The organism is Pseudomonas sp. GD03875 (assembly GCF_029840585.1).
Taxonomy (GTDB): domain Bacteria; phylum Pseudomonadota; class Gammaproteobacteria; order Pseudomonadales; family Pseudomonadaceae; genus Aquipseudomonas; species Aquipseudomonas paralcaligenes.
The window spans coordinates 221,958-279,295 of sequence record NZ_JAOCCV010000002.1 but is presented as its reverse complement, the minus strand read 5'-3'; the positions used below and the strand labels follow the sequence as shown (position 1 = coordinate 279,295).

Annotated in this window: 52 protein-coding genes (1 of these 52 only partly in view); 1 reads left to right on the top strand and 51 read right to left on the bottom strand. The window is 65.8% G+C overall.

Annotated features, from left to right (window positions below; all coding sequences use genetic code 11):
* The 6 genes from N5D30_RS02780 to flhA all read right to left on the bottom strand — a co-directional run.
* A protein-coding gene (locus tag N5D30_RS02780; RefSeq protein ID WP_220813385.1) for a protein phosphatase CheZ crosses the window boundary here: on the bottom strand, positions 1–743 show its 5' portion. It extends 46 nt beyond the left edge of the window; the window shows 743 of its 789 coding nt (coding positions 1–743); the start codon lies at positions 741–743; the stop codon falls past the left edge of the window.
* 19 nt (positions 744–762) lie between these two features.
* The gene (locus tag N5D30_RS02775; RefSeq protein ID WP_169920072.1) at positions 763–1,137 is read right to left on the bottom strand and encodes a chemotaxis response regulator CheY; all 375 of its coding nucleotides are present in this window, start codon (positions 1,135–1,137) and stop codon (positions 763–765) included.
* Positions 1,138–1,219: 82 nt separating this feature from the next.
* Positions 1,220–1,966: an RNA polymerase sigma factor FliA gene (gene fliA / locus N5D30_RS02770; RefSeq protein WP_220813386.1), complete on the bottom strand. Its 747-nt coding sequence runs from the start codon at positions 1,964–1,966 to the stop codon at positions 1,220–1,222.
* Complete coding sequence (gene fleN, locus N5D30_RS02765) at positions 1,963–2,796, bottom strand: flagellar synthesis regulator FleN (RefSeq protein WP_220813387.1); 834 nt, start codon at positions 2,794–2,796, stop codon at positions 1,963–1,965. Before fleN ends, fliA begins: the two co-directional genes overlap by 4 nt.
* Before the next feature lie 93 nt (positions 2,797–2,889).
* Positions 2,890–4,215, bottom strand: a complete 1,326-nt coding sequence (flhF, locus tag N5D30_RS02760) for a flagellar biosynthesis protein FlhF (protein ID WP_279907552.1) — start codon at positions 4,213–4,215, stop codon at positions 2,890–2,892.
* 12 nt (positions 4,216–4,227) lie between these two features.
* Positions 4,228–6,351, bottom strand: a complete 2,124-nt coding sequence (gene flhA, locus N5D30_RS02755) for a flagellar biosynthesis protein FlhA (RefSeq protein WP_220813389.1) — start codon at positions 6,349–6,351, stop codon at positions 4,228–4,230.
* A gap of 182 nt (positions 6,352–6,533) precedes the next feature.
* Here flhA and sodC point away from each other — a divergent pair, with 182 nt between their 5' ends.
* Positions 6,534–7,070, top strand: coding sequence for a superoxide dismutase [Cu-Zn] SodC (gene sodC / locus N5D30_RS02750; RefSeq protein ID WP_279907551.1), 537 nt, complete (start codon positions 6,534–6,536; stop codon positions 7,068–7,070).
* 49 nt (positions 7,071–7,119) lie between these two features.
* Here the strand turns inward: sodC and flhB are convergent, their stop codons facing one another.
* From flhB to lon, 45 genes are all read right to left on the bottom strand, one after another.
* Positions 7,120–8,256: a flagellar biosynthesis protein FlhB gene (gene flhB / locus N5D30_RS02745; RefSeq protein ID WP_279907550.1), complete on the bottom strand. Its 1,137-nt coding sequence runs from the start codon at positions 8,254–8,256 to the stop codon at positions 7,120–7,122.
* Between the two features lie 12 nt (positions 8,257–8,268).
* Positions 8,269–9,045: a flagellar biosynthetic protein FliR gene (gene fliR / locus N5D30_RS02740; RefSeq protein WP_220813392.1), complete on the bottom strand. Its 777-nt coding sequence runs from the start codon at positions 9,043–9,045 to the stop codon at positions 8,269–8,271.
* A complete protein-coding gene (fliQ, locus tag N5D30_RS02735) occupies positions 9,045–9,314 on the bottom strand; it encodes a flagellar biosynthesis protein FliQ (protein ID WP_220813393.1) in 270 nt (89 codons plus the stop codon). The genes fliR and fliQ overlap by 1 nt, the downstream gene beginning before the upstream one ends.
* 11 nt (positions 9,315–9,325) lie before the next feature.
* On the bottom strand, positions 9,326–10,081 hold the full coding sequence (gene fliP / locus N5D30_RS02730; protein WP_279902243.1) for a flagellar type III secretion system pore protein FliP: 756 nt from the start codon (positions 10,079–10,081) through the stop codon (positions 9,326–9,328).
* Positions 10,078–10,521: a flagellar biosynthetic protein FliO gene (fliO, locus tag N5D30_RS02725; RefSeq protein ID WP_279902313.1), complete on the bottom strand. Its 444-nt coding sequence runs from the start codon at positions 10,519–10,521 to the stop codon at positions 10,078–10,080. The genes fliP and fliO overlap by 4 nt, the downstream gene beginning before the upstream one ends.
* Positions 10,522–10,528: 7 nt before the next feature.
* Positions 10,529–11,005 (bottom strand): flagellar motor switch protein FliN, encoded by a 477-nt coding sequence (gene fliN / locus N5D30_RS02720; RefSeq protein WP_220813396.1) that lies wholly within the window; start codon positions 11,003–11,005, stop codon positions 10,529–10,531.
* Between the two features lie 50 nt (positions 11,006–11,055).
* Positions 11,056–12,027 carry a flagellar motor switch protein FliM gene (gene fliM / locus N5D30_RS02715; protein WP_220813397.1) on the bottom strand — a complete coding sequence of 324 codons (972 nt, stop codon included), beginning with the start codon at positions 12,025–12,027 and terminating at the stop codon, positions 11,056–11,058.
* A gap of 13 nt (positions 12,028–12,040) precedes the next feature.
* Positions 12,041–12,574: a flagellar basal body-associated protein FliL gene (gene fliL, locus N5D30_RS02710; RefSeq protein ID WP_279907549.1), complete on the bottom strand. Its 534-nt coding sequence runs from the start codon at positions 12,572–12,574 to the stop codon at positions 12,041–12,043.
* 211 nt (positions 12,575–12,785) lie between these two features.
* On the bottom strand, positions 12,786–14,090 hold the full coding sequence (locus N5D30_RS02705) for a flagellar hook-length control protein FliK (protein WP_279907548.1): 1,305 nt from the start codon (positions 14,088–14,090) through the stop codon (positions 12,786–12,788).
* A 696-nt stretch (positions 14,091–14,786) separates the two neighbouring features.
* Positions 14,787–15,137 carry an Hpt domain-containing protein gene (locus N5D30_RS02700; protein ID WP_279902246.1) on the bottom strand — a complete coding sequence of 117 codons (351 nt, stop codon included), beginning with the start codon at positions 15,135–15,137 and terminating at the stop codon, positions 14,787–14,789.
* 29 nt (positions 15,138–15,166) lie between these two features.
* A complete protein-coding gene (locus tag N5D30_RS02695; RefSeq protein WP_279907547.1) occupies positions 15,167–16,861 on the bottom strand; it encodes a fused response regulator/phosphatase in 1,695 nt (564 codons plus the stop codon).
* Positions 16,862–16,865: 4 nt separating this feature from the next.
* Positions 16,866–17,171 (bottom strand): STAS domain-containing protein, encoded by a 306-nt coding sequence (locus N5D30_RS02690; RefSeq protein WP_220813402.1) that lies wholly within the window; start codon positions 17,169–17,171, stop codon positions 16,866–16,868.
* Positions 17,172–17,241: 70 nt separating this feature from the next.
* Positions 17,242–17,691, bottom strand: a complete 450-nt coding sequence (gene fliJ, locus N5D30_RS02685) for a flagellar export protein FliJ (RefSeq protein WP_220813403.1) — start codon at positions 17,689–17,691, stop codon at positions 17,242–17,244.
* A gap of 3 nt (positions 17,692–17,694) precedes the next feature.
* The gene (gene fliI / locus N5D30_RS02680; RefSeq protein ID WP_220813404.1) at positions 17,695–19,053 is read right to left on the bottom strand and encodes a flagellar protein export ATPase FliI; all 1,359 of its coding nucleotides are present in this window, start codon (positions 19,051–19,053) and stop codon (positions 17,695–17,697) included.
* The gene (gene fliH, locus N5D30_RS02675; protein ID WP_279907546.1) at positions 19,043–19,825 is read right to left on the bottom strand and encodes a flagellar assembly protein FliH; all 783 of its coding nucleotides are present in this window, start codon (positions 19,823–19,825) and stop codon (positions 19,043–19,045) included. The genes fliI and fliH overlap by 11 nt, the downstream gene beginning before the upstream one ends.
* A 3-nt stretch (positions 19,826–19,828) precedes the next feature.
* Positions 19,829–20,845 (bottom strand): flagellar motor switch protein FliG, encoded by a 1,017-nt coding sequence (gene fliG, locus N5D30_RS02670; RefSeq protein ID WP_220813406.1) that lies wholly within the window; start codon positions 20,843–20,845, stop codon positions 19,829–19,831.
* Positions 20,838–22,622 carry a flagellar basal-body MS-ring/collar protein FliF gene (gene fliF / locus N5D30_RS02665; protein ID WP_220813407.1) on the bottom strand — a complete coding sequence of 595 codons (1,785 nt, stop codon included), beginning with the start codon at positions 22,620–22,622 and terminating at the stop codon, positions 20,838–20,840. Before fliF ends, fliG begins: the two co-directional genes overlap by 8 nt.
* Positions 22,623–22,639: 17 nt before the next feature.
* Positions 22,640–22,972: a flagellar hook-basal body complex protein FliE gene (fliE, locus tag N5D30_RS02660; protein WP_279907545.1), complete on the bottom strand. Its 333-nt coding sequence runs from the start codon at positions 22,970–22,972 to the stop codon at positions 22,640–22,642.
* Positions 22,973–23,301: 329 nt separating this feature from the next.
* The gene (fleR, locus tag N5D30_RS02655; protein ID WP_279907543.1) at positions 23,302–24,702 is read right to left on the bottom strand and encodes a sigma-54-dependent response regulator transcription factor FleR; all 1,401 of its coding nucleotides are present in this window, start codon (positions 24,700–24,702) and stop codon (positions 23,302–23,304) included.
* A gap of 3 nt (positions 24,703–24,705) precedes the next feature.
* The gene (locus tag N5D30_RS02650; protein WP_279907542.1) at positions 24,706–25,917 is read right to left on the bottom strand and encodes an ATP-binding protein; all 1,212 of its coding nucleotides are present in this window, start codon (positions 25,915–25,917) and stop codon (positions 24,706–24,708) included.
* Positions 25,918–26,076: 159 nt separating this feature from the next.
* A complete protein-coding gene (locus N5D30_RS02645) occupies positions 26,077–27,552 on the bottom strand; it encodes a sigma-54 dependent transcriptional regulator (protein WP_279907541.1) in 1,476 nt (491 codons plus the stop codon).
* Positions 27,553–27,745: 193 nt separating this feature from the next.
* Complete coding sequence (gene fliT, locus N5D30_RS02640; protein WP_279907540.1) at positions 27,746–28,042, bottom strand: flagellar protein FliT; 297 nt, start codon at positions 28,040–28,042, stop codon at positions 27,746–27,748.
* Positions 28,043–28,058: 16 nt separating this feature from the next.
* Entirely contained in the window at positions 28,059–28,439 is a 381-nt protein-coding gene (gene fliS, locus N5D30_RS02635; RefSeq protein ID WP_220813413.1) for a flagellar export chaperone FliS, read from the bottom strand.
* Between the two features lie 85 nt (positions 28,440–28,524).
* Positions 28,525–28,920, bottom strand: coding sequence for a flagellar export chaperone FliS (fliS, locus tag N5D30_RS02630; protein WP_279902255.1), 396 nt, complete (start codon positions 28,918–28,920; stop codon positions 28,525–28,527).
* A 3-nt stretch (positions 28,921–28,923) separates the two neighbouring features.
* Complete coding sequence (gene fliD, locus N5D30_RS02625; RefSeq protein ID WP_279907539.1) at positions 28,924–30,417, bottom strand: flagellar filament capping protein FliD; 1,494 nt, start codon at positions 30,415–30,417, stop codon at positions 28,924–28,926.
* Positions 30,418–30,490: 73 nt separating this feature from the next.
* Positions 30,491–30,868, bottom strand: a complete 378-nt coding sequence (locus N5D30_RS02620; protein WP_220813416.1) for a flagellar protein FlaG — start codon at positions 30,866–30,868, stop codon at positions 30,491–30,493.
* Between the two features lie 74 nt (positions 30,869–30,942).
* Positions 30,943–32,451 carry a flagellin gene (locus N5D30_RS02615; protein ID WP_220813417.1) on the bottom strand — a complete coding sequence of 503 codons (1,509 nt, stop codon included), beginning with the start codon at positions 32,449–32,451 and terminating at the stop codon, positions 30,943–30,945.
* Between the two features lie 257 nt (positions 32,452–32,708).
* Positions 32,709–36,251 carry a glycosyltransferase gene (locus N5D30_RS02610; RefSeq protein ID WP_279907538.1) on the bottom strand — a complete coding sequence of 1,181 codons (3,543 nt, stop codon included), beginning with the start codon at positions 36,249–36,251 and terminating at the stop codon, positions 32,709–32,711.
* 113 nt (positions 36,252–36,364) lie between these two features.
* On the bottom strand, positions 36,365–37,324 hold the full coding sequence (locus tag N5D30_RS02605) for an FkbM family methyltransferase (RefSeq protein ID WP_279907537.1): 960 nt from the start codon (positions 37,322–37,324) through the stop codon (positions 36,365–36,367).
* A 16-nt stretch (positions 37,325–37,340) separates the two neighbouring features.
* Positions 37,341–38,396, bottom strand: coding sequence for an NAD-dependent epimerase/dehydratase family protein (locus N5D30_RS02600; RefSeq protein ID WP_279907536.1), 1,056 nt, complete (start codon positions 38,394–38,396; stop codon positions 37,341–37,343).
* Between the two features lie 13 nt (positions 38,397–38,409).
* The gene (locus N5D30_RS02595; RefSeq protein ID WP_279907534.1) at positions 38,410–39,279 is read right to left on the bottom strand and encodes a methyltransferase domain-containing protein; all 870 of its coding nucleotides are present in this window, start codon (positions 39,277–39,279) and stop codon (positions 38,410–38,412) included.
* Complete coding sequence (locus N5D30_RS02590) at positions 39,273–40,103, bottom strand: SDR family oxidoreductase (RefSeq protein WP_279907533.1); 831 nt, start codon at positions 40,101–40,103, stop codon at positions 39,273–39,275. The genes N5D30_RS02595 and N5D30_RS02590 overlap by 7 nt, the downstream gene beginning before the upstream one ends.
* Positions 40,096–41,151 carry a Gfo/Idh/MocA family oxidoreductase gene (locus N5D30_RS02585; RefSeq protein ID WP_279907532.1) on the bottom strand — a complete coding sequence of 352 codons (1,056 nt, stop codon included), beginning with the start codon at positions 41,149–41,151 and terminating at the stop codon, positions 40,096–40,098. Before N5D30_RS02585 ends, N5D30_RS02590 begins: the two co-directional genes overlap by 8 nt.
* Entirely contained in the window at positions 41,148–42,035 is an 888-nt protein-coding gene (locus N5D30_RS02580; RefSeq protein ID WP_279907531.1) for a sugar phosphate isomerase/epimerase, read from the bottom strand. The genes N5D30_RS02585 and N5D30_RS02580 overlap by 4 nt, the downstream gene beginning before the upstream one ends.
* Position 42,036: 1 nt before the next feature.
* The gene (locus N5D30_RS02575) at positions 42,037–43,827 is read right to left on the bottom strand and encodes a thiamine pyrophosphate-binding protein (protein WP_279907530.1); all 1,791 of its coding nucleotides are present in this window, start codon (positions 43,825–43,827) and stop codon (positions 42,037–42,039) included.
* A gap of 7 nt (positions 43,828–43,834) precedes the next feature.
* The gene (locus N5D30_RS02570; RefSeq protein ID WP_279907528.1) at positions 43,835–45,034 is read right to left on the bottom strand and encodes an FkbM family methyltransferase; all 1,200 of its coding nucleotides are present in this window, start codon (positions 45,032–45,034) and stop codon (positions 43,835–43,837) included.
* A gap of 10 nt (positions 45,035–45,044) precedes the next feature.
* Positions 45,045–46,940: an N-acetylneuraminate synthase family protein gene (locus N5D30_RS02565; protein ID WP_279907527.1), complete on the bottom strand. Its 1,896-nt coding sequence runs from the start codon at positions 46,938–46,940 to the stop codon at positions 45,045–45,047.
* Positions 46,937–48,301, bottom strand: coding sequence for a CBS domain-containing protein (locus tag N5D30_RS02560; RefSeq protein WP_279907525.1), 1,365 nt, complete (start codon positions 48,299–48,301; stop codon positions 46,937–46,939). Before N5D30_RS02560 ends, N5D30_RS02565 begins: the two co-directional genes overlap by 4 nt.
* Positions 48,298–48,990, bottom strand: a complete 693-nt coding sequence (locus N5D30_RS02555; RefSeq protein ID WP_279907524.1) for a sugar phosphate nucleotidyltransferase — start codon at positions 48,988–48,990, stop codon at positions 48,298–48,300. Before N5D30_RS02555 ends, N5D30_RS02560 begins: the two co-directional genes overlap by 4 nt.
* Positions 48,990–50,312, bottom strand: coding sequence for a lipopolysaccharide biosynthesis protein RfbH (rfbH, locus tag N5D30_RS02550; RefSeq protein ID WP_279907523.1), 1,323 nt, complete (start codon positions 50,310–50,312; stop codon positions 48,990–48,992). The genes N5D30_RS02555 and rfbH overlap by 1 nt, the downstream gene beginning before the upstream one ends.
* A complete protein-coding gene (gene rfbG / locus N5D30_RS02545; RefSeq protein ID WP_279907522.1) occupies positions 50,309–51,373 on the bottom strand; it encodes a CDP-glucose 4,6-dehydratase in 1,065 nt (354 codons plus the stop codon). The genes rfbH and rfbG overlap by 4 nt, the downstream gene beginning before the upstream one ends.
* The gene (gene rfbF, locus N5D30_RS02540; RefSeq protein ID WP_279902270.1) at positions 51,364–52,134 is read right to left on the bottom strand and encodes a glucose-1-phosphate cytidylyltransferase; all 771 of its coding nucleotides are present in this window, start codon (positions 52,132–52,134) and stop codon (positions 51,364–51,366) included. Before rfbF ends, rfbG begins: the two co-directional genes overlap by 10 nt.
* Positions 52,135–52,460: 326 nt before the next feature.
* Entirely contained in the window at positions 52,461–54,311 is a 1,851-nt protein-coding gene (locus N5D30_RS02535) for a SurA N-terminal domain-containing protein (protein WP_279907520.1), read from the bottom strand.
* A gap of 173 nt (positions 54,312–54,484) precedes the next feature.
* The gene (gene hupB, locus N5D30_RS02530) at positions 54,485–54,757 is read right to left on the bottom strand and encodes a nucleoid-associated protein HU-beta (protein ID WP_003087931.1); all 273 of its coding nucleotides are present in this window, start codon (positions 54,755–54,757) and stop codon (positions 54,485–54,487) included.
* A 134-nt stretch (positions 54,758–54,891) separates the two neighbouring features.
* A complete protein-coding gene (gene lon / locus N5D30_RS02525; protein WP_279907519.1) occupies positions 54,892–57,288 on the bottom strand; it encodes an endopeptidase La in 2,397 nt (798 codons plus the stop codon).
* Positions 57,289–57,338 lie beyond the last annotated feature (50 nt).

The following is a 57,338-nucleotide window of genomic DNA, read 5'->3' as shown; positions in this document are numbered from 1 at the left end:
GCAGCGATGTCATCACGCTTATCGGCATGAATCTGCGGACCTTCACCCTTGGAAGGCTCTTTTTGTTTTTCCTGCTCGGCGCGCAGCTCGTCCATGTCGTGCTGGATGCCGGCGAAGCGGTCCACGTGGCTGGCCATCAGCACCAGCTTCAGCAGGTTGCCTTCCACCTCGGTGACCAGTTGGGTCACGCGCTTGATCACCTGGCCGGTGAGATCCTGGTAGTCCTGCGCCAGCAGGATGTCGTTGAGCTGGCCGGACAGTTTCTGGCTGTCGCGCTCGCTGCGGGCGAGGAACAGCTCGATGCGCTTGGCCAGGTCGCGGAAGGCGTCGGCGCTCATTTCCCGACGCATGAACTTGCTCCAGTCACCGGACAGGGCCTTGGCCTCGTCGCCCAGGTCGTTGACCAGCGGGGCGCTCTGCTCCACCAGGTCCATGGTGCGGTTGGCCGCCTTCTCGGTCATCTGCACGACGTAGGACAGCCGCTCGGTGGCGTCCGATATCTGCGAGATTTCCTGGGCATGCGGATTGCACGGGTCGAGCTGGAAATTGACGATCGCGTTGTGCAGCTCACGGGTGAGCTTGCCGACTTCCTGATACAGGCCGCGATCGCGTGCCTGGCTCAGTTCGTGGATCAGATGCACAGCTTCGCCGAAGCGGCCTTTCTCAAGGCTTTCGACCAGCTGGGTAGCATGTGCCTTCAGGGTCGACTCGAGTTCGCCCAGGGAGGATTCATCGTTTGCCATAGTGCCCCCGCGGCGGACATCAGCCGTTAACGCGTTCGAAGATCTTCTCGATCTTCTCCTTCAGCACCTGGGCGGTGAACGGCTTGACCACATAGCCGTTAACACCGGCCTGGGCGGCCTCGATGATCTGCTCGCGCTTGGCTTCGGCAGTCACCATCAGCACCGGCAGGGTCTTCAGTCGCTCGTCGGCGCGCACCGCGCGCAGCAGGTCGATGCCGGTCATGCCGGGCATGTTCCAGTCGGTCACCAGGAAGTCGAAGCTGCCGCTCTGCAGCATCGGCAGCGCCGTGTTGCCATCGTCGGCTTCGGCCGTGTTGGTGAACCCCAGATCGCGCAGGAGGTTCTTGATGATCCGTCGCATCGTCGAAAAATCGTCAACGATGAGGATTTTCATGTTCTTGTCCAAGTCGACCTCCGTACAGTCCTAAACGCCCCGGCGGCCCGGTTGCGTCGCAAATCATGAAACCGGCCGGCCGTCAGCTCGCCCGCCACTCGCTCAGCCTGGCGCGCAGACGCGCGGCGCACTGGCTGTGCAACTGGCTGACCCGGGATTCGCTGACCCCCAGGACCTCACCGATTTCCTTCAAATTCAGTTCTTCGTCGTAGTAGAGCGACAACACCAGGCGCTCGCGCTCCGGCAGGTTGGCGATGGCATCGGCCAGGGCCGCCTGGAAGCGCTCGTCTTCCAGGCCATGCAGCGGACCGCCATGGCTGCCGGAGACGTCTTCGTGCAACCCGCCCTGCTCGCCGTCCTGCACCAGGTCGTCGAAGCTGAACAGACGGCTGCCCAGAGTGTCGCCAAGAATGCCGTAGTAATCTTCGAGACTCAATTGGAGTTCGGCCGCAACCTCTTGATCTTTAGCGTCTCTTCCGGTGCGGGCCTCGATGGTGCGGATGGCGTCGCTGACCATCCGCGTGTTGCGGTGGACGGAACGCGGCGCCCAGTCGCCCTTGCGCACCTCGTCGAGCATGGCGCCGCGGATGCGGATGCCGGCATAGGTCTCGAAGCTGGCGCCCTTGCTGCCGTCGTATTTCTTCGACGCTTCGAGCAGGCCGATCATGCCGGCCTGCATCAGGTCGTCCACCTGCACGCTGGCGGGAAGACGCGCCAGCAGATGGTAGGCGATACGCTTGACCAATGGCGCGTAGCGCTCGATCAGTTGATGCTGGGAGTCCTGCGCCTGCGCCTTGTTGTACATTCGAAGTCCACTGGCTGCTGTCATACGGCCGTACCCGCGATCGGTTGCTGCACCAGACGCTCGACGAAGAACTCCAGATGGCCGCGCGGGTTGGCCGGGAGCGGCCACGTGTCGACTTTCTGGGCGATCGCCTTGAACGCCAGTGCGCATTTCGAGCGCGGGAAGGCTTCGTATACCGCGCGCTGCTTCTGCACAGCCTTGCGTACGGACTCGTCGTAGGGGACGGCGCCGACGTACTGCAAGGCCACATCAAGAAAACGGTCGGTTACCTTGGTCAGCTTAGCAAACAGATTGCGACCTTCCTGCGGGCTGTGGGCCATGTTGGCCAGCACGCGGAAGCGGCTCATGCCGTAGTCGCGGTTGAGCAGCTTGATCAGCGCGTAGGCGTCGGTGATCGAGGTCGGCTCGTCGCAGACCACCACGATCACTTCCTGGGCCGCGCGAACGAAGCTGACTACGCCGTCGCCGATGCCGGCAGCGGTGTCGATCACCAGCACATCGAGGTTATCGCTGATGTCGCTGAAGGCCTGGATCAGGCCGGCGTGCTGCACCGGCGACAGCTGCACCATGCTCTGGGTGCCGGAGGCGGCCGGCACGATGCGAACGCCGCCGGGGCCCTGGATCAGCACGTCCTTCAGATCGCACTCGCCGGCGATCACGTCGGCCAGCGTGCGCTTGGGGGTCAGGCCCAGCAGCACGTCGACGTTGGCCAGGCCCAGGTCGGCGTCCATCAGCATCACCCGGCGGCCGAGGTCGGCCAGCGCCAGCGACAGATTCACCGACACGTTGGTCTTGCCGACGCCGCCCTTGCCGCCTGTGACTGCGATCACCTGTACGGGATGCATACTACCCATGTTCTTCTCTTACCTTCTTGCCTGGACTGGGCTGGTCGGGCAACTACACCGACCCTTTCCTACACCTTAGAACGCCTTGTACACCGCCGCCTGCTAGCCCGCGCGACGCGCGGGATGCTGATACAGGCCGGCGAACATGTCGGCCATGGCTTCCTCGCTCGGGTCCTCCGCAGTCTGCATGCTCACGGCACGGCTCACCAGCTGGTGGCTGCGCGGCACCTGCAGATCATCCGGAATCTTCGGCCCATCTGCCAGATAGGCTACCGGTAGATGCTGGCTGATAGCCAGCCCCAGAACCTCACCCAGGCTGGCCGCCTCGTCCACCTTGCTCAGGATGCACCCGGCCAGGCCGCACTGCTTGTAGCTATGGTACGCGGCCTTGAGCACCTGGGCCTGGCTGGTGGCGGCCAGCACCAGATAGTTCTTCGATTTGACCCCGCGGGCAGCCAGACTCTCCAGTTGCAGACGCAGGGCCGGGTCGTTGCCCGGCAGGCCGGCGGTGTCGATCAGGATCACCTTCTTGCGCGCCAGCGGCGCCAGGGCCTGCACCAGGGACTGGCCGGGGTCGACCTGGGTCACCGGCACGTTGAGGATGCGGCCGAGGGTCTTGATCTGCTCCTGGGCACCGATGCGGAAGCAGTCCATGCTGACCAAGGCGATGCTCTGCGGACCGTATTTCAGCACGTAGCGCGCGGCCATCTTGGCCAGCGTGGTGGTCTTGCCCATGCCGGCCGGGCCGACCAGGGCGATCACCCCGCCCTCCTCCAGCGGCTCGACTTCGGGCGTCTTGATCGCGTGGGCCAGGTGGGCCAGCAGCATGCGCCAGGCCTGGCGCGGGTCGGCGACCTTGGCCACGCGCTCCAGCAGCGCCCTGGACAGCTCGGCGGACAGGCCCATGCGCTGCAGGCGGCGCCACAGGTTGGCCTGCTGCGGCTTGCGGTTCTGCAACTGGCCCCAGGCGATGGAGCCCAGCTGCACTTCGATCAGTTCGCGCAGGCCGTGCAGCTCGAAGCGCATGGCGTCGAGGGCGCGCTGGTCGACCGCGGCGGCGGACGGCCTGGGTTCGGGCTGCTCGCCGGCAATCGGACGCTGCATCTTGACCGCGGTGGCCGGCAGTTCGGGCGCGACCAGCGATTCGTTGGCGAACAACTGGCGGTCCTTGCGCTCGTCGGCCACGGCACGGACGGCCAGTTCGGCCTGGGCGTTGGCGATCTTCGCCTGGGTCTTGCGCAGCTCGGCCTCCAGCGCCGGATTGGGCTGGCGGGACGGCGCGGCCGGCTGGTAGTCCAGCGCCGCGGTCAGCTCCACGCCGCCGGCCACGCGGCGATTGCCGATGATCGAGGCATCGGCGCCCAGTTCGTCGCGTACCAGTTTCATGGCGGTACGCATGTCGGCGGCGAAGAAGCGTTTGACTTGCATGGCTTAGAACCCTCAGTTCTGGCCGACCGTGGCGACGATCGTGACCTGCTTGTTGTCCGGTATTTCCTGGTAGGCCAGTACGTGCATGTTCGGTACGGCGAGCCGCGCGAATCGCGACAGCATCGCCCGGACCGGACCGGCCACCAGCAGGATCACCGGCTTGCCGAGCATCTCCTGGCGCTGCGCCGCTTCCACCAGGGAGCGTTGCAGCTTCTCCGCCATGCCGGGCTCGAGGAGGATGCCATCCTCGGAGCCCTGACCGGCCTTCTGCAGGCTATTCAGCAATAACTGTTCCAACCTGGGTTCCAGAGTGATCACGGGCAGCTCCGGCTCTAGTCCCACAATGCTTTGCACGATTGCACGGGAAAGTGCGACGCGCACCGCCGCCACCATCGCGGCGGGATCTTGACTCTTGCCGGCGACGTTGGAGATGGCCTCGGCGATGCTGCGGATGTCGCGTACCGGCACCTGTTCCTGCAGCAGGATCTGCAGCACCTTGAGCAGGGTCGACAGCGAGACCATGCCCGGCACCAGTTCCTCCGCCAGCTTGGGCGAGCTCTTGGCCAGCAGCTGCAGCAGTTGCTGGACTTCCTCGTGGCCGAGCAGCTCGTGGGCGTGCTTGTGCAGGACCTGGTTCAGGTGGGTAGCGACCACCGTGCTGGCGTCCACCACGGTGTAGCCGAGCGACTGGGCCTGGTCGCGCTGGGCGGGGTCGATCCACACGGCTTCCAGGCCGAACGCCGGATCCTTGGCGGCGATGCCGTTGAGGGTGCCGAACACCTGGCCCGGGTTGATCGCCAGTTCGCGCTCCGGGTAGACCTCCGCCTCGGCCACGCTGACGCCCATCAGGGTCAGGCGATAGGCGTTGGGCAGCAGGTCGAGGTTGTCGCGGATATGTACCGACGGCATCAGGAAGCCCATCTCCTGGGACAGCTTCTTGCGCACGCCCTTGATCCGCGCCAGCAGCTGGCCACCCTGGTTGCGGTCGACCAGCGGGATCAGGCGGTAGCCCACTTCCAGGCCGACCATGTCCACCGGGGTGACGTCGTCCCAGCCCAGTTCCTTGACCTCCTGGGCCTTCTGCGCCGGCAGCAGCTCCTGCTGGCGCTTGACCGCCTCGGCCTCGGCCTTGACCTTCTGCTGCTTGCTGCGCCAGATCAGGAAGGCGCCGCCGGCCGCCAGCAGCGCCAAGCCGAGGAACGGCACGTGCGGCATGCCGGGCACCAGCCCCATCACCGCAATGATGAGGGCAGCCACGGCCAGCGCCTTGGGCGAGGCGAACATCTGCCGGTTGACCTGCTGGCCCATGTCCTCGGAGGAAGACACGCGGGTCACCATGATCGCCGCGGCGGTAGACAGCAGCAGCGACGGGATCTGCGCCACCAGACCGTCACCGATCACCAGCAACGCGTAGATCTTGCTCGCCTCGTTGAACGACAGGCCGTGCTGCAGCATGCCGATGCCCATGCCGCCGAGCAGGGTGACGAACATGATCAGCAGGCCGGCGACCGCGTCGCCGCGCACGAACTTGCTGGCACCGTCCATCGAGCCGTAGAAGTCGGCCTCCTGGGCCACCTCGCTGCGCCGCAGCTTGGCGGTGTCCTGGTCGATCAGGCCGGAGTTGAGGTCGGCGTCGATGGCCATCTGCTTGCCGGGCATGGCGTCCAGGGTGAAGCGCGCGCTGACCTCGGAGATACGGCCGGCACCCTTGGTGACCACCACGAAGTTGATGATCATGAGGATGGCGAACACCACCACACCGACCACGTAGTTGCCGCCGATCACCACCTCGCCGAAGGCCTGGATCACCTTGCCGGCGGCGTCGTGGCCTTCCTGGCCGTGCAGCAGCACCACCCGGGTCGAGGCGATGTTCAGCGCCAGGCGCAGCAGCGTGGCGACCAGCAGAATGGTCGGGAACACGGCGAAGTCCAGCGGCCGCAGCGCGTACACGCTGACCAGCAGGACCACGATCGACAGGGCGATGTTGAAGGTGAAGAACACGTCCAGCAGGAACGCCGGCATGGGCAGCGTCATCATCGCCAGCAGCACCAGTACCAGCACCGGCACGCCGAGGTTGCCATGCCCCAGCCCTGCGAGATTGCTGCGCATGTTGCCGATCAGTTGAGCGCGATCCACTGCCACTTGCTTACCCCAGCCAATTCAATCTTTTGACGCGATATGTGTCGTGCTGGAGTCAGAGCAAGAAGTCGGCCAGCTTTGCCAACTCGCTGAAACAGTTCCCATTCGCAGGAAACCACCGAAGCGGGCTACAGTCACAGGTCGACCAAGACCCCGTTCATCACCCAAGGAGAAACACAATGAAGAAGATGGTCATCGCCGCCGCCCTGCTCGGCCTCTATGGCACCGCCCAGGCCGCGCCGCTGAGCGTGCAGCTCGACGCGGTGGACGCCAATGGCGTCGGCAAGGAGGTCGGCAAGGAGGTCGGCACGGTCAGCGTCGAACAGACCCCCTACGGCCTGGTGTTCACCCCTGCCCTGTCAGGCCTCACGCCCGGCCTGCATGGCTTCCATGTGCACATGAACGCCAGTTGCGAGGCAGGCCTCAAGGACGGCAAGCCCTCTCCCGCGGAAGCCGCCGGCGGCCACTGGGACCCGGACGGCACCAGCCGCCACGGCGCGCCCTGGGAGGACAACGCCCACCGTGGCGACCTGCCGCCGCTCTACGTCGATGCCCATGGCAAGGCCGAGCAGCCGGTGCTGGCGCCGCGCCTGAAGAGCCTGGACGATCTCAAGGGCCGCGCACTGATGGTCCACGCCGGCGGCGACAACCATGCCGACCACCCCATGCCGCTGGGCGGCGGCGGCGTTCGCGTGGCCTGTGGCGTGATCCGCTGAGGCCAGCGCCTCGCCGGCCTGCCGTCCCTCGGGCGGCGGGTCGGCGACACTATTCGTCGCGGCGCAGGTCCGGCGGAATCGGCAGGTCCGGCAGCGGACCGGGGCGCTTGCCCTTGCCGGAGCGGAATTGCCTGAGCTGATACACGTAGGCCAGCACCTGGGCCACGGCCAGGTACAGGCCGGCGGGAATCTCCTGATCCACTTCGGTGGAGTAGTACACGGCCCGCGCCAGGGCGGGCGACTCCAGCAGCGTGATGCTGTTCTCCTGGGCGATCTCGCGAATCTTCAGCGCCAGGAAATCGCCGCCCTTGGCCAGCAGCATCGGCGCGGTGCCCTTGGCCGGGTCGTATTTCAGCGCCACGGCGAAGTGGGTCGGGTTGGTGATGACCACGTCGGCCTCGGGCACCTGCTGCATCATCCGCCGCTCGGCCATCTGCCGCTGCAACTGGCGAATCTTCGACTTGACCTCGGGCTTGCCCTCACTGTCCTTGTACTCGTCCTTGACCTCCTGCTTGGTCATCTTCAGCTTCTGCTTGCTGTCCCAGAGCTGGAACGGCACGTCCACCGCGGCGATCAGGATCAGCCCGCAGGCCAGCCACAGCAGGCTCCAGCCGGCCACCTGCATGGCGTGCAGGATCGCCGACTCGACCGACTCGTTGGCGATGGCCTGCAGGTCTTCGCGGTCGGAGTTCAGCACCGCCAGGGCCACCAGCAGGATCACCACGAACTTGGCCAGGGCCTTGAGCAGCTCCACCAGCGCCTTGGCGGAGAACATGCGCTTGAGCCCCTCCAGCGGATTCATCCGGCTGAACTTGGGCATCAGCGCTTCGCTGGAGAACAGCCAGCCACCGAGGGCGATCGGGCCGATGATGGAGGCGACCAGCAGCACGGTGAGGAACGGCTGCAGGGCCAGCAACGCCTCCATGCCGGTGGCCAGCAGGTAGCGGGCCATGGCGCCTTCGTCTTGCAGCACCTCGCGCGGCAGGGAGAAGTTGCCACGCATCATTCCCAGCATCGCATGCCCCATCTGGGCGCCGAAAATCAGCAGCGCCGCCGCCCCGGCGAACGTGACCGCGAAGGTGTTGAGCTCCTTGGAACGGGCGATCTGGCCCTTCTTGCGCGCCTCTTCCAGGCGCTTGCTGGTGGGTTCCTCGCTCTTGTCGGCGCCGCTTTCGCTCTCGGCCATGGCGGAGCCTCCTCAGCGAATGCGCGCCAGTTCGCGCAGTTGTAGAAGGGCCTCGCTGGTCAGCGTCTGGAAGTGCGCGAGGAAGTCCGAAAGGCCGACCCAGAAGATGAACAGGCCGAGCACCAGGGTCAGCGGAAAGCCGATGGAGAAGATATTGAGCTGCGGCGCGGCACGGGTCATCACGCCGAAGGACAGGTTGACGATCAGCAAGGCGGTGATCACCGGCAGGGCCAGCAACAGGCCGGCGGCGATCACCCAGCTCAGCTTGCCGGCCAGCGTCCAGTAATGGTCCGCCATCAGCCCCTCGCCCACCGGCAGGGTGACGAAGCTCTCGGCCAGCACCTCGAACACCACCAGATGGCCGTTCATCGCCAGGAACAGCAGCGTCACCAGCATCAGCAGGAACTGGCCGAGCACCGGCACCGACACGCCGTTGGTCGGGTCGACCATGGAGGCGAAGCCCAGGCCCATCTGCATCGCGATGATCTGCCCGGCGACGATGAACAGGTGGAAGTACAGCTGCAGGACGAAGCCCAGCATCACCCCGATCAGCACCTGCTCGCCGATCAGCAGCATGGCCTGCAGGCTGACCGCGTCGACCTGCGGCATCGGCGGCAGGTTCGGCGCCAGCGCCAGGCAGATGGCCAGGGACAGGTAGAGGCGCACGCGGATCGGCACCAGTTGGGTGCCGATCACCGGCATCACCATCAGCATGGAGGCGATGCGGAACAGCGGGAGCAGGAACTGGCCCACCCAGCCGCCGATCTGCGCGTTGCTCAGCTCGAGCATCAGCCGATCAACAGCGGAATGTTGTGCACCAGCGTCTGGGTGTACTCCATCAGCTCGCGCACCAGCCAGGGACCGGCCCACATGAGGGTAAGCAGCATCACCAGCAGGCGCGGGATGAAGCTCAGGGTCTGTTCGTTGATCTGCGTGGCCGCCTGAAACATGGCCACCAGCAGGCCCACCAGCAGGCTCGGCAACACCATGAGGCCAACGATCATGGCCGTCAGCCAGAGCGCCTCGCGGAACAGGTCGACGGCGATTTCCGGGGTCATCTGCTCGCCCTCTATAACGTGCCGAAACTGCCGGCCAGTGTGCCCATGATCAATGCCCAGCCATCCACCAGCACGAACAGCATGATCTTGAACGGCAGGGAAATGATCAGCGGTGACAGCATCATCATACCCATCGCCATGAGGATGCTCGCCACCACCATGTCGATGATCAGGAACGGGATGAAGATCATGAAGCCTATCTGGAACGCGGTCTTCAGCTCGGAGGTGACGAACGCCGGGATCAGGATGGTCAGCGGCGCCGCCTCCGGGCTGGCGATGTCGGTGCGCTTGGACAGGCGCACGAACAGTTCGAGATCGGACGCGCGGGTCTGCGCCAGCATGAAGGCCTTGATCGGCACCTCGGCCTTGGCGATGGCCTCCTGGGCGGGGAGCTGCTCGTTGAGATAGGGCTGCAGCGCCTCGCGGTTAATCTGGTCGAACACCGGGGCCATGATGAACATGGTCAGGAACAGCGCCAGGCCGATCAGGATCTGGTTCGACGGCGTCTGCTGCAGGCCGAGGGCCTGACGCAGGATGGAGAAGACGATGATGATCCGGGTGAAGCTGGTCATCAGCATGACGAACGCCGGGATGAAGCTCAGCGCCGTCATGATCAGCAGGATCTGCAGGCTGACCGAATACTCCTGCTGCCCCGCGGCGTCGGTGCTCAGGGTGATGGCCGGGATCGACAGCGGATTGTCGGCGCCGAACGCCAGCGGCGAGGCCACGACCAGCAGCAGGCTCAGCAGAATGCGCCAGGCGCTCATGAGTTGTCCTTATGGTCCTTCTGATCCTTGCCGAGCAGCTCCATCAGCCGCTGGGCGAACTCGGGGGTGGCCGGTTCGCTTTCGCCCGTCTGTACCGGCTCCTTGAGCACGTGCAGCGGCGTGATGCGGCCGGCGCTGATGCCCAGCAGGATCTGTTCGCCGCCGACCTGCACCAGCAGCAGCCGGTCGCGCGGGCCCAGTGCCTGGCTGGCCACCAACCGGATCGCCTGGCTGCCGCGCGGGCCGATCTGCTGCACGCGGCGCATCACCCAGGCCAGGGCGAAGATAAGGCCGATCACCAGCAGCAGGCCGAGCACCAGTTGCATCAGCTGGCCACCCACGTCGCTGCCGGCCATGGGCGTGGTTGCCGCCCGGGATGCCGGCTCGGCGGCCAGCGCCGTCAGCGGGGCCAGCAGGAGGAAGCTGCAGAGTCCGCGCATCATGGCCTCAGCGCAGCTTCTTGATGCGTTCGCTGGGGCTGATCACATCGGTCAGGCGGATGCCGAACTTCTCGTTGACCACCACCACTTCGCCATGGGCGATCAGGGTGCCGTTGACCAGCACGTCCAGTGGCTCGCCGGCCAGCCGATCCAGTTCCACCACCGAGCCCTGGTTGAGCTGCAGCAGGTTGCGGATGGAGATTTCGGTGCTGCCCACTTCCATGGAGATGGACACCGGGATGTCGAGGATCACGTCCAGGTTCGGCCCTTCCAGGGCCACCGGGCCATTGCCGGGCTTGGGCGACGCGCCGAATTCCTCCATCGCCATGCGCGGCGCGGCCGGAGCCGCGGCGCCACCACCCTGGCTCATCAGCGCGTCGATGTCCGCCTGCCCGGCGTCATCGCCGGCCTCGGCGAGAGCCGCGGCCCACTCGTCGGCCAGGGCCTGCTCCTCGGGGCTGGTGCCTTCGTTTTCGTCTGCCATCGCTCTACCTCGGCTGGCTATCCATCTGGTCTATGGGAAGCACACGCGCCTCAGCGCATGCGCTCCACGGGTTCGAGAACCTGCAGGGCCAGGTTGCCCTTGTGGGCGCCCAGCTTGACCTTGAAGGCCGGCACGCCGTTGGCGCGCATGATCATCTGTTCGGGCAGCTCCACCGGGATCACGTCGCCGGGCTGCATGTGCAGAATGTCGCGCAGCTTCAGCTGGCGATGGGCCAGGGTGGCGCCCAGCGGCACGTTGACGTCGAGGATGTCCTCGCGCAGGGCCTTGATCCAGCGCTCGTCCTGGTCGTCCACGTCGGACTGGAAGCCGGCGTCGAGCATCTCGCGGATCGGCTCGATCATCGAATAGGGCATGGTGATGTGCAGGTCGCCGCCGCCGCCGTCCAGCTCGATGTGGAAGGTGGACACCACCACCACCTCGCTGGGACTGACGATGTTGGCCAGCGCCGGGTTCACCTCGGAGTTGATGTACTCGAAGTTGACGTCCAGCACCGCATGCCAGGCCTCGCGGAGGTCGACGAAGGCCTGGTCGATCACCATCCGCACCACGCGCAGCTCGGTCGGAGTGAACTCGCGGCCCTCGATCTTGGCGTGGCGGCCGTCGCCGCCGAAGAAGTTGTCCACCAGCTTGAACACCAGCTTGGCGTCCAGGATAAACAGCGCGGTGCCGCGCAGCGGCTTCATCTTCACCAGGTTGAGGCTGGTCGGCACGTAGAGCGAATGCACGTATTCGCCGAACTTCATCACCTGCACGCCACCCACGGCCACGTCGGCGGAGCGGCGCAACAGGTTGAACATGCTGATGCGGGTGTAGCGGGCGAAGCGCTCGTTGATCATCTCCAGGGTCGGCATGCGCCCGCGGACGATGCGGTCCTGGCTGGTCAGGTCGTAGCTGCGGACGCTGCCGGGCTCGGCATCGCTCTCGGTCTCGACCAGGCCATCGTCGACGCCGTGCAGCAGCGCGTCGATCTCGTCCTGTGACAGCAGATCCTGTACGGCCATGAAAACGCTCCCGCTATTGCAGCACGATGTTGGTGAACAGTACCTGTTCGACCACGGTTTTACCGGTTTCCTTCTGCGCCAGTTCCTGCACCACCGCGGTGGCCTGGTTGCGCAGCATTTCCTTGCCGACCGGAGTCATCAGCGTGCCGAAGTCCTGGCCGGAGAACAGCATCACCAGGCGGTTGCGGATCAGCGGCATGTGTACCTTGAGGGCGTCCAGTTCGGCCTGGTTGCGCGCCATCAGCGCCACGCTGACCTGCATGTAGCGCTGCCGGCCCTGGTGCTTGTAGTTGGCGATGAAGGCCGGCGCGATGCTCTCGTACAGCGCCGGCTGGCGCACGACCGGCGCGCTGACGCTGCTCTCCTCGGCGGCCGGCTTGTCGTCCTTCTTGTCCTTGCTGAGCAGAAACCAGGTGGCCCCCACGGACAGACCGATGGCCAGCAGCAGCGCGACCACGATCAGGATGATGAGTTTGAGCTTGCCCTTGCCGCCGGCCTTTTCGCCGCCATCGGCGGCCGGAGGCTGGGGTGCTGGTTTCTTTGCCATGCCAGAAATCCGTCACTCTTGAGTGTTTTGTCCCTGTTCAAGGGCTTAGGAGCAAGTGTTATGCCACCTTGTAAACAAGATAGCCGGTCCTGCCCCGCCCGACACAGGCAGCCGATATACCAAGGCGACGACCACCTGTCACCCGAAAACGACTGCGCCCGGTGGATTATCGCCACCGGGCGCAAGGTCTGGCAGGACTGCGAAGCGAGTGTCAGGCGTAGTAGTCCACCAGCCCGAGCGGCGCGGCGGCCGATTGCCCGCCGCGGATCTCGCTGACGCCGGTCAGCACCTCGTCGCCACCGGCATCGCCCAGGCCACGGCCCGCGGAGCGCCGCTGGCCTTCCTCGCCACCGCCGTGGGAGCCACGGGCCAGCGACTGGTCGGAAACGTTCACGTCGAGCTGGTTCATGCCCTGCTGGGCGAACAGCTCGCGCAGACGGTGGGCCTGGCCTTCCAGCTGGTCACGCACGTTGGCGTTGGCGCTGACGAAGGTGACCTGGGCCGCCTGGTCCTTGTTCAGCTCGATGCGTACTTCCAGGCGCCCCAGCTCGGCCGGGTCGAGTTGGATCTCGGCGGACTTGAGGTTCTGGCTGGACAGCCACATCACCTTGTCCACCACCGCCTCGCTCATGCCTGCGTGGTTCATCTGTAGCGGCTGCCCCGGCACCAGCGGCAGGCGCTGCTGGACGTTGGTCTGCTGGTTGATGGCCTGGCTCAGCGCGCTGAGCCGGCTGGCGAAGTTCTCGGCGCGGACCTCGGCCTGGCCCTCGCGCAGATTCGGCAGCGGCTTGTCCGTTCCCTCGCCGAACAGATCGGCCTCCAGTCCTTCCGACGGCGTTTCCTCGCTGGGCATGGCATCGCCGGAAAGGGCAGCCAAAGCATTAGCAAAGCCCTGGCCGGGGCTGGCCGAGCGTTCCGCCGCCACCGCTCCCGGGCTCAGCTGCTGCTGGGCCGCGGCCTGGCCCTGCGCGCCGATCTCCAGGGCCAGCTTGACCCCGGGCAGACTGTTGAGCATGTCCAGTTCGGGATCATGGTTCGCCTCGGTCAGGGCCGCCGGCGCCGCGCTGACGACCACGGGGGCCTGCTGCAGCAGCGGATCGACCTCCTCGACCGGCGCCTCGACCTCTACGCCCAGCGCGGGGTCTTCGGTCTCGGCCGCCGGCAATTGCCCGGTCATGCCCATCAGCAGCAGCGGATCGATGACGTCCTCGCCGCTCTCGACCACCTCTTCCTCCGGCAAGGCATTGCCGCTTTCGGCAACGGCCGGCTGCCCGGCGGCAGCCTCGGCCTTCGACTCGCCGGCCGGCTTGGCATCGGCCGAGCGCTGCTCGGAGGCCTTGGCGGCGGCCTCCTTGCGCTCCGCCACCTTCGCCTGACGCTCCCGGGCGTAGACGTCGGCGAAGCTGGAAGCGTCTTTGTTCCTGGGTTCCGGACCGGTGGCGGGCGCCTTCGCGGCGGCTGCCTTCGGCCGCACCTCGGGCGCGGACTGGAGAAGGAAATCGGGTGCAACGGACATGGATACTCTCCGTTAGGGATGGATCGTATCGGGGAGAGAGCAAGGGCCGGGCCAACTTTGCCCGAGCGCCGGCAATCGGATGAAACTTCGTCCGGGCAAGAAAGGCAGGAAGTCCCGTCATTCCCGCGAAGGCGGGAATCCATGTTCGGGTCGAGACACCGCGCCCCTGGGTCCCCGCCTTCGCGGGGACGACGGGCGTCGAGGTACGTACAGCCGCAGCTCCACTCGATAACCCTGGTGAAGGCCTTCTACACCCAGAAGGTAGCTCCCCGTCATTCCCGCGAAGGCGGGAATCCATGTGCGGGTCGAAACACTGCGCCCCTGGGTCCCCGCCTTCGCGGGGACGACGGACATCGAAGTGCGTACAGCCGCAGCTCCACTCGATAACCCTGGTGAACGCCTTCTACACACAGAAGGTAGAACCCCCGTCATTCCCGCGAAGGCGGGAATCCATGTGCGGGTCGAAACACCGCGCCCCTAGGTCCCCGCCTTCGCGGGGATGACGAGCGCGAGGTGCGTAAGGCTGCGGCTTCACTCGATAACCTTGGGTGAAAGCCTTCTACGCACAGAAGGTAGGCCCCCGTCATTCCCGCGCAGGCGGGAATCCATGTGCGGGCCGAAACACTGCGCCCCTGGATCTCCGCCTTCGCGGAGATGACGGCGTATATCCACCCGATGCGCTGTCTCCAACTCCGCTCAGCGATACCGCTGGCGCTCTGACTTGAGCAGGATGCGGACGATGGCGAACTCGCGGCCGATCTGCTCGACCAAGTCCGGCACCTCGTCCAGGCGCTCGCGCCGGGCGGCCTCTTCCAGCTGCTTGCACAGCCCAGCCAGCAACGGCGCGCCCATGTTGCTGCAGCTGCCCTTGAAGCTGTGGGCGGCCAGGCGCAGGGCCTGCGCATCCTCCCCGACCATGGCCTCGTGGATGTGCCGCTGGCGTTCCTCGGAATCGGCCAGGAAGGTGTCCAGCAGCACGGGATACTCCTCCCCCATGACGTCCAGAAGGGACGCCAGCACGCTCTGATCGAGATGGGAATCGGACACCTGCTCACTCCTTGGCCGGGAAGCGGCGATTATGCCTGAGCCGTCCAGCGAAACTCCACGACGGCGCCGCAGCCATCCGCCGCCCAGTCGCAACGATCGGCGAGCTGGCGCACCAGGCGCATGCCGCGGCCGCTGAGGCTGACACAATCGTCCTGCCGGGCCAGCACGCCGGCCACGTCGAAGCCCTTGCCGCTGTCCTGCACGCGGATACGCAGGCAGCCGCCGCCCTCCTCCGGCAACAGCTCCAGCTCGAATTTCACGAATCCGTCCTGCAACGTCTGCAAGCGCTGACCGCGCTCGGAGTAGTAGCGGGCAAAGCCCTGGGCGTCGGACTTCAGGGTGGAGTCAAGCCCCAGCACACCGTGCTCCAGGGCATTGGAATACAGTTCGGCCATCACCGCGTACAGCGCGCCACCCCTGGCCCGCAGGCCACGCACTTCCATCAGCAGTTGCAGCAGGAACGGCAGGGGATTGAAGCGTTTGAGTGCCTCGGCGCGGAACTCGAAGGAGACCGACCAGTCCAGCGCGCTGCTCTGGCCGCTGTCGGAGAAGGACAGCGGCGGCCGGCTCAGGGCGCCGTCCTCGACCATGCTCAGCTCGATCATGCTGACGTCGTCCTGAGCCTCGCCCCGGAAGGCGGCCAGGGCCGCCTGGATATTCTCGAACAGGCACTCCGGCGAGTGCTCGGCGGCGAACACCTGCAGCAACCGATCCTCGCCGAACAGCTGCCCGCTGGCATCGCGGGTCTCCAGCACGCCGTCCGAGAGCAGGAAGATGCGATCCCCCGGCTGCAGCGGATGCACCTCGTAGACATCGTTGAACGCGCCCGGCTCGAGCACGCCCAGCGGCAGGTGGCGCGACACCAGCGGCACCCGTTCGCCGCTGGCGACGTGCAGCAGGTGGCCATCCGGCAGGCCGCCGTTCCACACCTCCACCACCCGGCGCTGGAAGCTGAGGTTGAGCATGGTGGCGCAGCAGAACACGCCCACCGGCAGGATGCGCTTCAGCTTGGCGTTCATCTCGCGCAGGATTTCCGCCATGGAGAAACCCTTGGCGGTCATGCCGTAGAAGACTTCCGCCAGCGGCATGGCGCCGATGGCGGCCGGCAAGCCGTGGCCGGTGAAGTCGCCGAGCAGCACGTGCATGCCACCGGACGGCTTGAAGGCGGCCAGCAGCAGGTCACCGTTGAACAGGGCGAAGGGCGACTGTAGGTAGCGGATGTTGGGCGCGCTGAGGCAGCCTGAGTGCGCCACCTTGTCGAACACCGCCTTGGCCACGCGCTGTTCGGTGAGCAGATGCTCGTTGTGCTTGGCGATCAGGTCGCGCTGCTTCAGCACCGTCTGCTGCAGGCGGCGCAGCCGGTCCATGGCGCGGATCTTGGCTTCCAGGATGATCGGGTTGTAGGGCTTGGCCAGGAAGTCGTCGCCGACCTCCAGGCAGCGCACCAGCGCCTCGTTCTCGGTCAGCGAAGTGAGGAAGATGACCGGCACCAGCGCCTCGCCGGCCGCCTGCTTGATCCGCCAGGCCGCCTCGAAGCCATCCATCACCGGCATCAGGGCGTCCATCAGCACCAGCTGCGGATGCTCCTGCTCGAACAGGGCGACGGCCTCCAGGCCATTGCCCGCGGTCAGCACCCGGTGTCCCTGGCGGCTGACGATGGTGGACAGCAGCATGCGGTCCGCCGCGCTGTCCTCGGCGATCAGGATGGACAGGCGGCTGGACATGGATTCAACCGATCTGGAACAGCTGTTCGAAGTTGGAAATGGAGAGGATCTTGCGCACGTCGGGGTTGCAGTTGATCAGGCTGATGCGCGCATGGTCGCCACCGGCGTGGTCACGCAGCAGCAGGAGCATGCCGAGCGCCGAGCTGTCCAGGTAGGTAGCGCCCTTGAGATCCACCACGTAGCGCTTGGGAGTGAGGTTGACCCGCTCGTAGGCATCGCGGAATTCCTGGTGCGCGGAGAAATCGAAACGTCCCTGGATATGAATGGTCAGCTCCTGTCCGTCGCCCGAGGGTAGCGCGGTGATGGCCATGTAGCACTCCTTTGTAGATGCTTGGGCAGAGACAAGATGTAGCACCCGCCGCTGACGGCGGCAACCGGGATCACGGTTGATCGCGCTGCGGCAGGCGCTGCGACAGCTCGTCGAGCAGCTTCTGCTCGCGCCTGTCCTCGGCGGCGCGGGCCTCGTCGACGTAGCGCTGGACCAGCTTGCGCAGCCCCTCCACCCGCGCGTAGCGCTGCTGCCAGAGCTCCCGCGCCTTGTCGAGGTTGTGCCGGTGCCAGGCGATGCTCTGCAGCTGCTGGCCGATGGCCGTTTCGAGCTGGCTGAGGAAACGCTGGTAGTTCATCAGCCATTGCCCGGACACGCCCTGCCTGCCTTCGCTGATCCATTGCTGCTGGTAGTCGGCGCGATAGCGCTCCAGTTCGCCCAGCTGGGCCTCGGCCCTGGCCAGCAGACCCTGCATGTGGGCCATCTGCCGCGCCGCCTCGCGCTCTTCCCGCTCGGCCATCTCGACCACGGGCGCCAGGCGCGCGGCGCGGCTGTTGGCCATCTATCAGGCCTGCGCCTGCGGATTGAAGACCAGCGCCAGCTGGTTGACGCTCTCGGCCATGGACACGCTCTCGCCCAGGCTCTGGCGCAGGTAGCGGGCCATCGCCGGCTGCCGCGCGATGGCCAGGTCGGTGTCGGCATCGCCGCCGGCCACGTAGGCGCCGACGCTGATCAGGTCGCGGCTCTGCTGGTAGCGCGACCACAGCTGCTTGAAACGCTGGGCCTGCTTGAGGTGCTCGGGGCTGACCACCTGGGGCATCACCCGGCTGATCGAGGCCTCGATGTCGATGGCCGGGTAGTGCCCTTCCTCGGCCAGCCGGCGCGACAGCACGAAGTGGCCGTCGAGCACGCCGCGGGCGGCGTCGGCGATGGGGTCCTGCTGGTCGTCACCCTCGGACAGCACGGTGTAGAAGGCGGTGATCGAGCCGCCGCCCGCCTCCGCGTTGCCAGCGCGCTCCACCAGCTTGGGCAGCCTGGCGAACACCGACGGCGGGTAGCCCTTGGTCGCCGGCGGCTCGCCGATGGCCAGGGCGATCTCGCGCTGGGCCTGGGCGTAGCGGGTCAGCGAATCCATCAGCAGCAGGACGTTCTTGCCCTTGTCGCGGAAGTATTCGGCGATGCGCGTGCAGTACTGGGCGGCGCGCAGGCGCATCAGCGGCGCGTCGTCCGCCGGCGAGGCGACCACCACGGAGCGCTTGATGCCCTCCTCGCCGAGGATTTCGTCGATGAACTCCTTCACCTCGCGGCCCCGTTCGCCGATCAGACCGACCACGATGATCTCGGCCTCGGTGAAGCGGGTCATCATGCCCAGCAGCACCGACTTGCCCACGCCGGTGCCGGCGAACAGGCCCAGGCGCTGGCCACGGCCGACAGTGAGCAGGCCGTTGATCGAGCGGATGCCGACGTCCAGCGGCTCGCTGATGGGGTGGCGGTTGAGCGGGTTGATGGCCGGGCCGTCCATCGGCACCCAGTCCTCGGCCTTCATCCCACCCTTCCCGTCCAGCGCACGGCCGGCGCCATCCAGCACCCGGCCCAGCATGGACATGCCCATGGGCAGGCGGCCGGTGTCCGGCAGCGGCACCACCCGCGCGCCGGGGGCGATGCCGGCCAGGCTACCGACCGGCATCAGGTAGATCTTGCCGGTGGAGAAGCCCATCACTTCGGCCTCGACCTGCACGGGGTGATAGCTGTCGTCGTTGATCACCAGGCAGCGGCTGCCGAGCGCGGCGCGCAGGCCCTCGGCCTCCAGGGTCAGGCCGACCATGCGCAGCAGGCGGCCCTCCACCACAGGCTGGGTCGGCAGCTCGATGGCGTCGGCGTAGCCGGCCATGCGCCTGGCGAAGCTGGTGCGCTCAAGGCGCATCGGGCGTCTCCGGATCGACCCGGATGTCGGGTTCCGGCGGGTTGGAGACCTGCGCCCGCTGCTGCTCGAACAGCTGCTTGAGGGCCTGGGCCATGCGCGTCTCGACGCTGGCGTCGATGCGCGTGTGTTCGGTTTCCACGCGGCAGCCGCCGGGCTGCAGGGATTCGTCCTCGAGGATGCGCCAGCTCTCCTCATGGCGCTCACGCAGCGCCTTGACCAGCTCGAAATCCTGCGGGTTGATATGGATACGCACGTTGCTGGCGCCCATCGGCAGCAGCTTCAGCGCCTCGCGCAGCACGTTGCGGATCTGGCTGGAATCGGTGACCAGTTCGCGCTGGATCACCTGGCGGGCCATCTGGCTGACCAGGCTGACGAGCGCCTTCTCCAGTTCCTGATCCTGGTTGGCGATGGGCTCCAGCAGATGCCCCATGACCTGTTCGAGCTGGGCGACCTTGCCGGCCAGGGCGGCATCCGCCTCCTGCCTGGCCTTGAGCTGGCCGGCATGGAAGCCGTCCTTCTCGCCGGTGGCGAAGCCTTCGTTGTAGGCGTCCTGGCGGATCGCCTCGACCTCGTCGAGCGTCAGCGGCTTGACGTCCTCGACCGCCACCTCCTCCACCTGGGGCTGCTCCGGTTCCTCGACCGGCGGCGCGGCCGGCTCGGGCTCCGGCTCGGCAGGCGCTTCGACCTCGGGGTCGAAGCTGGGCAGCGCCCAGCGATCGAACCCCGCCACATCCTTGGCGCGAATCAGCTCGCTGTGGGCATCCTTGGCCATCGCTTAGATCATCGCCTCGCCGCCGGCACCGCCGAGGACGATCTCGCCGGACTCGGCCATGCGCCGGGCGATGGTGAGGATTTCCTTCTGCGCCGTCTCCACTTCGCTGACGCGCACCGGGCCCCTGGCCTCCAGGTCGTCGCGCAGCAGCTCGGCGGCGCGCTTGGACATGTTCTTGAACACCTTCTCCTTGATGCCGTCGTCGGCGCCCTTGAGGGCCAGCACCAGCACGTCCGAGGACACCTCGCGCAGCAGCGCCTGGATGCCGCGATCGTCGACATCGGCCAGGTTGTCGAAGACGAACATCAGGTCCTCGATCTGGCTGGACAGGTCCTCGTCCACCTCGCGGATGGAGTCCATCAGCTGGCCCTCCACCGAGCTGTCGAGGAAGTTCATGATATCGGCCGCGCGCTTCACGCCGCCCAGGCTCGCGCGGGTGGTGTTGGCGCTGCCGGAGAACTGCTTCTCGAGGATCTGGTTGAGTTCCTTGAGCGCCGCCGGTTGCACGGTGTTCAGCGAAGACACGCGCAGGATGATGTCCAGGCGCACCTTGTGATCGAAATGGCTGAGCACCTCGCCGGCCTGGTCCGGGTCGAGGTAGGCGACCACGATGGCCTGGATCTGCGGGTGTTCGTAGCGAATCACGTCGGCCACCGCGCGCGGCTCCATCCACTTCAGGCTGTCCAGGCCACTGGTGCTGCCGCCGAGCAGGATGCGGTCGATCAGGTTGCCGGCCTTGTCCTCGCCCAGCGCCGCGGTGAGCATCTTGCGGATGTAGGCATCGGAGCCGACACCCAGGCTGGTCTGGTCGCCGACGATCTCGACGAACTCGCCCATCACCTGTTCGACCTGCTCGCGCTGCACGTTGCGCATGCCGGCCATGGCCACGCCGACGCGCTGCACTTCCTTCGGCCCGAGGTGGCGCAGCACCTGCGCCGCGTCCGTCTCGCCGAGGGACAGCAGGAGAATGGCGGCCTTGTCGACCTTGTTCAGCTTGACGGCGGTGCGATTGTCACTCATCGGCGTTGATCCAGTCTTTGACTACCTGGGCCACGCGGCCCGGATCTTCCGCCACCAGACTCTTGATGGCGTTCAGTTGTGCATCATACCCCTCGGAGGGGCTGGGCAGCAGGATGCTCTGCGGTCCGCCCAGGCTCACCCGGTCGGACGACAGCTCGCCCTCCAGGCCGCCCATGTCGCCCAGCTCCACATCGCCTTCGGCATCTTCGCCCTGGCGCGACGGGTTGGCGATGTTCTTCATCACCGGGCGCAGCACGAACCATACAAGGGTAAAGATCAGCAATGCCGGCAAGAGTTGCTTGAGGCCGCTCATCGCCATCAGGAACAGCTCGGACTGGTACCAGGGCAGCTCGACCACCTCGCCCAGCTCGCTGCTGAACGGCGCGTTGATCACGCTGACGCTGTCGCCGCGGCTGGCGTCGAAGCCCACCGAATCCTGTACCAGGCGGGTGAAGCGGGCCAGGTCCTCGGCACCCCAGGGGCTGCGGGTGACCTCGCCGTTGGCGGCGACGGTGATCTTGTCGTCCAGCACCACGGCGACCGACAGGCGCTTGAGGCGACCCTGCTGCTGCTTGGTGTAGCTGATCGAACGGTCCAGTTCGAAGTTGCGGGTGGACTGCTCGCGCTTGTCGGCCGGATACGGCGCCAGCATCGGCTGGCCGGTGGCCGGGTCCGTGATCTGCTGGCCGTTGGCATCGACCAGCGGCTGACCCGCGGCGATCGGGCCGGCCGGGGCGGCCTGGCCGGTGGCCTGCTCGGGGGCGCTGGCGGCGCCCGGCGGCTGGTTGCTCAGCGCGCCCGGCACGCCCTGCGGCGGCAGGCTGCTGGTGCGTTGCTCGTTGACCTGCTGCTCGCTGCGCAGGGCCGGCTGATCCGGGTTGAACGACTCGGAGGTCGATTCGACCGCGCTGAAGTCCACGTCTGCGGAGACCTCGGCCTTGTAGCGGCCGTTGCCCAGCACCGGCTGCAGGATGTTGTGCACGCGCTGGGTGAACAGGGTCTCCATGCGCCGGGTGTAGTCGAACTGCTTGCCGGCCATGGTCAGTTCGGACAGTTCCTGCTGGTCGGACAGCAGGTTGCCCTTCTGGTCGACCACGGTGACCTGCGACTTGGTCAGCTCCGGCACGGACGTGGCAACCAGGTTGACGATGGCCATCACCTGGCTCGGCTCCAGGGAACGGCCCGGGTACAGCTCCACCAACACCGAGGCGGTGGGCTTGCGCTCGTCGCGGACGAACACCGAGCTCTTCGGAATCGCCAGGTGCACGCGGGCACCCTTGACGTTGTTCAGGCTGGAAATGGTGCGCGCCAGCTCACCTTCGAGGCCGCGGCGGTAGCGGGTGGCCTCCATGAACTGGCTGGTGCCCAGGCTCTGCTCCTTGTCGAGGATCTCGAAGCCTACGTTGTTGTCGCTCGGCGCGACGCCGGCGGCGGCCAGGCGCAAGCGCGCGCGGCCCAGGTCCTCGGACTTGACCAGCAGCGCGCCGGAATTCGGCTCGACGGTATAGGCGATGTCGGCGGCGTTAAGCACCTCCATCACCTGATTGCTGTCCATGCCCGCCAGGCTGCCCAGCAGCGGCTTGTAGTCCGGCTGCTGCGACCACAGGACCACGGCGAAACCGATCGCCACGCTGGCGGCCAGGCCGACCAGCAGACCGATCTGGCGCAGCATGGACATCTCGGAGAGATTTTCCAGGAAGGTCAGCCCGAACAGCGGCTTCTTCGGCTCGTCGGCGCCGGTGGTGGCGGGTACGTTTGCAGCGACTGCTTCAGCCATGTCTCAAATCCGCCCTGTTAAACCGGCATCTGCATGATGTCTTGGTAGGCCTGAACCAGCTTGTTGCGCACCTGGGTCATGGCCTGGAAGGAAACGCTGGCCTTCTGCGAGGCGATCATCACATCGGTGATATCGACGCCGCCCTGCCCCATCTCGAAGGCAGAGGCCAGCTGGCCGGAGATCTGCTGGGTCTCGTTCACCTTGTTCACCGCCTGGCCGAGCATGTCCGCGAAACTCGGCGCACCTGGCTCCGGCGCGCTGACGACGGCCGGCTTCTGCTTGGCCATGGCTTCCATCTGCATGGAGCGCATTTCCAACATCAGGCGATTGAATTCGACACCCTGGCTCATGATCTTTTCCTCCAGCGACCGCGGCTTTTTTGACGCTACGCGGTCTTTGCAGGGGTATGTGCAAACAGGGTGCCAAAAAGAAAGTCATGCCCCGCGGCCAGTCGCTGCCACGACTCTGCTTCCGTGGGAGCGGCCTTGGCCGCGAATAAGGCTTGATGAAAAGCCTCGCGGCCAAGGCCGCTCCCACAAGGTCTGCAATAGCTCACGGGAACACAGCCCAAAGAAAGACCCGCGCGAGGCGGGCCAAGAGAGGGATCGATGCCATGCGGCCGTCGAGCGGCCGCATGCGCTTTGGCGGGAGCGAGCCCGGCTCGTGAATCCGCGCCGGCTCAGCTCGCGTAGAGGTAGGCCTCTACGTCCATGCCCGCGTCACGCATCTGGGCCAGCTTGTAGCGCAGGGTCCGCGGGCTGATGCCCAGCCGCTCGGCGGCCTCCTTGCGACGGCCGCGCTCGGCGCGCAGGGTGTCGATGATCAGCTGGAATTCGCGACGGCGCAGGTCTTCACCCAAGGCGCCCGCGCCTTCCGCGACCGGCTCCTCGATGGGCAGCGGATTGCTGGCGACCAGGGTGACGGTCGGCGCCGCCATGGGTGCCATGCCGATCGGCGCCGTCAGGCACAGGTCCTGAGGCTGGATCAGCCCGCCCTGCTGCAGGATCAGCGCCCGCTGGATCGCGTTGTCCAACTCGCGCACGTTGCCCGGCCAGGCATGAGCGACCAGCGCCGCGCGGGCCTGGGGCGAAAGCTGGACGGCAGCGTGATTCATTTTTTTGACGTGCTTGGCCAGCAGGCGCTCGGCCAGCGGCAGAATGTCGGCGGGCCGCTCGCGCAGGGCGCGCCAGGCCAGCGGGAAGACCGACAGGCGATAGTAGAGATCCTCGCGGAAACGCCCGGCCGCCACTTCGCCGGCCAGATCGCGGTTGGTGGTGGCCAGCACGCGAATGTCCAGGCTGATCGGCTTGCGCGCGCCGACCCGCTCCACCTCGCGTTCCTGCAGCACGCGCAGGAGCTTGGCCTGCAGTCCCAGCGGCATCTCGGAAATCTCGTCGAGCAGGAGGGTGCCGCCGTCGGCCAGCTCGAACTTGCCCGGTTGCGCGGCGATGGCGCCGGTGAAGGCGCCCTTCTCGTGGCCGAACAGCGTCGCCTCGAGCATGTTGTCCGGGATCGCCGCGCAGTTGATGGCGATGAACGGGCCGTTGCCGCGATTCGACTGCTGGTGGATGTAGCGTGCCAATACTTCCTTGCCGGTGCCGGACTCGCCGGAGATCAGCACGGTGGAATCGCTTTTCGCCACCCTCGCCGCCAGCTCCAGCAACTGCCGGCTGGCCGGCTCGCAGGCCACCGGGCCATCGCCCTCGCCGACACTCGGGCGACCGAGGGCATGACGGCCCACCAGCTCCAGCAGGGTGCGTGGTTCGAACGGCTTGACCAGGTAGTCGGCGGCCCCCTGGCGAATGGCGTCCACGGCCCGCTCCACGGCGCCGTAGGCGGTCATCAGCAACACCGGCAACTGCGGGTAGCGCGAGCGGATCAGGCCCAGCAACTGATGGCCGTCCATGCCGGGCATGTTGACGTCGCTGATCACCAGGCCGAAAGCCTCCTGGCCCAACGCCTCGACGGCATCCTCCGCGCATTCCACGGCGCGGAAGTCGTGGCCACCGAGCAGCAGGGTGTCGGCAAGGGCCTCGCGCAGCGAGCGGTCGTCTTCGACCAGCAGAACCTTGGCGGTCATGGCTTACTCCTGAATATCCGGTTGCGCCGCACCGAGCAGCGGCATGACGAGGGTGGCGCAGGTGCCGCGGCCGACACGGGAGCGCAGCCGCAGCTCGCCCTGGTGAGCGCGCACCACGGCCTGGACCACCGCCAGGCCAAGGCCGGTGCCGGTGGTCTTGGTGGTGAAGAAGGGTTCGCCCAGGCGCGCCAGGGTGGCCTTGTCGATACCCGGCCCGTTGTCGCTCACGCAAAGGCGCAGGCTGTTGCCACGGGCATGCAGGTGAATCTTCAGGCAGGTCTCGCGGCCACCGGCCTGGATGGCGTTCTCGATCAGGTTGAGCACGGCGCCGACCAGGGTGTCGCGATTGCACAGCAGCTCGCCCAGGCGGGCGTCACACTGCCAGCGCACGTTCATATCCAGCAGGTGGGGCTCCGCGGAACGACGCAGGGCGTCGAAGAAGGCGCCGGGCGCGATGCGGTCGGGCAAGGGCAGCTCGCCACGGGCGAAGACCAGCATGTCGCGCACCTGATGCTCCAGCTCGTGCAGGCGCTCCTTGAGGCGTCCGGCGAAGCGCTGCTGCTGCTCGAAAGGCAGGTCCTGCTCGGAAAGATGGCTGGCATAGAGCAACGCCGCCGACAGCGGGGTACGGATCTGGTGGGCCAGCGAGGCGACCATGCGCCCCAGCGAGGACAGGCGCTCGTGGCGGGCGAGCTGGTCCTGCAGACGACGGGTTTCCGTCAGATCGGCCAGCAGCACCAGTTGCCCCGGCTCGCCCTGCAGGGAGCGCGTGGCGATGGACAGGCGGCGCCCGTCCTTGAGGGAAATCTCATGGCCGTCGTCCTCGCGCGGCGCGAAGTTGCGCGCGATGACCTCGCGCCAGAGCATGCCGACCAAGGGCTTGCCGAGCAGGCTGCGCGCCACCGGATTGGCTTCGCGCACCACACCCTGGCCGTCGATCACGATCACCCCGCCCGGCAGCAGGTCCAGCAGGCTCTGCAGACGCAGTGCCAGACGCTCCTTCTCGGCCAGCTCCTGCATGCGCTGGGCGCTGACCAGGGCGAGCTGGCCCTTGAGTTCGCTGACCCGCGCCTCGAGCATGCTGTAGGAACTGCTCAGCTGCGACGACATCTGGTTGAACAGCGCGAAGGTCTGCTCCAGGTCGGCTCGGCTGGCCGGCTCGGCGGCTGGGGTATCGGCTGCGGGGGCGACGGATAGGGGGACGGCTCGGCTCATGTTCATCTCTCGCTTGGCGAACCGTCAGCAGACGGTCACTCGGAGAGAGTCATAGCAATAGCCATGCCTAAAAATTTATTCTTTATTTTCAATGGCTTGAAAAATAAAGCCGGAGCTTGCGTCAAAGCTCCGGCTTGGCGGGCCTGAAATCCGGCGACCTCAGTCCTCGTCGCCGCCCTCGTCGTCGCGGCGGCTCATGCCGTACTTGCGCATCTTCTCCACCAGGGTGGTGCGGCGGATGCGCAGACGCTCGGCGGCGCGGGCCACGACTCCACCGGCATCGTCCAGGGCCTGCTGGATCAGCCCCTGCTCCAGGTTGCCGAGGTAGTCCTTCAGGTCCAGCCCTTCCGGCGGCAGCATGGCGGTGTTGGAGATGACCGGCATGCCGGCGTTCATCGCCGCGCGCTCGTCCAGTTCCTCGCGGAGGCTGATCGCCAGTTGCTCGTCCTCGTCGTCGACGTGGCGGAATTTCTTCGGCAGCTCGCCGACCCCGATCACCCCGTAGGGGTGCATGATCGCCATGCGCTCGACCAGGTTGGCCAGCTCGCGCACGTTGCCCGGCCAGTCGTGGCGGCAGAGCGACATGATGGCGGCCGAATTGAAGCGGATGGAACCGCGCTTCTCGAACTCCATGCGCGAGATCAGCTCGTTCATCAGCAACGGAATGTCCTCGACCCGCTCGCGCAGCGGCGCCATCTCGATGGGGAAGACGTTGAGGCGGTAGTAGAGATCCTCGCGAAAGGTGCCTTCCTCGATCATCTTCTCCAGGTTCTTGTGGGTCGCGGCGATGATGCGCACGTCCACCGACTGGGTCTTGTTGCTGCCGACGCGCTCGAAAGTGCGCTCTTGCAGCACGCGCAGCAGCTTGACCTGCATCGGCAGCGGCATGTCGCCGATCTCGTCGAGGAACAGGGTGCCGCCGTTGGCCAGCTCGAAACGCCCGGCGCGGCTGGTGATGGCGCCGGTGAAGGCGCCCTTCTCGTGGCCGAACAGCTCGCTCTCCAGCAGCTCCGCCGGAATCGCGCCGCAGTTGACCGGCACGAACGGCTCGTCGCGGCGCTTGGAATGGCAATGGAGGTTGCGCGCCACCACTTCCTTGCCGGTGCCGGACTCGCCAAGGATCAGCACGCTGGCCTCGGTATCGGCCACCTGCTGCATCATCTGTCGCACCTGCTGGATCGCGCGACTGGTGCCGACCAGGCTGCGGAACAGGTTGGGCTCGCGCTGGCGGCCGCGCTCCCGCGCCTGGTCGTACATCTCGCGGTAGACCTGGGCACGGTGCAGGGAATCGAGCAGCTTGTTGTAGCTGGGCGGCATCTCCAGGCTGGCGAGGACCCGGCGGCGCAGGTCCTCCGACCAGTCGGCGGGAACCGGCTCGCCGATCAGCAGCAGCGGCAGGTTCTCGTCCCAGGCCGCGATCTGCTTGAGCAGCTCCAGCGCCCCACCCTTGACGGAGACATCGCCCAGCAACACGTTCAGCACCTCGCGGCTGGATTCGAGCTTGCCGACGGTTTCGCGCCAGTCGCCGCTGCCGCAGGCCAGGTGCTCTTCGCCTAGGAAGCCGAGGATGACCGCCAGGTCGCGGCGGCGCTCGACGTTGTCGTCAATCAGCAGGATTTTGGTTTCACGCCACATCTTGTTCTGGTCTTACTCGCGGGCTGGAAATGAGGAGCGCCGATTGGAAGCACAGCGCCAAGAGCAATTGGCCACTAGTAAAGTCAAAAACCAGGCAAGAGTCAATTTTATGGCGTAGTTTTTTCCGAGATTCCCGAAGGCACCCACAAGGGCTTGCGGATGCTGGGAAATGTGACGCGGGAAGGAGGTGCGATCAGGTGAACAGCTGATAGACCTTGGCGCCCTGCTGGGACTGGTTGAGCTGGACCAGCTCGCTCGCCAGCCGGCGCTGCTCGGCCTGGCAGGTGGTCACCAGTTCGCGGTAGAGATCGAGCAGGGTCTGCATGCGGTCGCGTAGAAGGTCCTCGTCACGCACGGCCTCGACCATGGCCTCATCGACGGCCTGACGGCACTGTGCGTCCAGTTCGCCGATGGCGGTCCAGTCCCGGCGCGCAAGCGCATCGCGCAATGCGTTGCCGGTGGCTTCGAGAAGCTGGACGGATGAACTCATGGTACTTCCCCTTCACTCAATGGCCGATGGCATCCCAGCCGGACTTCACGTTGCGCAACAGACCCGCCACTTCGTCGATCATCTCGACGTCGTTGCCGATATTGGCTTCCACCAGGCGGGCGACCATGTATTCGTAGAGACGGTCCAGATTGGCGGCGACTTCGCCGCCCTGCTGCAGGTCCAGGCTCTCGCGCAGGCCGCCGATGATACCAATAGCCTTGCCGATCATCTCGCCTTTCATGGCCTGCTGACCATGCTGCATGGCGCCCCTGGCCTGGGCCAGGCGGGACATGCCGCCTTCCATCAACATCTGGATCAGTCGATGCGGACTGGCGTCGCCGATCTGGGACTGGGTATTGACGGTTTGATACTGCCGGAGGGCCGCCATCGCGTTCATGATTGCTCCACTGAACATTGCCTGCATACATGATTTGTATCGGCAACGCGGCCCTCATCTTTAGGGCCGGGTGAAGCAAATCGCGTCATTGCGCTCCGACAGCGGGCTCCACTTCCGGGCCGATGCCATCCCAGGCGGACTTCAGCTGGGTCAGCAGCTGCTGCACCTCGTCGAGGCTGCGCGGCGTGTCGTCGAGCGCGACGCCGGCCAGACGCCGGGTCATGTAGTCGTACAGCGCATCGAGGTTCTCGGCGATCTCGCCGCCGAGTTCCTTGTCCAGGCTGCCCTGGAGGACGCCGAGGATGGTGATGGTGCTGCCGACCGCCAGGCCGCGGATCTCGGTATCGCCTTCCAGCAGCGCCTGGCGGGCCAGGAGGACGCGCTCCAGCGCGCCGTCGAGCAGCATCTGCACGGCGCGATAGGGACTGACTTCCTGGGCGGTCTTGACCTGCTTGTAGGTGTCGATGGGTTTCTTGCTCATCGCTTACTTATCCTTCTTCACGAAGCCCGGGAGACTGGCGAGCTGGGTGCCCAGCGCCTCGCTGGTACGCGTCAGGTTGGCGACCAGGGTATCCAGTGCCGTGTACTGGGCGACCAGGCGTGTCTGCATCTTCTCGATCCGCAGATTCAGCGCGGCACGCTGCTCATCGATGCTGGTGTGGGTGCTCTGCAGCCCGGTTTCACGCTGCTGGATCACGCCGCCCGTCTTGATGTAACCGTCGACCGACTTGCTCAGGCGGCCCATGAGGCCGGCGTCGCCCGTGAGATAGCTGCCGACTTCACTGAAATTGCTGTCGATCGCCGCGGTGAGCTTGGCATCGTCGATGACCAGCGTCCCGCTGATGCCCGAACCGCCACTGGTCTTCGGCACGAAGGTGGTGCTGATACCAAGGTTCGCCAGGGCCTTGATGTTGCCCTCGCCGGTCATCGCCACCATTTCGTTGCGTATGCCTGCGATCACGTTGCGGACCGTCGAATCGCCCACCAGGGTGGCGGCCACCGGCTTCTTGTCCTCGCCCATGTCGACGACGGCGGTCAACTCGGACGTGGTCTTGATCAAGGCGTTGTAGGCCTCGACGAATTTCTGCACGCTGCTCTTGATCCCGGCCTTGTCGACTCCGACGGTGACCGTGACGCTCTTGCCGTCGGCCAGGTCGGTGGCGGATTGCGCGCCTGCCAGATTGAGGGTCACGCCCTCGATCGCATCAGTCACGGTGTTGGAATCGCGGACCAGTTCCAGACCGTCGATGGTCAGCTTCGCCGACTTGGCGGTGTTGATCACGCCACCCGCGCCGGTGCTGGAGCTGGGAGGAAGGAAGGTGCCGGGCGAATCCGGATTGTCCGCAGCCTCGAAGTTCTGGGTGGTCAGCGCGTTGTCGCCGGAGGTCAACCCGTCTTCGCTCACCTCGACCTTGATATCGTTGCCCTCGCCCGACTTGGTCGAGCTGAGCACCAGGCGGGAGCCCGAAGAGTCGGAGATGATGGTGGCGCTGATGCCGCTGTCCTTGCCGGCTTCGTTGATCGCGTCGCGCATACCGGCAAGGGTGTTGTTGGTGGAGTCGACATTCACGTTGATGCTGGTGGAGCCGGCGGAAATCGTCATGCTCCCGCTGTTGAACGTCGCGGTATTGCCACCCGACACCGATTGCAGCGCAACCTTGCTGCTCGTTGCCAGTTGCTTGATCTGAACGTCATACACACCGGCGGGCGCCGTGGTGTTGGCGGTTACCTTGAGCAGGCTGCTGTTGGAACTCGAGGCGGTACGCCCTTCGAACAGCGACGCCTTGTTGAGGCCATCGACGGCCGTCTTGAAGGTGCTCAGGGCATTCTTGAGGGAGCCCAGGGCCGACAGACGCGCGGTGGTCTGCGACTCCAGTCGATCCAGCTGGTTGGTCTTGGGAGCCTTCTCGGCGTCGACAAGTGCCTTCACGATCGTGTCGATAGGAAGGTTGCTACCTACACCCAATATCCCAGCCATGGTTCACCTCGCCAAAATAATGACTTCTTAACGTCTATAGACCGTTAGAGAGTCAAAAGCCGTGCCAATCGCGTCAGGCTTCGGCTTTGAATAACAGACTCCTGACTTCCGAAAGATTCTCCGCCAGTTGCAGCGCTTCTTCGGAGGGAATTTGTCGGATCAGATCGCCGGAGCCCTGGTCGGTCACCTTGACCACCACGCGACCGCTACCCTCCTCCAGAGAGAAGTTGATGTTGCGGCGAACCGACTGAACGAAATCCTGGATGGTCGCGACAGCCGCTTCCACGTCTTCGCGGGTGACCGCGGTCGACTCTTCCTCGGCAGCCTGGGACGAAGCCCGCTCGCCGGTCACGGCCTTCTCGGAAGCCGGGCCGCCAGCAGGCGAGCGCTCGACTTTCGAGCCGCCGGGGGCAGCAGGACTGAGTGCATTCTGAATTGAGCTGACGTCCATTGCATTCACCTCACAATGAGGAAGCGGGGGAAAGGCCTGGCCTTTCCCCCGCAGTCTACCTAATACCCCTTACCTTAGCCGAGGAGGCTGAGTACAGCCTGCGGCAGCTGGTTGGCCTGGGCCAGGATCGCGGTACCGGCTTGCTGCAGGATCTGATTCTTGGTCAGTTCCGAGGTTTCGGCAGCGAAGTCGGTGTCACGAATCCGGCTACGGGCGGCAGAGGAGTTCTCAGCGATGTTCTGCAGGTTCGAGATGGTGTTCTCGAAGCGGTTCTGCACGGCACCGAGCTGAGCACGCTGGCTGTCGATGTTGGAGATCGCGCCGTTGATGATACCCAGAGCCTTCTGAGCGCCACCGGCGGTGCTGATGTCGATGTCCTTCACCGAGTCCAGGGTACTGAACTTGTCGGCACCCAGGCCTGCGCTCATGCCGCGAACTTCGAAGGCATCGGCTGCTTCCAGCTGTACCTGGCCGTCTGCACGGGCACCGGCACCGGCTGCGATGGACTGAGTACCACCCACGTTCTCGTCGCCGGCGAAGTTCTTCGCCTGCAGAGTAGCGGTGGCACCGCTGCCGCCCTGGTAGTTCTTGATGGCGATGGCGTCGCCGCGGGAGCTGACCAGTTCGATCTTGTCGCCTTTGGAGATCGCGGAGATGCCGGTTTTGCCGGTTTCCTTGTTGATCGCATCGGCCAGGGCGCCCAGATCCTTGGTGTCGGTGATCACAGCGGAGATCACGGACTTGTCGGTATCCGAAGTGGTGCTGTTGGCGCCATACAGTTCGAAGGAGATGGTGCCGCTGGCCGAGACGGTGCCGAGTTCGGCAACGGTACGGGCGTTGGCGGTCACACCGGTTTCATCGCTCTTGGCGTTGACGGCGCGGGCGACTTCGCTCGCGGCGGCACCGCTGGCCGGGCCAGTGATGGTCACTACGCCACCGGAAGCGCCGGTGGTGAACTTCGACGAGATGTCGAAGGAAGTATCGGAGTAGGCCGAAGTACCGTAGGCAGCCGCACCGCTGGCGCCGCTGGCGATGGTGCCAGCCGCACCACCGGAAGTGGTGACGCGGTTGATACCGATACGGTCGGTGGCGGCGGAGCCGATGGAGACGTTGATGGTCTCGTAGGCGTTGGCGCCGACCTGGAAGCTCTGGGAGCCGAAGGAACCGTCGAGGATCTTGCGGCCACCGAAGCTGGTGGTATCGGAAATACGGTTCAGCTCTTGTTGCAGCTGGGAAACTTCGGACTGCAGGGCAGCACGTTCGGTGGCGCCGTTCGAGCCGTTGGCCGATTGCAGAGCCAGGTCACGCATACGCTGCAGGATGCCGGTGGACTGCTGCAGTGCACCTTCAGCGGTCTGCGCCAGGGAGATACCGTCGTTGGAGTTGCGGGTAGCAACGCCCAGGCCGGTGATCTGGCTGGTCAGACGGTTGGAGATCTGCAGGCCGGCGGCGTCGTCCTTCGCGCTGTTGATACGGAAGCCGGTGGACAGGCGCTGGAGGGAAGTATCCAGACCCTTGGACGAAGAGTTGAGGTTACGTTGGGTGTTGAGGGACGCAACGTTAGTGTTGACTGTAAGGGCCATGGTATTGCCTCCAGATGACCTTAGAACCGTTTGTCTGAGCTTGCGAGCCAAGGGCCTGCATGCTCAGACGCCCAGAGAGATCGCATTCATGGTTTGTATCGGCGTTGGTGGCGGGAGCTTTAGTTTTTTTTTCGAAGATCATTGACTGTTTTCTTTCCACCTGTGCCGGCAAGGACTTAGCACTGACAAGAAAACATCGAACAGAAATTTGACGCCTTGCCGGCGAGGTCTCCACCCCTCGCCAGGCGCCCTTTCGATCAGTCCGGCAGCCAGGCAGCACGCCATTGCGCCAGGTTGTCGCCGTCCAGCATCCAGTGCTTCATCACCTGCCGGCGCAGTTCGTCCCCCGCCAGCGCCGCCGCATCCAGGTCATGGATATGCATGCGGATGGCGTCGACCCAGTCCCTGAAGCGGTTCTTCACCCGGGTCACCGGCAGATCGCCCTGGTAGCACACCAGGTCGCTGCACACCACGGGGAATCCGCAGGCGCCGTACTCGAGCAGACGCAGGTTGCTCTTGCACTCGTTGAACAGGTTCTGCTCCACCGGAGCGATGGCGAGATCCAGGTTGAGCGCAGCCAGAGCAGCCGGGTAACGATCTATATCGACACCGGCATGGATTTCCTTGACATAGGGCTGCAGCTTTTCCGGGCACATGCCGAAGAAGACCCACTCCACCTCCTCCGCCAGCTCCCGCACCACGTCCAGTACCAACTCCAGGTCGCCGGTGTGGCTGGCGCCACCGGCCCAGCCCACACGCGGCTTCCGGCCCTGGCGGCGGGCGCCGTGCAGGCCTCCCCACCAACCGACCGGCAAGCGGTTCTCGACCACCCGGATATCGTCGTGCAGACCAGCGAAGGCATCCGCCAGTGGCTGGGTCGACACCACGAAGCGATCGACGAAACCGAGGCCACGCCGCAGCGATTTGAGGATGTCCCTGGGCATGTGCTCGCGGTGCACGCTCTTCATCGGCAGGTTGGGCAGATAGTCATCCAGTTCGTAGATCTTGAATGCCCGGGAGAACGCCTTGATCCGGCGCATCGCCTCCAGGCGCTCGTCGCCGATCTGCCGCTGCAGCACGATGCTGTCCGGGTTGTAGCGCTCCAGGTCAACGACCTGCAGCAAACCCTCGGACAGCATGCCGTCCACCAGGCCGGCCTCCTTCATGGCGGCGAACGGCTTGATGATCCGGTAGTTGCCACAGCCCCAGGGGTCGGCCTGGTGAGCCAGCACGACAGGCAGCGGTCGCCAGGACAACGGCCTCCAGCTTAGATTGCTGTCCATCTCCAGCTCGAATCCCTTGCCGCTGAGGGACAGGCAGCGGTTGTACGCAGGGTCGTTCGCCAGTTGCGGCAACCAGCGCGCGTACAGCGCATCCTGTTCCAGGACCTCGCGCTGGCGACGCGCCTCCAGCAGTTGCGGGTAGTTGCGACCACCCTCGCCCACCAGCACCGCATGGGGCGTCCAGACGGTCAGATAGCCCGCCTCGCGCACCTTGAGACACAGGTCGACATCATGGAAGGCGGTCTGGAACGCCGCCTCGTCCATGCCGCCGACTTCCTCGAACAGCGAACGCCGGATCATCAGGCAGGCCGCGGAGACGGCGCTGAAGTCCTGGTCGAGCTGCAGGCGCTGCATATACCCGGCGGCTTCCATCGGCTCGTCGGCGAACGCCGGCGCCGCCGGGCCATTCAGGCCCAGGATCAGGCCGGCGCCGTGGACCTTGCCATCGGGATGGAGCAGCCGCCCACCCACCACGCCGACCTCGGGCCGCTGTGCATGGTTGAGCAGGTGTTCCAGCCAGTCCTCGCGCACCACCACGGTATCGCTGTCGAGCAGCAGCAGGTACTCGCCACGCGCCGCCGCCGCGCCGAGGTTGGCGACAGCCGAGGCGTTGTAGGGGTGCTGATAGCGCAACACGCGAACCTTGGCGTCGCCCAGCGCCTCCACGCCGGCCAGCCAGGCCCGGCCGGCCTCGCTGCTGCCGGCGGTGTCGACGATCAGGAGTTCGTAGTGACCGTAGCGGGTCTTTTCCAGCAGGCTGTCGACGCAGCGCTGCAGCGCCTCGAGGTGATCATGCATGGCCAGCACGATGGACACCGAGGGCTGCTGCGGATGGCCGTAGTCGATGAGGTAGCGACCCGGCATCGCCGAGCCGACATGCGCATCGGCATAGCCCCGGGCCTGCAGGTGGCGCTGGATGGCCGCCTGCTCGGCCGGGTTGTCCTGCAACCTGGGGGCATTGCCGGTGAGCAGCGGCTCGGGCACGTGCCCCAGGCCGACGATGCCGTCCTGTTCGATCAGACGCAGCAGCAGGTCCAGCTCCAGCGCACCGTCGCAGGCGGCGTCGAAACCGCCGCTGGCCAGAAACAGGTCGCGCCGGAACAGCCAATGGCGGGCCATGGCGGCCGGGAAGCTGAGCAGCATGTCGAGGTTGAACGCCGGGCGCAGCGCAGCGCCCAGGTTGCCCTTGCCGATGCGCTGCAGCTCGTCGCCGTAGAGCGCGCGGCAATCGGGCGCGTCCATCAGTTCGAGGGCCACTCTCATCAGCCCGCTTGGGGTGAACTCCTCGCCGGCCTCCACCAGCATCAGCCAGTCGAATGTCGAGGCGGCGACCGCCGCGTTGATCTGTGCGACAAGATTGCCCGGCTCGATACGAATGAAGTGCAGCTTGTCCTCTATGGAGGTCTTCGGCACCTCGGCGGTGGTGAAGGCGAGAATGCGCGTCGAGGCATAGAGGCTCCGCTCCAGGCTGAGGCTCTTGATGGTCGCCATCAGGCGTTCGGCGGCGCCCGCTTCGTCGATCACCACTAACCCGAAGCTGGGGCCGGCCTGCTGCTCCAGGCGCTGGCTGATCAGGGCGCTCTGGCGCTTGGTCGGCACCCGTTCCGCCAGCCATTCCTGCAACTGGTATCGGCCGGCGTTGCCACGCCGCTCCCGGGCCGCCTCCTGGGTCACCTCGACGAAATGATCCAGTGCCGGCCAGAATTCCTTCTCCAGTCTCAGCCAGTTGTCGCGCGCCAGGGGAAGGGTGCGCCGCGCCCGTTCGAGCTCCTCCGGCGCGGTACCCCAGGCGGCGCCGTGACTCTGGGTCTCGTACACGCCGATCCTAGGAGCGCCCTCCTCCACGATCACCACGCAGAGGCAGCCACAGAGCACCGCTTCCGTGCCCAGCGCGGAGGAGCCGCCGCAATAGAAGATTTCGCACTGCTGGAAGAGATCGGCCATGTCTTCCCAGGAGGAAGGCCAGTGCGGGGTGATCTCCACCGCATCGGGCGGCAGCAGCGACGGATCGATATGCAGCTCGCCGCGCCGCCCCCGGTAGTAGCAGACCTTGCCCGGCACGCGCTTGCCGGGATCGTCCGGCAGGCGGAACACGCCCAGGTCGAACGGCGGCAGGAGCATCACCCGGTCATCCGGGATGCCGGACATCAGCAGGTCCCGCGAGTAGGCATACAGGATGTCGTCTTCGCCGAACGCGCCACTGCCCTCGATGAAACCCGGCCGGTTCAGGATGTAGCGTACGACCACGCCGCCCTTCAGGGGGTTGCCGTCGATCACTTCCGGGTACACCACGATGGGCTCCAGGCCCTGGGCGCGGTGCGCGTCGATGACCTCCTCGGTCAGCAGAGGCGTCATGAATTCGTCGCTGAGCACCCTGGCCGTCACGTAGGCCTCGTACCCCGAACGGATGAGGGCATCGCAGAGCATGTGCATCACGCGGATGCCGGACGAACTGCGCCGGTAGTTCGGCGCATAGATGTAATACGGCTGCGGGCGCGTGGAGAGGAGTTTACGCATAGCCTGTACCTCGGGCCTTCGAGCCGTGTCCGCGGATCTCGCGTGACACCAGGTCGGGCCGCTCATGACCAATCAATGAAATGGACCGTTGCGCATGTCGGCGGGCGATCCCTTCAAACCGCTTGCCAGCGGCGGATGACGTCGGCGTGCTTCTGCGGATGCAGGAAGACGAAGTTGGTCTGCACGGTTTCTTCGGTGACCGCCGGGCAGGGTATCAACGCCTCGGCATTGTCCTCGGCGAACATCCAGGCCCCGTAGCCGTGCTTCGCCAGGGCATCGAACACATCGTTGGGATGGTATCCGAACTCCCGCGACCATTTGCGCAGCAGCTCCACGAGGATGATGGGCGTGTGCGCCAGCGTTTCCTCGCCGCCCTGGAAGACCATCAGCTCCGCGCCCTCGACATCGACCTTGATCAGGGTCGGTACCCGCCCGCTGCTCATGCAGAACGCGTCGAGGGTGGTGGTCTTGCACCTGACCTCCTGGATCGGCGCACGCCCCCTGGATTGGCCGGTCAGCTTCAGCGAGGTCGCGCCCGAAACGTCCTCGACGAAGATGAAGCTCAACTCGTCTTCCTTGTTGAAGACGCCCATGCGAACGGCCTCGACGTTGTCGAGCCGATTCAGCCCGACGTTGCGCTCGAGCACCGCCACCGTGCTCGGGATGGGCTCGAAGGCATAGATGCTCGCCCCGGGGCACTGCTTGCCGAGGACCAGCGAATACCAGCCCAGATTGGCGCCGATGTCGAAGAACACGTCGCCGTCGCGGAAGACCGACTTGAGGAACGCGGTTTCGCTGTTCTCGTAGCTGCCGAAGCCCAGCAGGGCATAGGGCGTGGCGTGCAGGTCCACCGGATCGACGAACATCGAGATGCCATGCGCGAGGGAACTGACCGTCACCCCTTCCGCGGTGATGCGGATGGCGCCGACGTCCGTGCCGGCGATGAACGCCGGATAATCGAACAGGCCCGCGTGGCGCTGGTTGATCTCCTCCACGTACTCGAGCTTGGTGGTTTCGCCCGAGAGAAATTTTTGCCTTGCCGCAAGCAGGTCGTTCTGCGTCTTGCCGTTCATGGCGGAAACCTTTTGTTCAGGAAGGGAGGAAGTAGCGCAAGGTTCTCTGGAACCCCGCCTCGGGCAGGATGCCGGGGCGCCACCCCAGGCGCTCCATCCTGGCCAGGTTGAAATGGCCGCTGGAGCGGAACTCGACCTTCCGACCGGGGCTGGGTGGCGGGCGCCGCACCTGGATGTCCGGATGGGGGGACAACCTCGCCACCAACTCCGCCAGTTCGAGGATGGTCATTTCCTGATCCATGCCCACGTTGTAGGCCTGCCCCGCCTCGCCCCGCAGCAGCAGGATCAGGAAGGCGGCGGTGGCATCGGCCACGTAGCAGAAGGGACGACTGCTGCTGCCATCGCTGTTCAGCACGATGTCGCGCCCGGCCAGCGCATCCGCCACGAAGTCAGCGAACGAGCGCCCATCGTCCAGCGCAACGCCGGGGCCATAGGTGTGGGAAATGCGCGAGATGACCGTCTCCACCCCGTATTGCCGGTGGTAATCGGCACAGAGCGTCTCGCCCATGCGCTTGCCTTCGCCATAGCAGGCAGAGGGATCGAGCGGGTCCAGCGTGCCGAAATCGGTCTCGCCGATCGACGCCTGGCTGTCACCGTTGCCATAGACGGCGCCGCTGCTCATGAACAACAGACGGGCGCCGGTACGCCTGGCCAGTTCCAGCAGGTTCAGGGTGCCCACCACGTTGGCCCTGGCGGTGCCGACCGGGTCTCGCAGGTAGTACTTGGGGCTGCCGGAGCTGGCCCCGTGCACGATGTAGTCGGCCCGCTCCAGCCCGGGAAGGGGGTCGCACACATCCTGAATCACCGGGAAGAACCACGGTTGCCCCATGAGATGGGGGAAACGCTGCTCCAGCTTTTCCCGATGTCGCGCCAGCGCATGGATATGCACCGGCGACTCCGGCCAGCGCTCGCTCAGCCAGGCGAAGAACTCCACCAGGTAGGCGGCCAGGAATCCCGTGGAGCCCGCGATGACCACGTGCTTGCCAGCGAAGCGCCGCCAGTCCTCGCCCAGGGCAAAGAGCGCCTCCATGTCTTCGGTGATGACGGGGTGGCGCTTGACCGATTCGTCCATTGGCCGCTCCATGTCAGGCCTTCCTCGCCAGCACGCCCAGCACCTCGCTGCGCGTCCAGCCGATGTCCACCGGGAGGCGAAGGCTGTCCACCACCTGCAGCCCGAGCCGCTCCAGCAGCCGGCGCAACGCCGTTTCGTTGTAGAAATTGACATGCTCGTGCCAGTGGTGCTTCAACGGCGCCAGGCACTTGCTGTCCGGGTGCTCGCGCACCAGCGCCTCGTGCGGGACCTCGAGATAGAGCAGCGTCTGCGGCCCCATGGCCGGCAGCATCTGGCGGACCAGCTCCAGTGGACACGGCACATGCTCGAGCACCTGGCTGCACGCCACCAGGTCGTATGCCTGGCGACCGATCTGCTCGACATCGACACGACACGCGCCCGGCACGAGGTCCACGCCGGAAATGTCATGGATGTGCAGCAGGCGGTTGCGCTCGCGGAACGGGCTGTTGATCCCGGTATCACCGCCCCAGTCCAGCACGGCCGGGGCCTCGGGCAGGTGCAGTGCGAGCCAGGCCTCGACCTCGGCGAGGTAGTCCGCGCGCTGCTCGTAATGCGCGACCACCGCGGTGTAGCCCGGCTCGTAGCTGATGCGCTCGGAGTTGTAGGCCTCGTCGCGGTAGTTCCGATAGAGCGCGCTCATCTGCTCGTCGGTGAAGCGGTAGTCGAGGAACAACGCGCCACAATCCTGGCACTGCAAGGAATTGCACAGGGTATAGGCCATGCCCGAACGCAGGTCGCGCAGCCCCCACTCCTCCTTGATCTCAACCGGCTCGTGGCCGAACACCCGATGGGCGACGAAGGGCATCAGCACCGCGGACGACTTGTCCAGGCGGTCGCCGCCACAGCAGATGCACTGCCGGGCGATCAGTTCGCGATTCACCATGTGCTGCGTCCCCCGTCGACGACCAGATTCGCGCCGTTCATATATGAAGAGGCATCCGAGCAGAGGAAGGCGATCGCCCCCCGGTACTCGTCGGCGTCGGCCATGCGACCGAGCGGGATCAGCTGGGTCAGCTTGCTCACGAAGACATCGTTCTGCCCCGCGTAGACCCCGCCTGGAGAAAGCGCATTGCAGCGCACACCCTGCTCGCACCAGTAGGTCGCCAGGTACTTGGTCAGGCCGATCAGCCCGTGCTTGACCACCGAATAGGTCACCGGCTTGACCGGCTGCCGCTCGGGCTCACGTCCCTCGACCCGGTAGAGGCGCTGATCCGGAGCGATCACGCCGAGGTCGGAGGCGATATTGACGATCACCCCGGCGCCTTGCCGGGCCATCTGCGCGCCGAACACCTTGGCGCAGTTGAAGGCACCGCCGAGCCCCACATCCAGGTCCAGCCGCCACTGCTCCCAGGGGAAGTTTTCCAGGCGGGAGAAGTCCTTGTCGCCGGCGCTCTCCACCTTGGGGTTGCGCGCGGCGTTGTTGATCAGGATGTCCACCCGGCCATGGCGCGCCATCAGTTGCTCGAAGGCATTCTCAAGCGCGCCCAGGTCGGTGATATCGGCCACCAGAGTCAAGGCTTCGCAGCCGGTCTCCTCGGCCAGCCGGGCCGCGTTGCCCGCGAGGCCATCGCCATTGATGTCGAGCAGCACGGGTACGCCACCGAGGCCGGCGATGGTCGCGGCATGCTGGTAGCCGAGCAGACCGGCGCCGCCGGTGATGACCGCAACCCGGCCATCCAGCCGGAACAGGCTTTCCGTACTAGCCATGGATATCCACCTCGCTCAGCAATACTTCCCGGCCCTCGCGCAGCGAGCGCAAGGCTGCCAGCGCCAGGCGCAGGCTCTGCAGACCATCCTGCAGATCGACCACCGGCCGGGTGCCCTGGGCGAGGCAATCGAGAAAATGCCTGGCCTGGGCCAGGAACATGTCGTTGCGCACGAACCCCGGGAAGTCGTCCTGCTCGCAGAGTTCGCCCTGGGCATCGTGGATGCGCAGGCGATTGGCCAGCAGATCGATCTCGGCGAAACCGGCGTCGCCGACGATCTTCAGGGTGCGGACCGGCGGGCGCTGGAGAAAATCCTGGTGCAGCAGGATGGGGAAGCCGCCGCCGGGCCCGTCGCTGCGCATCAGCGACGAAGCCGTATCCTCGACGTCCACCTCCAGGCCGCTGAGCTGGCCGCCGTGGGTGACGATGCTGCGCGGCAGGCCGAAGAGCCAGTAGATCAGGTCCATCTCATGGATCTGCGACAGGATCACCCCGCCCCCCTGGTCGGCCCGCGCGGCATACATCTGCCGGTAGTCCTCGTAGCGGTGCCAGTTGGGCAGGTACTCGCCGATCTCCGAACGCACGCTGAGCAGGCGGCCGAAGAAGCCCGCCTCGACCAGTGCCTTGAGGCGCTGCAGTCCGGGATGGAAGCGGAAGTTGTAGCCGACATGGAACAGCAGCTTGCGCGCCTTCACCTCGGCCAGCAGCTCGGCCACCCCCGCCAGATCGCTGGCCAGAGGCTTCTCCATGAACACGGGGACGCCCGCGCGAACGCATTCGAGGGCCACCGGCACATGCAGCGCATTGGGGTTGCAGACGAACGCGGCGTCCGGCCGCTGCGCCAGAGCTGCCACCAGATCGTGGTGAACCTGAATCCGATAGTCCCGCTCGAGGTCGGCGCCCTCGTCGATCGTCAGGTTGTCGCGCAGCTTGATGCGCTGGCCACGCACACGATAGGCGTGGACCTGAAGGTCATCGCCGAGTAGCTCGCGCAAGTTGCGCAGATGGCGCTGGCCGATCCCGCCGAGCCCACAGAACAGAATCTTCAAGATATCTCTCTCTTCTCGTCGCAGAGTGCGCGACCTCTTAGCCAACCCTCGGCGAGGCGCGCCATCCCGGCGAGCCAGGCGGGTTCGTCACCGGGTTCGCCGCGGGCCACCTGCAGGACGAAGTCACCCGCATATCCGTACTGGATCAGCAGCTCGCGCAGGCTGCGGAAATCGGTATCGCCCTGGCCGAGCGGCACGGTGCTGCCCCCACGGCGGCGATCCTTGATATGGAAGCTGCCGATGCGCTCGCCGTAGGCGGCGAACTCCTGCGCCGGCTGGTAACCCAGCGAGGCGCTGTTGCCGGCGTCGTAGTTGACCTTGACCAGGGGATGATCGAGGCGCAGCAACAGTGCGCGGAACGCCTCGGGGGCGAGGTCGGTCTCCAGGTGCAGCTCGACGGCATGGCGCTCGGCGTGCGGCAGGACCTCCCGCAGGTTGGCGACCACCTGCTCGAATTCCTCGTCGCTGCGGATGCTCGACGCATCCACGAATGGCAGCACGACGCGTCCCACGCCCATCTCCGGGCAGATGCCCAGTAGCCACTCCATGCGTCGCAGCAGCTCGGCATTCTCGGCGGCGGAGCAGCGCAGCAACGGGCGGTCCATGAAGTAGTCGGCGCAGATGGAAACCACCGAGACCCCGTGTTTCGCCAGCAGGTCGCGCAACTCGCTCCGGCCGGCGTCGCTCTCGAGCGGGTTCGCGCCCTCTCCGTAGAGGTCGTAGATCCACTCGATGCCACGCAGGCCCGCCTGCGCCGCCCTCTCGATCTCCAGGCGCCAGCCTTGCCGGGGGAAGGACTGGAAGCGGCCGTCTTCCGGCGCGCCCAGGCGTCCCTGCATGGTGTAGAGGCCGGTTTCGGCGTATCGGCTCAGATAGTCGCCCATGTCACTCCCCCACCAGCGGGACGAGCATGTTGGCGCGCAGCTCGTCGCGGTCGAGGAACGGGAAGAGGTCCTCCAGCGGGCTGGAGACCATCGCGCCGTTCTGGCCGATCTTCGAGGTGACGCGCGGGCCGATGGCCTGGTCGGGCTGGACCATGACCTCGCACACAACCGGCCCTTCCAGCGCCAGCGCCTCCTCGATCCCCGCTCTCAGATCGCTGCTGCCGTCGATGCGCAAAACCGGCAGGCCGAAGGCCGCCGCCAACGCCGGAATGTTCGGCAAGGTGAGGCCCGAGGTGGGGTCGCAGCCGATTGTCTGCTTGAAGTACCCGCCCTGGGAGGCGCGGATCGAGGCATAGCCATTGTTGTTCAGCACGAAGTACTTGATCGGCAGGCCCAGCCGGCGCACCACTTCGAGCTCCTGTATGTTCATGACGAAGCCGCCATCGCCATCCACCGACACGGTTCGCCGGCTGCCGCTGCCCAGGCAGCCGCCGATGGAGGCCGGCAGGCCGTAGCCCATCGAACCCAGTCCGCCGGTGGCCACCGCGCGCTGGCCGCGCTTGAGGCGCACGGACAGCCAGAAGGTATCCAGCGCCGCCCCGGAACTGCCGGGAATGATCTGGTCCCCCTCGGCCAGCGCTTCCGACAGCGCCTCGGTGAACACATAGGTGTTGACGTATTCGCCGGCCTGGCGGTACTCGGGCAGGACCACCGGATAGGCCGCCTTCCAGGCCGCGCAGCGTTCGCGCCACGCCTGGCAGTCCAGCCGATCCGTGCCCATGGCCTCGCGCAGCCGCTCGACGAAAAGCCGGGCATCGCACACGAAGCGCTCGTCGGGCATGTCGCCCAGCTTGGCGATCTCTGCCGGGTCGATGTCCACCACCACGATCTCCGCCGCCCGGGCGAACTGGCTGCGGTCGAAGCCGGTGATGGAGAAGTCCATCCGGCAGCCGATGGCGAGCACCAGGTCGGCGTTCTGCACGGTGAAGTTGGCCCCGCGCTGGGCCACGGTGCCGCAACGGCCCGCATAGAGGGGATGGTCGTACTCCAGCAGGTCCGCACCGATCCAGGTGGTCTGGGTGGGGATGCCGAGTGCTTCGATCAGCTCACGTGTCTGCTGTTCGCCTCCCGCCGCATGGATGCCGTTGCCGACCAGCAGCACCGGCCGTTGCGCCTCGCGCAGGCGCTGCACCAGGCGCGCCAGCGCCTGCTCGTCGACAGGGGCCGGCTGCTCGCCAGCCTCCGGCACGTAGCCCTGCAGCTGTGCCGGGTCGATCTCGGTGGCCTGCACATCCAGCGGCACATCGAGCCAGACCGGCCCCTTGCGCCCGCCGAGCATCAGATGCAGGGCCTTCTCCAACTCATAGCGCACACGCTGGGGGTCGAGCAGGCAGACGGCGTACTTGGTCAGCGGGCCGACCACGCTGACGATATCCAGCTCCTGGGTGCCGAGCTGGCGCAGGCCGCTGTCGCCCTTGAGGTCGGCGCGCTTCACCTGCCCGGAGATGAACAGCGCGGGGGTCGATTCGAACCAGGCGCCGGCCAGGCCGGTAATGGCATTGGTGGCCCCCGGCCCCGACGTGACCAGGCAGACGCCGAAGCGCCCGGAGGTGCGTGCGTAGCCTTCCGCGGCGATCGCCGCGCCCTGCTCGTGCAGCATGCTCACCGCCGTCAGGCGCGGCTGGCGATACAGGGCGTTGTTGAGGTGCATGGCCCCGCCACCGGGCAGGAAGAACACATGGCCAATGCCCTGGTTGGCGATGAACTCGAAGATGTAATCGGCAACACGCATGGGGTGACTACTCGGCAAGAGGCTGCTGGGGAAGACGCGCGGCAGGTACGGCGTAGAGGACCAGGTCCCAACCCTCGGCCAGGTGCGGGCAGAGGGTGAAGTGGTAGTCGGGGTGGTAGTCGTGCAACTGCAGCAGCACGCTCCACAGGTGGTTCTGCTCGTGGTAGACGCACACCGCGATCACCGGATGCCGCTCGGCGATCAGGCGCCGCCCGCCCGCCAGGCACTGCGGCTCGAACCCTTCGATATCGATCTTGATGAAGGTCGCCGGCGCGATCTGCGCGCTCAGGTCATCGATGGTGGTGATCCGTACGCGCTCGCTGCCACGCCCTACCCGGCTGGCGGCACCGCTGCTGTCCTCGATGAGGATTTCCCCGTTGCTGTCGCCGATGGCGAGCGGGTAGGCATGCAGGCCCCGCGCTTCGCCGCCGAGCTTTTCCAGGTTGTCGCGCAGATCGGCATAGTTGGCGGGCGAAGGCTCGAACGAGTGGATTTCCCGGTAGCCCCGGCCGCTCTCCAGGTATTCCGCGACCGAATCGCCATTGAACGCGCCGATGTCGTAGAGCACCTCGTCGGCGCGGTCGCTGCTGAAGTGCCCGTCGAAGTAGATCGCCAGGGGCGATGCCGGCGGCAACAGATCGTGGTCGAGCGACAGCCGCCACTCGACATGGTCCACGAACAGCTGTCGCGACGCGTCGTCACCCAGCAGGGTGAACGCGCGGCGGACCTGGTCGGCCTCGGCCACCACCTTCTCCGGCAGGTCCAGGGAATAGTGCGGCAGGAAATGCTCGGGATGGCGCCAGGCCAGATGGCCGAACAGGGCGATACGGTCGAAACCCAGCGCCCTCAGCGGCACGAGCCGATCCGTCATGCGGTCGGTGATGTGACCGCTCCAGATCGTGCAGATGACCGACGGCAGCGGGCCGTCGCTCCGCTCGGCCAGCTGCGCCGGGCTCATCACCGGGATGGAATCGATCAGGGTGCCCCACGCCGCCGGGTTGTTGTCGATGAACGCCTCGGGGGTGAAACCCATCTGCTTGAGCACGGCCTGGGTCTTGCGCCCCAGGTGGCTTGCGCCGAAAAGCACGAACGGACGATCCAGCCCGCCGATCAGTCGCTCCAGGGTATGCGACTGACGATCCCGTATCGACTCCAGCGATTCGCTCAGCAAGGCGTCCAGTCGCGCACTCAAGCCCATGGTCTCCATGGCCGCTTCCTCATAGTGATTGCAAGTAGGTCAAAGCCGACCAGAAACCGGCTCCATGATCCTTGTGCCCCTGCCAGACTTCCGGAATGAAGCTGACATGGGGGTGCTTCCTGATACGCGCCCAGGTGGCGGGCCAGTCGATATCGCCGGTGCCCATCAGCACGCCTTCGCCATTGGTGCCCTTGGCATCGGCCACGTGCAGGTGTGCCGAATGGGGCAGCAGCAACTCCAGCGCGGCCTGGAAATCGAGCCCGAAGTGGAAGCAGGTCATCTGCAGGTGGGACAGGTCGAGGCACAGGCGCAGGCCATGCTCCCGGGCCTGGGCCGCCAGCTCCTCGGGCATCATGAAGATGTTCTGGTGGCGCTGGCCGCCGAAGTGCCAGGGGAACGGCGCCATGTTCTGCGGGATCAGCTCGGTGCCGGCGAAGTCGATACGCGCGCAGGCCTCGTGGAAACGCTCGTACAGCTCCGGACGCATCGCCAGCGGTCGCGGCTCGTCGGCGGAGAAGCCACCGATGTTGGCGACGATCAGCCGGGCATCGGCTTTAGGGAAGAACTCGCTGATCTGCAACGTGGCCTCGACCACGCGCTGCAGGTTGTCGATGGAGCGCTGGCGGTAGGCCGGGTCGTCCGAGGCCAGGTCCAGCAACTCGCTGTTCTCGAACAGCTCGGGGGCGTGCACGACCAGACGCGAGCAGTCCACCTCGGCCAGGAACGGCTGCGGCTTGAGGCTGAGGTCGCGGTACGACAGGTGGAACTCGTACAGGTCGGGCTCGATCCGCCGGCGGTAGTCGAGGAAGTCGTGATAGCGCACCGGCACGCCCCAGCGGATCGGCAGTTCGAAGGAAAGCGCGGCCTCCGGCTGCTGCTCGTCGAGATCGCTGTCGAAGAGAAAGTCGCCCTGGGCGATATCGCGGCTCGCGGGCTTGCCCAGCAGTTCGGGCAACCGATAAGGCGGCAGCCCCTGGCCGGGGCTGGCCACGCGCAGCATGCTCTCGTCGAGGACGGTGCCCTGGGCGATGTCGCGCGACGCGATGACGCTCTTGCCGAGATTCTCCCGGTTGAGCAGCTCGCCCTGGCTGGCGTGACGCCCGGGGCCCTGCCAGGGCAGCGCCAGTTCCAGTTGCCGGATGCCCTCTACCAGCTGGCGGAACTCTTGCGGCTCCAGGCTGGCCAGGTGGTCCGGCCCCTCCATGCCGCGATCCAGGGTGATATGCCGCTCCACCAGCTTGGCCCCCAACGCCACGGCCCCCAGGGTGATCGCGATGCCGCGCTCGTGGCCCGAGTATCCGATCAGGCCGTGCAGTTCCTGCAGGCGGCGCAGGTAGCCGAGCTGGATGTCGGCCTCCGGCGCCGGGTAGGCACTGTTGCAATGCAACAGGGCGAACGGCACCCCGAGCGCGTTCAGCTGCTCGATGGCACGCACGATCTCGTGCTCGAAGGACATGCCGGTGGACAGGATCAGCGGCTTGCCGAGGCTGGCCGCCTTGGCGATCAGGTACGGGTTGCAGAGATCGGCCGAGGCGATCTTCAGCGCCGCGACATCGAAGCTCGCCAGGGCATCGACGCTGGGTTCGTCCCACGGCGTGCACAGGTAGCTGATGCCCTTCTCCGCGCAGTAGTCGCGCAGCTGGCGGTGTTCGTCGAGGCTCAGCTCCACCTTGTCCAGCAGGTCCTGGATGTATTCGACCCCCAGGTCCTCGGCGCGCGAACCATCGGCCTTGCGCCGGTACAGCGCCTCGCGGTTGCGCAGCTGGAACTTCACGCAGTCCGCGCCGGCGTCCAGCGCCGCATCCACCAGCTGCCGGGCCAGCGCCAGCGAGCCGTTGTGATTGTTGCCCACCTCGGCGATGACGAAGACACGTTCGCCACCCACCGGAATGCCGTCTAGAAGCATGGAAGTCATTGGATTTTCATTCGCCATGAAGTGACACCGCAGGACTCGAAACGGAAGTTCTGGGTATGGCAGCCCAGCGTGCGCACCGTCTGCACCACCCGCTGCCGATGCTGCGGCTGCACGTAGAAAAGGAAGAAGCCACCGCCGCCGGCGCCCAGCAGTTTGCCGCCGAGGGAACCGGCCGCCAGGGCCGCATCGTAGATGTCGTCGAGACGACCGTGGCTGATCGCCGAGGAGAAGCGCTTCTTCAGCTGCCACGCCTCATCCAGGCACTTGCCGAAGTCGCGCAGCTCGCCACGGATCAGGTAGCGGTGCATGCGCCGGCACAGGGTCACGCTGGCACTGAGCAGTTCGGTCTGCGACGACTCAGCCTCGATCTCCTCGCGCTGCAACTCATGCAGACGCCCCGAATCGTGGGAAATCCCCGTGTCGCAGAGCACCAGGCAGGATTCCAGCTCGTTGCGGATCGCATCCTCCAGGCGGATCGGATGGACCAGGTTGCGCTGGTTCTCGAACTCGATGAGGTTGAAGCCACCGAATGCCGAGGCGTACTGATCCTGCCAGCCGCCAGCGATGCCGAAACACAGGCGCTCCGCCTGGAAAGCCAGCTCAGCGATCTCGTAGGTGCTCCAGCGGTCCTGGCGCAGCTCGTTGAACGCCGCGATGGTGGCGGTCGTGGCTGCCGAGGAACCACCCAGCCCGGAGCCCACCGGGAAATCCGAGCGCAGGTACAGATCGAAGCCGTACTTGGGCTTGATCACCGCCACGATGGTCGCCAGCAGACTCTTGTCGGCGGCAACCAGCAGCTCTGCGATGGAGGCGTAGTGCTCCTCGCTCCCCAGGTCCTCGGAGAAGATGCGGATTTGCTCATCGTCGCGCGGCACCAGGGTGGCGTGGGCGTACAGCCCCACGGTGCAACTGAGTACCGCCGCCGGGTGATCGATGAAGAAATAGGTCAGGTCCGCGCCGCCGCCGCAGAAGCTCATGCGCACCGGCGCGCGGGCCCGGGCCAGCACCGGCACTTCCGCGCTGGCGGCCATCAGCCGGGTGTACACCTCGACCAGGCGGCCCTGCTCGTCCACGCCGGGAATGGCGTTGTAGCCGAGGTCGAAGACCTTCAGCAGCTCCTCGCGCGTCGCGTCGGCCTGCACCGCGCGGAACTGGCGGTTCATGCAGGCGGTGACCGGCAGGTCGGTGTGCCCGCCCTGCAACAGATGGCGGCGCACGTCGCCGTTGGTCACCACACCGAGCAGGCGGCGATCCTCGGCGACGACGAAGGCGATCTGCAGGTCGCCCGCCTCGATGCACTTGACCGCATCGAGGATGCTCTGGCCTTCGCCGATGCTGAGGGTCTGCACGAGTAGGCTCATGAGGAAGCATCCGGGTGGAATTCGTTGGCGTAGCGTTCGAGCGACTCCGGCGTACCGATGTCGATGAAGCGCCCGTCGTACTCGATGACCCTGACCGGCTGCCGTTCGAGCAGGGCCGGCAGCAGATCGTGCTCCATCGAGCAGGCGCGTACGGGCACGGCGGCAAACGCCTCATGGGTGAAAGCGTAGACACCCGCGTTGATCAGGCCCTCGCCACCCTGCCCCTTTTCCCGCAGGGCGACCAGCAGACCCGCGGCATCCAGCGCCAGGCTGCCGTAGCGGCTGCGGTCGGCGACCCGCACGGCCAGCAGCGCGTTGCCTTCGCCCTGGGCAGCCAGCCGGTAGCCTTCCGGGTCGAGGAAGGTGTCGGCGTTGAGCGCCAGGTAGCGGCCATGCGGCGGCCGCTCGCGCAGGGCGTTGAGCAGGGCGCCGCCGGTGCCCAGCGGCTCGCGCTCGACCACCATTTCCAGCCTCAGTCCGGAACCGGCGGCCAATGCGTCGAGCTGTTCGGCCAGCTGGTCGGCACGATAGTGGGCGCACAGCACCGCCTCGTCGATGCCGGCCTGCCCCAGCTGGCGCAGCACCCGCGCCAGGAAGGGCTCGCCATGCACGGGCACCAACGCCTTCTGCGCGTCCGTCACGCTGCGCAGGCGCGTGCCGAAGCCGCCGCAGAGCACGTAGGCGCGCATCAGCGCAGCCTCCGCAGGTAGCTTTCCAGGCTGCGCGCGGCATGCTCCAGGTGATCCTCGCCCAGGCCGGGCCAGAGGCCGATCCAGAAGGTGTCCCGCATCACCTTGTCGGTCACCGTCAGCTCGCCGGAAACCCGGTATTCGAGGCCGTGCAGGTAGGGCTGGCGGGTCAGGTTGCCGGCGAACAGCAGGCGGGTGCCGACCTTCTGTTCCTCCAGGTGGCGCAGCAGGCCGAGCCGCTCGACGCCGCAGCCATCGCGCAGGGTCAGCGGGAAGCCGAACCAGGACGGCTCGCTGCCCGGCGTGGCGTGCGGCAGGATCAGCTGATCGGCGCAGCCGGCCAGGCGCTCGCTGAGCCAGGCGAAGTTGCGCCGGCGCGCGGCGATGAAGTCGTCGAGCCGGTCCATCTGCGCCAGGGCGCAGGCGGCCTGCATGTCGGTGATCTTCAGGTTGTAGCCCAAGTGCGAGTAGGTGTACTTGTGGTCGTAGCCCGCCGGCAGCTCGCCCAACTGCCAGCCGAAGCGCTTGCCGCAGGTGTTGTCCTCGCCGGGCGCGCAGTAGCAGTCGCGGCCCCAGTCGCGGAAGGACTCGACGATGCGCTTGAGCAGCGGCGAACCGGTGAACACCGCGCCGCCCTCGCCCATGGTGATGTGGTGCGCCGGGTAGAAGCTCAGGGTGCCGAGGTCGCCGAAGCCGCCGACCAGGCGTCCTTCGTAGGTCGAGCCGAGGGCGTCGCAGCAATCCTCGATCAGCCACAGGCCGTAGCGGTCGCACAATTCGCGGACCACCTTGAGGTTGAACGGGTTGCCCAGGGTGTGGGCGAGCATGATGGCCTTGGTGCGCGGGCCGATGGCCGCCTCGATCAGGGCCGGGTCGATGTTGTAGGTACCCAGTTCGATGTCGACGAACACTGGTACCGCGCCGAACTGCAGGATCGGGTTGACCGTGGTCGGGAAGCCGGCGGCCACGCCGATCACTTCGTCGTCCTTGCGGATCGCCCGCTCGCCCAGGCGCGGCGAGGTCAGCGCCGAGAAGGCCAGCAGGTTGGCCGAGGAGCCGGAGTTGGCGGTGAGCACGCCACGCCGGCCGAGATAGCGCGCCAGGCGCTTCTCGAACGCCTGGTTGAAGCGCCCGGTGGTCAGCCAGCCGTCCAGCACGGCCTCGGTCATGGCCTGCAGTTCAGGGGCGCCGATCACCTTGCCGGAAGGCGGCACTACAGCCTGGCCGGGAACGAAAGGGGCTGGCGCCAGCTGCAGTTCCGCATAGCGGCCCACCAGTTCGGCTATCTGCTGGCGCAACTGCTGCGCCGTCTGTTCGCTCATGGGGTTTCGCCCTGATAGGCCGCGATCTGTGCGCGGCTGAATGTCTGCATGTCTTCGCCAGCCTGCCAGGCCCGATGCCAATCGAGGGTCCGTGCGAGAGCCTGCTCCAGCGACCAGCGCGGTCGCCAGCCCAATTGTACGCGGGCCTTGGTGGAGTCCAGCGAGAGCAGGCCGGCCTCGTGGGGCTGCGCCGTGGCCTCGATGCTCCAGCGCGCCTCGCCGGGCCAGTGCCGGGCCAGCCGTTCGACCAGTTCGCCGACGCTGACCAAGCCCTCGGCATCGGGGCCGAAGTTCCAGGCCGAGGCCACGGAGTCGCCCTGCTCCACCAGCGCCTGTGCCAGGCGCAGGTAGCCGCCGAGCGGTTCCAGCACATGCTGCCAGGGGCGTACCGCCTGGGGATAACGCAGGACCAGCGACTGCTCCGCCTGCCAGGCGCGCAGGATATCGGGCAGCAAGCGGTCTGCCGACCAGTCGCCCCCACCGAGCACGTTGCCCGCCCGGGCCGTGGCCAGGGCGATGCCGGCCTCGCGCAGGAAGGATTCGCGCCAGGAGGCGCAGAGCAGCTCGCTACAGGCCTTGCTGCTGCTATAGGGATCGTGTCCGCCAAGCACATCCTGCTCGCGGTACGGCCACAGCCATTCGCGGTTCTCGTAGCACTTGTCGCTGGTCACCACCACCACGGCGCGCACCGAATCGCAACGACGCACCGCTTCGAGCAGGTTGAGCGTGCCCATGACGTTGGTCGCGTAGGTGTCCGCCGGCGTCCGGTAGGATTCGCGTACCAGCGCCTGGGCGGCCAGGTGCAGGACGATCTCGGGGCGGAACTGCGCGACCGCCCGGGACAGCGTCTCGGCATCGCGAACATCGGCCAGGGTGCCGGGCACCACATCCGTCAGCCGCGCTTCCTGCCACAACGATGGCGTGGTCGCGGCGGGCAGCGCATAGCCATGGACCCGCGCCCCCAGCTCGCGCAGCCACAAGGCCAGCCAGCCCCCCTTGAAGCCGGTGTGCCCGGTGAGAAGGACCCGGCGCCCCGCCCAGAACGCCGGATTCAGCGCCATAGCTGCCATTCCGCCTCGCCGCTTTTCCAGCGTTCCTCGAGCAGAACCCGATCACGCAGGGTATCCATCGGCTGCCAGAAGCCACGGTGCAGATGGCTCATCAGCTGGCCTTCCCCGGCCAGTTGGCGCATCGGCTCGTACTCCCAGGTCGTGTCGTCCCCGTCGATATAGTCGAATACGCCAGGCTCGAGCACGAAGAATCCGCCATTGATCCAGCCGCCATCGCCCAAGGGCTTTTCCTGGAAACCGTGCACCTGCTGCCCCTGCACGTCCAACGCCCCGTATCGCCCTGGAGGCTGGACAGCGGTCACCGTGGCCAGTTTGCCGTGGCTGCGGTGGAAATCGATCAACTGCGGGATGTCGATGTTGGAAACGCCGTCGCCGTAGGTCAGGCAGAAAGTCTCGTCGCCGATGTAGTCGCGCACGCGCTTCAGGCGTCCGCCGGTGGCGGTGCTCTCGCCGGTATCGACCAGGGTCACGCGCCACGGCTCGGCGTGGCGGTTGTGGATGTGCATGCGGTTTTCCGCCATGTCGAAGGTCACGTCGGACATGTGCAGGAAGTAGTTGGCGAAGTACTCCTTGATCACGTAGCCCTTGTAGCCCAGGCAGATCACGAAATCGTTGATACCGAAGTGGGAGTAGATCTTCATGATGTGCCAGATGATCGGCTTGCCGCCTATCTCGATCATCGGCTTGGGCCGCAGGTGGGACTCCTCGCTGATGCGAGTGCCCAACCCACCGGCCAGAATGACTGTTTTCATGATTGTTATGCCTGGTCGTTCATGAAGGCTGACAATTTATTGACCTTTTTCCAAGTAGAGCAAAAGCCATGCCGCACTACTCGGAATAAGAACATAGCGAACTTATCCAAAGATGGCATAGCAGGCATGAATCAGCACTCCTCTCGCACTCCCTGTTTGACTGGTGCTGGAGGATTTTCATGCCGGGAAAAAGGCTATAGGTCGTAGAAGCAAAAAAGCCGACGAGAGACTCGTCGGCTTTTTCGTCCTGAGCGCGCCTTGCAGGCGAATCAGAAACGGGTCGAAACGAGCCACGGCTCGCTCCGTCCCTAAGAAAGGATATCGACTCAGAAGCGCTCGATATCCGCCTTCTCCTGCAGTTGCTGGCGGTAGGCGGCGAAGTCCTGCTGGCCACCACGCGAGGACAGGAAGCGGCTGTAGCTGGCCTTTTCCTCTTCGCTCAGCTCGCTCTTGGTCTGGCCGATGCCGTCCAGACGCACCACCACGTAGTCGCCGTTGCCGAGGCTGACGCCCGAGTAGATCGGCTTGCCGTCTTCGCCGGGCTTGGCCATGCGGAACAGCGCCTGTAGCACTTCGGGCTCGACGCCTTCCTGGTTGCGGGTGGCGGCCTGAACCACCTTCCAGTCCTTGACGGCAGCCTTGTCCAGCTCGGCCACCATGGCCTCGCCCTCGGTCTTGGCGGCCTCACCGGCTTTCTTGCGCGCCAGGTTTTCATGAATGCCGGCGGAAACCTCTTCCAGCGGCATGAGCGCGGATTTCTTGTGCTCTTTCAGGCGCAGGACCAGGGTGGTGTCCGGGTCCAGTTCGATGGCACCGCTGTTGGCGCCATCTTCCAGCACTTCTGGGCTGAAAGCCGCCTGCACGACCTGACGGTTGGCTGCGATACCTTCGCCACCCTCGCGGCCGAACGCGCCGCTGGTCTGTACCTGCAGGCCGAGTTCCTGGGCAGGCTGGGAAAGATCGGAGGCTTCGAAGCTCGCCTCTTCCAGCTTCTTGGCGGCATCGACGAAGCGCTGCTCCACCTGCTGGGTCTTGATGTCACGCTCCAGCTTCTCCTTCAGGCTGGCGAAGCTCGGAATCTCGGGAGCCTGCACGTCCAGCAGCTTGATCAGGTGCCAGCCGAACACACTGCGCACGGGCGCCGATACCTCGCCCTTCTTCAGCTCGTAGAGGGATTTCTCGAACTCCGGGTCGTACACGCCCGGTCCCGCGAAGCCCAGATCACCACCATTGCTGGCGGAACCCGGATCCTGGGAAACCTCCTTGGCCACGGCGGCGAAGTCCTCGCCCTTCTTGATGCGCTCAGCCGCCTCTTCGAGCTTGGCCTTGGCCTGCTCTTCGTTCTGCTGGTCGTTCACCTCCACCAGTATGTGCGCGGCATGGCGCTGCTCGGCGAGGTTGACGATCTCCTTCTGATACAGCTCCTGCAGCTCGGCGTCGCTGGCCTGGGCTTCCGCGAAGAAGCGATCCTTCTTCAGCTCGACGTACTCGACCACCACCTTCTCGGTGCTCATGAACTGGTCGGCATGCTCGTCGTAATAGGTCTTCACCTCATCGTCCGTGACCTCGACAGCCTTCGGGTCCGCCGCGATGGTGTGGGTGGCGAAGTCGCGGGTCTGCCGGTCCAGACGCACGAAGTCCTGCAGCTCAGGCTCGGTGACGAAATTGCTGCCGGCCAGGGTTGCCTGCAGCTGGCTCACCATCAGGTCCTCGCGCAGCCTCTCGCGGAACTGGATGCGGGTCATGCCCTGCTGGCGCAGCACCTGGTCGAAGCGGGCCGGCTCGAACTTGCCGTTGATCTGGAAAGCCGGCTCCTTGAGGATCACCTGATCCAGCGCGGCATCGGAGATGCCCATGCCGGCCTCTTGGGTGCCCTGGATGAGAAGCGTGCGTCCGATCAGATTGTCCAGAGCGGACTTGCGCAGCAGATTGTCGTCCAGCAGCGAGATGTCGAAATCCTTGCCGAACTGCTGTGCCAGTTGGCGGCGCTGCATCTCCATGGCCGAGTTGAGGCTGTCCACGGTGATGTCTTGATCGTTGACCGATGCCGCGTTGCGGCTGTTGCTGGTGGACTGGATGATGGCGTCGAAGCCGGTCAGAGCCATGAGCACGACGATCACGCCGATGATGGTCTTGGCGATCCAGCCCTGGGAATTGTCCCTGATGTTCTGCAGCATGCTTCCCCCGAAACGGCTGCACTGAACAAGCAGCCATGCAGCGCGGGTGTGAATCTGGATAAAAGAAAGGCGCATCCGAGGATGCGCCTTCTCATAACTGATCTAGCGGATGGACTCCGCTTCGCATCGGCCCGGGCTCGCCCGAGCCGATGAGGCAAAGGCCTGAGAGACGCTTAGTTTACGGCGTCTTTCAGAGCCTTGCCGGCCTTGAAGCCAGGAATCTTGGCAGCGGCGATCTTGATCGGCTTGCCGGTTTGCGGGTTACGGCCGGTACGAGCAGCGCGCTCTTTGACAGCGAAAGTACCGAAGCCAACCAGCACCACAGAATCACCAGCCTTCAGAGCGCCAGTGACGGATTCGATCACTGCGTCCAGCGCGCGGCCGGCAACAGCTTTCGGGATATCAGCGGATGCGGCGATGGCATCAATCAGTTCCGACTTGTTCACTCTTAAGTCCCCTTATTTCTGTTGAGTTTGTTTCTTAGTTTTGGTGTAAGCAAAGCGGGTGCTGAAGGGCCTGCCGACACATAAGAGCCGCTTTATAACAAGGGCTCGAAAAAAGTGTCAAGGAAGCCTTCGGCCTAATGCGTGCTGATTCGCTCCTTGGAATCAGTCTCGCGAGTGTCATCCTTTGCAACCATCTCGGGAGCCGCATCGGGCAAGGGCTCCGGGGCGTATTGCAGCGCAATTTGCAGGACCTCGTCAATCCATTTAACCGGCTTAATGGTCAGGTCCTGCTTAATATTTTCCGGAATTTCCTTGAGATCGCGAACATTCTCTTCCGGGATGATCACGGTCTTGATTCCACCCCGATGGGCGGCCAGGAGTTTTTCCTTGAGACCACCGATCGCGAGCACCTGCCCCCTCAGGGTGATCTCGCCGGTCATGGCCACGTCGGCCCGCACCGGAATCTGCGTCAGCGCGGACACCAGGGCAGTGCACAAACCGATACCCGCGCTCGGGCCATCCTTCGGCGTGGCGCCTTCGGGCATGTGGATGTGCACATCGCGTTTCTCGTGGAAGTCCGGGGCGATGCCAAGGCTCTTGGCCCGGCTGCGCACGACGGTCAGCGCCGCCGTCATGGATTCGGCCATCACGTCACCCAGCGAACCGGTCTTGATCAGCTGCCCCTTGCCTGGCACCACGGCGGTCTCGATGGTCAGCAGCTCGCCACCGACCTGGGTCCAGGCGAGTCCGGTGACCTGGCCGATCTGGTCCTGCTGCTCGGCCAGGCCGAAGCGATGGCGGCGCACGCCCAAGTAGTGCTCGAGCGAGTCGGCGGAGACCAGCACCTTGATGCGCTTCTCCTTGGCGTGCTCCTTGACCACCTTGCGGCAGACCTTGGAAATCTGCCGCTCCAGGCTGCGCACACCCGCCTCGCGGGTGTAGTAGCGGATGATGTCGCGAATCGCCGCCTCCTCGAACTCGAGCTCACCTTTCTTCAGGCCGTTGGCCTGGACCTGCTTGGGCGTCAGGTACTTGATGGCGATGTTGACCTTCTCGTCCTCGGTGTAGCCCGGCAGGCGGATGACTTCCATGCGGTCAAGCAGCGGCCCGGGGATGTTCATGGAGTTGGCGGTGCAGATGAACATCACGTCCGAGAGGTCGTAGTCGACCTCCAGATAATGGTCGTTGAAGTTGTGGTTCTGCTCCGGGTCCAGCACCTCCAGCAGCGCCGAGGCCGGATCGCCGCGCATGTCGCTGCCCATCTTGTCGATCTCGTCGAGCAGGAACAGCGGGTTGCGCACGCCGACCTTGGTCAGCTTCTGGATCAGGCGGCCGGGCATGGAACCGATGTAGGTACGGCGATGGCCACGGATCTCGGCCTCGTCGCGCACGCCGCCCAGGGCCATGCGCACGAACTTGCGGTTGGTGGCGCGGGCGATGGACTCGGCCAGCGAGGTCTTGCCCACGCCGGGCGGGCCGACCAGGCAGAGCACAGGGCCCTTGAGCTTCTTCACCCGCTTCTGCACGGCGAGGTACTCGAGGATGCGCTCCTTGACCTCCTCCAGACCGAAATGGTCGGCCTCGAGGATGTCCTCGGCACGGGCCAGGTCCAGGCGCACCTTGCTCTCGGCCTTCCACGGCACGTTGGTCAGCCAGTCGATGTAGGAGCGCACGACCGTGGCCTCGGCCGACATCGGCGACATCTGCTTGAGCTTGTTCAGCTCGGCATTGGCCTTGGCATGGGCTTCCTTGGTCAGGCCGGCGTTCTCGATGCGCTTCTTCAGCTCGTCGATCTCGTTGTGGCCTTCGTCGATGTCGCCCAGCTCCTTCTGAATGGCCTTCATCTGCTCATTCAGGTAGTACTCGCGCTGGCTGCGCTCCATCTGCTTCTTGACCCGGCCGCGGATGCGCTTCTCGACCTGCAGCAGGTCGATCTCGGCATCCAGCAGGGCCAGCACGTGCTCGACACGCTCGGCCAGGCCGGTGATCTCGAGGATTTCCTGCTTCTGCTCGATCTTCAGCACCATGTGCGCGGCCATGGTATCCACCAGGCGCGCCGGCTCGTCGATGCTGTTCAGCGAAGACAGGACTTCGGCCGGCACCTTCTTGCCCAGCTGCACGTACTGCTCGAACTGGCTGAGCAGGCTGCGGGTGAAGACTTCCGACTCGCGCTCGGCGACCTCGGTCTCGTCGAGCAGTTGCACCTCGGCGCGGCAATGGCCGTCCACTTCGATGAATTTCTGGATGGCGCCACGCTGCTCGCCCTCGACCAGCACCTTGACCGTGCCGTCGGGCAGCTTGAGCAGCTGCAGTACGGTGGCCACCGTGCCCATGCGGTAGAGCGCCTCCTCGCCCGGGTCGTCGTCCGCCGGGTTGCGCTGTGCCAGCAGGAGGATCTGCTTGTCGCCGGACATCGCGGCCTCCAGAGCCTCGATGGACTTCTCGCGACCGACGAACAGCGGGATGACCATGTGTGGATAGACCACCACATCACGCAGCGGCAGGAGAGGCAATTCGATGGTTGTCTTCATGATTTCAGCTCTACGGCGGCCATTCGGCCGTAAACGGACGGGAGTACCCT

Coding starts and splice junctions, on each gene's coding strand:
- fliR (WP_220813392.1), bottom strand. CDS start 9,045: ATGCTCGAGCTGAGCAACGCGCAGATCGGCGGCTGGGTGGGCCAGTTC.
- N5D30_RS02555 (WP_279907524.1), bottom strand. CDS start 48,990: ATGCGCGCCTACGTGCTCTGCGGCGGCTTCGGCACGCGCCTGCGCAGC.
- fliO (WP_279902313.1), bottom strand. CDS start 10,521: ATGCGCGGACTCTGCAGCTTCCTCCTGCTGGCCCCGCTGACGGCGCTG.
- N5D30_RS02590 (WP_279907533.1), bottom strand. CDS start 40,103: ATGGCTAGTACGGAAAGCCTGTTCCGGCTGGATGGCCGGGTTGCGGTC.
- N5D30_RS02570 (WP_279907528.1), bottom strand. CDS start 45,034: ATGGAGACCATGGGCTTGAGTGCGCGACTGGACGCCTTGCTGAGCGAA.
- rfbH (WP_279907523.1), bottom strand. CDS start 50,312: ATGAGCGAACAGACGGCGCAGCAGTTGCGCCAGCAGATAGCCGAACTG.
- fliS (WP_220813413.1), bottom strand. CDS start 28,439: ATGAACGCGATGGCGGCCCTCCGGCAGTATCAAACCGTCAATACCCAG.
- N5D30_RS02620 (WP_220813416.1), bottom strand. CDS start 30,868: ATGGACGTCAGCTCAATTCAGAATGCACTCAGTCCTGCTGCCCCCGGC.
- fliQ (WP_220813393.1), bottom strand. CDS start 9,314: ATGACCCCGGAAATCGCCGTCGACCTGTTCCGCGAGGCGCTCTGGCTG.
- N5D30_RS02600 (WP_279907536.1), bottom strand. CDS start 38,396: ATGGACGAATCGGTCAAGCGCCACCCCGTCATCACCGAAGACATGGAG.
- fliF (WP_220813407.1), bottom strand. CDS start 22,622: ATGGCTGAAGCAGTCGCTGCAAACGTACCCGCCACCACCGGCGCCGAC.
- fliG (WP_220813406.1), bottom strand. CDS start 20,845: ATGAGTGACAATCGCACCGCCGTCAAGCTGAACAAGGTCGACAAGGCC.
- N5D30_RS02605 (WP_279907537.1), bottom strand. CDS start 37,324: ATGAACGGCAAGACGCAGAACGACCTGCTTGCGGCAAGGCAAAAATTT.
- lon (WP_279907519.1), bottom strand. CDS start 57,288: ATGAAGACAACCATCGAATTGCCTCTCCTGCCGCTGCGTGATGTGGTG.
- fliP (WP_279902243.1), bottom strand. CDS start 10,081: ATGAGCGCCTGGCGCATTCTGCTGAGCCTGCTGCTGGTCGTGGCCTCG.
- flhF (WP_279907552.1), bottom strand. CDS start 4,215: ATGCAAGTCAAACGCTTCTTCGCCGCCGACATGCGTACCGCCATGAAA.
- fliE (WP_279907545.1), bottom strand. CDS start 22,972: ATGAGCCAGGGTGTCGAATTCAATCGCCTGATGTTGGAAATGCGCTCC.
- fliD (WP_279907539.1), bottom strand. CDS start 30,417: ATGGCTGGGATATTGGGTGTAGGTAGCAACCTTCCTATCGACACGATC.
- fliL (WP_279907549.1), bottom strand. CDS start 12,574: ATGGCAAAGAAACCAGCACCCCAGCCTCCGGCCGCCGATGGCGGCGAA.
- fliN (WP_220813396.1), bottom strand. CDS start 11,005: ATGGCAGACGAAAACGAAGGCACCAGCCCCGAGGAGCAGGCCCTGGCC.
- N5D30_RS02645 (WP_279907541.1), bottom strand. CDS start 27,552: ATGTGGCGTGAAACCAAAATCCTGCTGATTGACGACAACGTCGAGCGC.
- N5D30_RS02560 (WP_279907525.1), bottom strand. CDS start 48,301: ATGAGCCTACTCGTGCAGACCCTCAGCATCGGCGAAGGCCAGAGCATC.
- fleR (WP_279907543.1), bottom strand. CDS start 24,702: ATGACCGCCAAGGTTCTGCTGGTCGAAGACGACCGCTCGCTGCGCGAG.
- fliS (WP_279902255.1), bottom strand. CDS start 28,920: ATGAGCAAGAAACCCATCGACACCTACAAGCAGGTCAAGACCGCCCAG.
- N5D30_RS02705 (WP_279907548.1), bottom strand. CDS start 14,090: ATGTCCGTTGCACCCGATTTCCTTCTCCAGTCCGCGCCCGAGGTGCGG.
- N5D30_RS02695 (WP_279907547.1), bottom strand. CDS start 16,861: ATGTCCAGCCGCCTGTCCATCCTGATCGCCGAGGACAGCGCGGCGGAC.
- N5D30_RS02580 (WP_279907531.1), bottom strand. CDS start 42,035: ATGGGCGACTATCTGAGCCGATACGCCGAAACCGGCCTCTACACCATG.
- fliI (WP_220813404.1), bottom strand. CDS start 19,053: ATGCGCCTTGAGCGCACCAGCTTCGCCAGGCGCATGGCCGGCTACGCC.
- fliM (WP_220813397.1), bottom strand. CDS start 12,027: ATGGCCGTACAGGATCTGCTGTCACAGGACGAGATCGACGCGCTGCTG.
- fliJ (WP_220813403.1), bottom strand. CDS start 17,691: ATGGCCAACAGCCGCGCCGCGCGCCTGGCGCCCGTGGTCGAGATGGCC.
- fliA (WP_220813386.1), bottom strand. CDS start 1,966: ATGACAGCAGCCAGTGGACTTCGAATGTACAACAAGGCGCAGGCGCAG.
- N5D30_RS02565 (WP_279907527.1), bottom strand. CDS start 46,940: ATGACTTCCATGCTTCTAGACGGCATTCCGGTGGGTGGCGAACGTGTC.
- N5D30_RS02535 (WP_279907520.1), bottom strand. CDS start 54,311: ATGCTGCAGAACATCAGGGACAATTCCCAGGGCTGGATCGCCAAGACC.
- fliH (WP_279907546.1), bottom strand. CDS start 19,825: ATGGCCAAGGATGCCCACAGCGAGCTGATTCGCGCCAAGGATGTGGCG.
- rfbG (WP_279907522.1), bottom strand. CDS start 51,373: ATGGCGCTGAATCCGGCGTTCTGGGCGGGGCGCCGGGTCCTTCTCACC.
- rfbF (WP_279902270.1), bottom strand. CDS start 52,134: ATGAAAACAGTCATTCTGGCCGGTGGGTTGGGCACTCGCATCAGCGAG.
- N5D30_RS02615 (WP_220813417.1), bottom strand. CDS start 32,451: ATGGCCCTTACAGTCAACACTAACGTTGCGTCCCTCAACACCCAACGT.
- flhB (WP_279907550.1), bottom strand. CDS start 8,256: ATGGCCGAGAGCGAAAGCGGCGCCGACAAGAGCGAGGAACCCACCAGC.
- N5D30_RS02575 (WP_279907530.1), bottom strand. CDS start 43,827: ATGCGTGTTGCCGATTACATCTTCGAGTTCATCGCCAACCAGGGCATT.
- sodC (WP_279907551.1), top strand. CDS start 6,534: ATGAAGAAGATGGTCATCGCCGCCGCCCTGCTCGGCCTCTATGGCACC.
- N5D30_RS02650 (WP_279907542.1), bottom strand. CDS start 25,917: ATGAGCCGAGCCGTCCCCCTATCCGTCGCCCCCGCAGCCGATACCCCA.
- N5D30_RS02595 (WP_279907534.1), bottom strand. CDS start 39,279: ATGGTGAATCGCGAACTGATCGCCCGGCAGTGCATCTGCTGTGGCGGC.
- N5D30_RS02775 (WP_169920072.1), bottom strand. CDS start 1,137: ATGAAAATCCTCATCGTTGACGATTTTTCGACGATGCGACGGATCATC.
- N5D30_RS02690 (WP_220813402.1), bottom strand. CDS start 17,171: ATGGCCATCACCGCGCTACCCTCGGGCGACGGACAGGAGCTGACCATT.
- fliT (WP_279907540.1), bottom strand. CDS start 28,042: ATGAGTTCATCCGTCCAGCTTCTCGAAGCCACCGGCAACGCATTGCGC.
- N5D30_RS02610 (WP_279907538.1), bottom strand. CDS start 36,251: ATGCGTAAACTCCTCTCCACGCGCCCGCAGCCGTATTACATCTATGCG.
- fleN (WP_220813387.1), bottom strand. CDS start 2,796: ATGGGTAGTATGCATCCCGTACAGGTGATCGCAGTCACAGGCGGCAAG.